At 71.7% G+C, this 53597-nt stretch carries 62 protein-coding genes (1 of these 62 cut by a window edge); 35 read left to right on the plus strand and 27 right to left on the minus strand.

Going from position 1 to position 53597, the window contains the following annotated elements:
* The first annotated feature begins 27 nt into the window (after window positions 1-27).
* The 3 genes from AB0C27_RS13850 (at window position 28) to AB0C27_RS13860 (ending at window position 2073) form a co-directional block, all read left to right on the plus strand.
* Window positions 28-369 (plus strand): DoxX family protein, encoded by a 342-nt coding sequence (locus tag AB0C27_RS13850; RefSeq protein WP_357842722.1) that lies wholly within the window; start codon window positions 28-30, stop codon window positions 367-369.
* A 76-nt stretch (window positions 370-445) separates the two neighbouring features.
* Window positions 446-967, plus strand: a complete 522-nt coding sequence (locus AB0C27_RS13855) for a SigE family RNA polymerase sigma factor (RefSeq protein WP_357842725.1) — start codon at window positions 446-448, stop codon at window positions 965-967.
* Entirely contained in the window at window positions 964-2073 is a 1110-nt protein-coding gene (locus AB0C27_RS13860) for a hypothetical protein (RefSeq protein ID WP_357842728.1), read from the plus strand. Before AB0C27_RS13855 ends, AB0C27_RS13860 begins: the two co-directional genes overlap by 4 nt.
* A 45-nt stretch (window positions 2074-2118) precedes the next feature.
* On the opposite strand, the gene AB0C27_RS13865 is transcribed toward AB0C27_RS13860, so the two are convergent.
* The 3 genes from AB0C27_RS13865 to AB0C27_RS13875 all read right to left on the minus strand — a co-directional run bounded on the left by AB0C27_RS13865 (window position 2119) and on the right by AB0C27_RS13875 (window position 4480).
* Complete coding sequence (locus tag AB0C27_RS13865) at window positions 2119-2973, minus strand: aldo/keto reductase (protein ID WP_357842731.1); 855 nt, start codon at window positions 2971-2973, stop codon at window positions 2119-2121.
* Between the two features lie 72 nt (window positions 2974-3045).
* Window positions 3046-3897: an SAM-dependent methyltransferase gene (locus AB0C27_RS13870; protein ID WP_357842734.1), complete on the minus strand. Its 852-nt coding sequence runs from the start codon at window positions 3895-3897 to the stop codon at window positions 3046-3048.
* 61 nt (window positions 3898-3958) lie between these two features.
* Window positions 3959-4480 (minus strand): AAA family ATPase, encoded by a 522-nt coding sequence (locus AB0C27_RS13875; RefSeq protein WP_357842738.1) that lies wholly within the window; start codon window positions 4478-4480, stop codon window positions 3959-3961.
* A 46-nt stretch (window positions 4481-4526) separates the two neighbouring features.
* On the opposite strand from AB0C27_RS13875, the gene AB0C27_RS13880 reads away from it, so the two are divergent.
* Both AB0C27_RS13880 and AB0C27_RS13885 read left to right on the plus strand, forming a co-directional pair.
* Entirely contained in the window at window positions 4527-5096 is a 570-nt protein-coding gene (locus tag AB0C27_RS13880) for a TetR/AcrR family transcriptional regulator (protein WP_357842741.1), read from the plus strand.
* Window position 5097: 1 nt separating this feature from the next.
* Entirely contained in the window at window positions 5098-5484 is a 387-nt protein-coding gene (locus tag AB0C27_RS13885; RefSeq protein ID WP_357842744.1) for a tautomerase family protein, read from the plus strand.
* A gap of 49 nt (window positions 5485-5533) precedes the next feature.
* Here AB0C27_RS13885 and AB0C27_RS13890 read toward each other — a convergent pair whose 3' ends face one another.
* Both AB0C27_RS13890 and AB0C27_RS13895 read right to left on the minus strand, forming a co-directional pair.
* Complete coding sequence (locus AB0C27_RS13890; protein WP_357842747.1) at window positions 5534-5959, minus strand: DUF6010 family protein; 426 nt, start codon at window positions 5957-5959, stop codon at window positions 5534-5536.
* A 137-nt stretch (window positions 5960-6096) separates the two neighbouring features.
* On the minus strand, window positions 6097-6903 hold the full coding sequence (locus AB0C27_RS13895; RefSeq protein ID WP_357842749.1) for a hypothetical protein: 807 nt from the start codon (window positions 6901-6903) through the stop codon (window positions 6097-6099).
* Between the two features lie 403 nt (window positions 6904-7306).
* Here AB0C27_RS13895 and AB0C27_RS13900 point away from each other — a divergent pair, with 403 nt between their 5' ends.
* A complete protein-coding gene (locus tag AB0C27_RS13900; protein ID WP_357842752.1) occupies window positions 7307-7906 on the plus strand; it encodes a TetR family transcriptional regulator in 600 nt (199 codons plus the stop codon).
* 60 nt (window positions 7907-7966) lie between these two features.
* On the opposite strand, the gene AB0C27_RS13905 is transcribed toward AB0C27_RS13900, so the two are convergent.
* Window positions 7967-8464 carry an FBP domain-containing protein gene (locus AB0C27_RS13905; RefSeq protein WP_357842755.1) on the minus strand — a complete coding sequence of 166 codons (498 nt, stop codon included), beginning with the start codon at window positions 8462-8464 and terminating at the stop codon, window positions 7967-7969.
* Between the two features lie 72 nt (window positions 8465-8536).
* On the opposite strand from AB0C27_RS13905, the gene AB0C27_RS13910 reads away from it, so the two are divergent.
* Window positions 8537-9118, plus strand: coding sequence for a WHG domain-containing protein (locus tag AB0C27_RS13910; RefSeq protein WP_357842757.1), 582 nt, complete (start codon window positions 8537-8539; stop codon window positions 9116-9118).
* On the opposite strand, the gene AB0C27_RS13915 is transcribed toward AB0C27_RS13910, so the two are convergent.
* Window positions 9115-9969 (minus strand): alpha/beta hydrolase, encoded by an 855-nt coding sequence (locus AB0C27_RS13915; protein WP_357842759.1) that lies wholly within the window; start codon window positions 9967-9969, stop codon window positions 9115-9117. The genes AB0C27_RS13910 and AB0C27_RS13915 overlap by 4 nt on opposite strands.
* Before the next feature lie 161 nt (window positions 9970-10130).
* Between AB0C27_RS13915 and AB0C27_RS13920 the strand changes: the two genes are divergently transcribed.
* Window positions 10131-10619 (plus strand): GNAT family N-acetyltransferase, encoded by a 489-nt coding sequence (locus tag AB0C27_RS13920; RefSeq protein WP_357842762.1) that lies wholly within the window; start codon window positions 10131-10133, stop codon window positions 10617-10619.
* Window positions 10620-10715: 96 nt separating this feature from the next.
* Window positions 10716-11981 (plus strand): cytochrome P450, encoded by a 1266-nt coding sequence (locus tag AB0C27_RS13925; protein ID WP_357842766.1) that lies wholly within the window; start codon window positions 10716-10718, stop codon window positions 11979-11981.
* On the opposite strand, the gene AB0C27_RS13930 is transcribed toward AB0C27_RS13925, so the two are convergent.
* Together AB0C27_RS13930 and AB0C27_RS13935 are read right to left on the minus strand one after the other, a co-directional pair.
* Window positions 11966-12883, minus strand: a complete 918-nt coding sequence (locus tag AB0C27_RS13930) for an RNA polymerase sigma-70 factor (protein WP_357842769.1) — start codon at window positions 12881-12883, stop codon at window positions 11966-11968. The genes AB0C27_RS13925 and AB0C27_RS13930 overlap by 16 nt on opposite strands.
* Before the next feature lie 214 nt (window positions 12884-13097).
* Window positions 13098-14057, minus strand: a complete 960-nt coding sequence (locus AB0C27_RS13935; RefSeq protein WP_357842772.1) for a WYL domain-containing protein — start codon at window positions 14055-14057, stop codon at window positions 13098-13100.
* Window positions 14058-14185: 128 nt separating this feature from the next.
* On the opposite strand from AB0C27_RS13935, the gene AB0C27_RS13940 reads away from it, so the two are divergent.
* On the plus strand, window positions 14186-14869 hold the full coding sequence (locus tag AB0C27_RS13940; protein ID WP_357842775.1) for an alpha/beta hydrolase: 684 nt from the start codon (window positions 14186-14188) through the stop codon (window positions 14867-14869).
* A gap of 21 nt (window positions 14870-14890) precedes the next feature.
* Here the strand turns inward: AB0C27_RS13940 and AB0C27_RS13945 are convergent, their stop codons facing one another.
* Together AB0C27_RS13945 and lexA are read right to left on the minus strand one after the other, a co-directional pair.
* Window positions 14891-15706, minus strand: coding sequence for an SAM-dependent methyltransferase (locus AB0C27_RS13945; protein ID WP_357842777.1), 816 nt, complete (start codon window positions 15704-15706; stop codon window positions 14891-14893).
* Window positions 15707-15863: 157 nt separating this feature from the next.
* Window positions 15864-16520, minus strand: coding sequence for a transcriptional repressor LexA (gene lexA, locus AB0C27_RS13950; RefSeq protein ID WP_357842780.1), 657 nt, complete (start codon window positions 16518-16520; stop codon window positions 15864-15866).
* 240 nt (window positions 16521-16760) lie between these two features.
* On the opposite strand from lexA, the gene AB0C27_RS13955 reads away from it, so the two are divergent.
* The 4 genes from AB0C27_RS13955 (at window position 16761) to AB0C27_RS13970 (ending at window position 19338) form a co-directional block, all read left to right on the plus strand.
* Window positions 16761-17198, plus strand: coding sequence for a helix-turn-helix transcriptional regulator (locus AB0C27_RS13955; protein WP_357842783.1), 438 nt, complete (start codon window positions 16761-16763; stop codon window positions 17196-17198).
* A 10-nt stretch (window positions 17199-17208) separates the two neighbouring features.
* Window positions 17209-17619: a VOC family protein gene (locus AB0C27_RS13960; protein ID WP_357842786.1), complete on the plus strand. Its 411-nt coding sequence runs from the start codon at window positions 17209-17211 to the stop codon at window positions 17617-17619.
* Between the two features lie 252 nt (window positions 17620-17871).
* Window positions 17872-18528, plus strand: coding sequence for a maleylpyruvate isomerase N-terminal domain-containing protein (locus tag AB0C27_RS13965; RefSeq protein WP_357842788.1), 657 nt, complete (start codon window positions 17872-17874; stop codon window positions 18526-18528).
* A 33-nt stretch (window positions 18529-18561) separates the two neighbouring features.
* Complete coding sequence (locus AB0C27_RS13970) at window positions 18562-19338, plus strand: class I SAM-dependent methyltransferase (protein ID WP_357842791.1); 777 nt, start codon at window positions 18562-18564, stop codon at window positions 19336-19338.
* Here the strand turns inward: AB0C27_RS13970 and AB0C27_RS13975 are convergent.
* Window positions 19277-19642, minus strand: coding sequence for a DoxX family protein (locus tag AB0C27_RS13975; RefSeq protein ID WP_357842794.1), 366 nt, complete (start codon window positions 19640-19642; stop codon window positions 19277-19279). The two genes, AB0C27_RS13970 and AB0C27_RS13975, sit on opposite strands and share 62 nt — an antisense overlap.
* A 134-nt stretch (window positions 19643-19776) precedes the next feature.
* On the opposite strand from AB0C27_RS13975, the gene AB0C27_RS13980 reads away from it, so the two are divergent.
* Window positions 19777-20151 carry a helix-turn-helix domain-containing protein gene (locus tag AB0C27_RS13980; protein ID WP_357842797.1) on the plus strand — a complete coding sequence of 125 codons (375 nt, stop codon included), beginning with the start codon at window positions 19777-19779 and terminating at the stop codon, window positions 20149-20151.
* A 91-nt stretch (window positions 20152-20242) separates the two neighbouring features.
* Complete coding sequence (locus tag AB0C27_RS13985; RefSeq protein WP_357842800.1) at window positions 20243-21019, plus strand: MerR family transcriptional regulator; 777 nt, start codon at window positions 20243-20245, stop codon at window positions 21017-21019.
* Window positions 21020-21044: 25 nt separating this feature from the next.
* Here AB0C27_RS13985 and AB0C27_RS13990 read toward each other — a convergent pair whose 3' ends face one another.
* Window positions 21045-21731: a TetR/AcrR family transcriptional regulator C-terminal domain-containing protein gene (locus tag AB0C27_RS13990; protein WP_357842803.1), complete on the minus strand. Its 687-nt coding sequence runs from the start codon at window positions 21729-21731 to the stop codon at window positions 21045-21047.
* 35 nt (window positions 21732-21766) lie between these two features.
* On the opposite strand from AB0C27_RS13990, the gene AB0C27_RS13995 reads away from it, so the two are divergent.
* The 3 genes from AB0C27_RS13995 to AB0C27_RS14005 all read left to right on the plus strand — a co-directional run bounded on the left by AB0C27_RS13995 (window position 21767) and on the right by AB0C27_RS14005 (window position 26491).
* Window positions 21767-23140, plus strand: coding sequence for an FAD-dependent monooxygenase (locus AB0C27_RS13995; RefSeq protein ID WP_357842806.1), 1374 nt, complete (start codon window positions 21767-21769; stop codon window positions 23138-23140).
* 125 nt (window positions 23141-23265) lie between these two features.
* Complete coding sequence (locus AB0C27_RS14000) at window positions 23266-24333, plus strand: FAD-dependent oxidoreductase (protein ID WP_357842809.1); 1068 nt, start codon at window positions 23266-23268, stop codon at window positions 24331-24333.
* Between the two features lie 757 nt (window positions 24334-25090).
* A complete protein-coding gene (locus tag AB0C27_RS14005; protein WP_357842812.1) occupies window positions 25091-26491 on the plus strand; it encodes an alpha/beta hydrolase in 1401 nt (466 codons plus the stop codon).
* 9 nt (window positions 26492-26500) lie between these two features.
* Here AB0C27_RS14005 and AB0C27_RS14010 read toward each other — a convergent pair whose 3' ends face one another.
* A complete protein-coding gene (locus AB0C27_RS14010; protein ID WP_357842815.1) occupies window positions 26501-27421 on the minus strand; it encodes a LysR family transcriptional regulator in 921 nt (306 codons plus the stop codon).
* A 205-nt stretch (window positions 27422-27626) separates the two neighbouring features.
* Between AB0C27_RS14010 and AB0C27_RS14015 the strand changes: the two genes are divergently transcribed.
* The gene (locus AB0C27_RS14015; protein ID WP_357842818.1) at window positions 27627-28547 is read left to right on the plus strand and encodes a TIGR03620 family F420-dependent LLM class oxidoreductase; all 921 of its coding nucleotides are present in this window, start codon (window positions 27627-27629) and stop codon (window positions 28545-28547) included.
* A 46-nt stretch (window positions 28548-28593) separates the two neighbouring features.
* On the opposite strand, the gene wrbA is transcribed toward AB0C27_RS14015, so the two are convergent.
* Window positions 28594-29202, minus strand: a complete 609-nt coding sequence (wrbA, locus tag AB0C27_RS14020) for an NAD(P)H:quinone oxidoreductase (RefSeq protein ID WP_357842821.1) — start codon at window positions 29200-29202, stop codon at window positions 28594-28596.
* A gap of 110 nt (window positions 29203-29312) precedes the next feature.
* Between wrbA and sigJ (AB0C27_RS14025) the strand changes: the two genes are divergently transcribed.
* Window positions 29313-30275, plus strand: coding sequence for an RNA polymerase sigma factor SigJ (sigJ, locus tag AB0C27_RS14025; protein ID WP_357842825.1), 963 nt, complete (start codon window positions 29313-29315; stop codon window positions 30273-30275).
* Between the two features lie 103 nt (window positions 30276-30378).
* On the opposite strand, the gene AB0C27_RS14030 is transcribed toward sigJ (AB0C27_RS14025), so the two are convergent.
* Complete coding sequence (locus AB0C27_RS14030) at window positions 30379-30918, minus strand: TIGR00730 family Rossman fold protein (RefSeq protein ID WP_357842828.1); 540 nt, start codon at window positions 30916-30918, stop codon at window positions 30379-30381.
* A 103-nt stretch (window positions 30919-31021) separates the two neighbouring features.
* Here AB0C27_RS14030 and AB0C27_RS14035 point away from each other — a divergent pair, with 103 nt between their 5' ends.
* Together AB0C27_RS14035 and AB0C27_RS14040 are read left to right on the plus strand one after the other, a co-directional pair.
* On the plus strand, window positions 31022-31627 hold the full coding sequence (locus tag AB0C27_RS14035) for a CAP domain-containing protein (RefSeq protein ID WP_357842831.1): 606 nt from the start codon (window positions 31022-31024) through the stop codon (window positions 31625-31627).
* Window positions 31628-31852: 225 nt separating this feature from the next.
* The gene (locus tag AB0C27_RS14040) at window positions 31853-32446 is read left to right on the plus strand and encodes a hypothetical protein (RefSeq protein ID WP_357842834.1); all 594 of its coding nucleotides are present in this window, start codon (window positions 31853-31855) and stop codon (window positions 32444-32446) included.
* Window positions 32447-32543: 97 nt separating this feature from the next.
* Here AB0C27_RS14040 and sigJ (AB0C27_RS14045) read toward each other — a convergent pair whose 3' ends face one another.
* Window positions 32544-33497, minus strand: a complete 954-nt coding sequence (gene sigJ / locus AB0C27_RS14045; protein ID WP_357842837.1) for an RNA polymerase sigma factor SigJ — start codon at window positions 33495-33497, stop codon at window positions 32544-32546.
* Window positions 33498-33615: 118 nt separating this feature from the next.
* Entirely contained in the window at window positions 33616-34359 is a 744-nt protein-coding gene (locus AB0C27_RS14050; RefSeq protein ID WP_357842840.1) for an SDR family NAD(P)-dependent oxidoreductase, read from the minus strand.
* Window positions 34360-35293: 934 nt separating this feature from the next.
* On the opposite strand from AB0C27_RS14050, the gene AB0C27_RS14055 reads away from it, so the two are divergent.
* From AB0C27_RS14055 to AB0C27_RS14065, 3 genes are all read left to right on the plus strand, one after another.
* Window positions 35294-35824 carry a phosphotransferase gene (locus tag AB0C27_RS14055; RefSeq protein WP_357842843.1) on the plus strand — a complete coding sequence of 177 codons (531 nt, stop codon included), beginning with the start codon at window positions 35294-35296 and terminating at the stop codon, window positions 35822-35824.
* 108 nt (window positions 35825-35932) lie between these two features.
* On the plus strand, window positions 35933-36589 hold the full coding sequence (locus AB0C27_RS14060) for a class I SAM-dependent methyltransferase (protein WP_357842846.1): 657 nt from the start codon (window positions 35933-35935) through the stop codon (window positions 36587-36589).
* Between the two features lie 70 nt (window positions 36590-36659).
* Complete coding sequence (locus AB0C27_RS14065) at window positions 36660-37088, plus strand: ester cyclase (RefSeq protein ID WP_357842849.1); 429 nt, start codon at window positions 36660-36662, stop codon at window positions 37086-37088.
* Between the two features lie 36 nt (window positions 37089-37124).
* On the opposite strand, the gene AB0C27_RS14070 is transcribed toward AB0C27_RS14065, so the two are convergent.
* Window positions 37125-38057 (minus strand): NADP-dependent oxidoreductase, encoded by a 933-nt coding sequence (locus AB0C27_RS14070; RefSeq protein ID WP_357842852.1) that lies wholly within the window; start codon window positions 38055-38057, stop codon window positions 37125-37127.
* A gap of 166 nt (window positions 38058-38223) precedes the next feature.
* On the opposite strand from AB0C27_RS14070, the gene AB0C27_RS14075 reads away from it, so the two are divergent.
* On the plus strand, window positions 38224-38826 hold the full coding sequence (locus AB0C27_RS14075) for a TetR family transcriptional regulator (protein WP_357842855.1): 603 nt from the start codon (window positions 38224-38226) through the stop codon (window positions 38824-38826).
* Between the two features lie 31 nt (window positions 38827-38857).
* Here AB0C27_RS14075 and AB0C27_RS14080 read toward each other — a convergent pair whose 3' ends face one another.
* Window positions 38858-39724 (minus strand): oxidoreductase, encoded by an 867-nt coding sequence (locus AB0C27_RS14080; protein WP_357842857.1) that lies wholly within the window; start codon window positions 39722-39724, stop codon window positions 38858-38860.
* A gap of 93 nt (window positions 39725-39817) precedes the next feature.
* Between AB0C27_RS14080 and AB0C27_RS14085 the strand changes: the two genes are divergently transcribed.
* Window positions 39818-40549 (plus strand): helix-turn-helix transcriptional regulator, encoded by a 732-nt coding sequence (locus tag AB0C27_RS14085; RefSeq protein ID WP_357842860.1) that lies wholly within the window; start codon window positions 39818-39820, stop codon window positions 40547-40549.
* A gap of 76 nt (window positions 40550-40625) precedes the next feature.
* Here AB0C27_RS14085 and AB0C27_RS14090 read toward each other — a convergent pair whose 3' ends face one another.
* The 3 genes from AB0C27_RS14090 to AB0C27_RS14100 all read right to left on the minus strand — a co-directional run bounded on the left by AB0C27_RS14090 (window position 40626) and on the right by AB0C27_RS14100 (window position 43291).
* Entirely contained in the window at window positions 40626-41102 is a 477-nt protein-coding gene (locus tag AB0C27_RS14090; RefSeq protein ID WP_357842863.1) for a hypothetical protein, read from the minus strand.
* An 83-nt stretch (window positions 41103-41185) separates the two neighbouring features.
* A complete protein-coding gene (locus AB0C27_RS14095; protein ID WP_357842866.1) occupies window positions 41186-42214 on the minus strand; it encodes an SDR family NAD(P)-dependent oxidoreductase in 1029 nt (342 codons plus the stop codon).
* 24 nt (window positions 42215-42238) lie between these two features.
* Window positions 42239-43291, minus strand: coding sequence for an aldo/keto reductase (locus AB0C27_RS14100; RefSeq protein WP_357842869.1), 1053 nt, complete (start codon window positions 43289-43291; stop codon window positions 42239-42241).
* Between the two features lie 163 nt (window positions 43292-43454).
* Between AB0C27_RS14100 and AB0C27_RS14105 the strand changes: the two genes are divergently transcribed.
* Together AB0C27_RS14105 and AB0C27_RS14110 are read left to right on the plus strand one after the other, a co-directional pair.
* The gene (locus AB0C27_RS14105; RefSeq protein ID WP_357842872.1) at window positions 43455-44033 is read left to right on the plus strand and encodes a helix-turn-helix domain-containing protein; all 579 of its coding nucleotides are present in this window, start codon (window positions 43455-43457) and stop codon (window positions 44031-44033) included.
* Window positions 44034-45184: 1151 nt separating this feature from the next.
* Window positions 45185-46330 carry a ring-hydroxylating oxygenase subunit alpha gene (locus AB0C27_RS14110; protein WP_357842874.1) on the plus strand — a complete coding sequence of 382 codons (1146 nt, stop codon included), beginning with the start codon at window positions 45185-45187 and terminating at the stop codon, window positions 46328-46330.
* Between the two features lie 93 nt (window positions 46331-46423).
* Here the strand turns inward: AB0C27_RS14110 and AB0C27_RS14115 are convergent, their stop codons facing one another.
* Entirely contained in the window at window positions 46424-46846 is a 423-nt protein-coding gene (locus AB0C27_RS14115) for a RidA family protein (protein WP_357842877.1), read from the minus strand.
* Window positions 46847-47061: 215 nt separating this feature from the next.
* Between AB0C27_RS14115 and AB0C27_RS14120 the strand changes: the two genes are divergently transcribed.
* The gene (locus AB0C27_RS14120; protein ID WP_357842880.1) at window positions 47062-48021 is read left to right on the plus strand and encodes a hypothetical protein; all 960 of its coding nucleotides are present in this window, start codon (window positions 47062-47064) and stop codon (window positions 48019-48021) included.
* Between the two features lie 487 nt (window positions 48022-48508).
* On the opposite strand, the gene AB0C27_RS14125 is transcribed toward AB0C27_RS14120, so the two are convergent.
* Window positions 48509-48703 (minus strand): hypothetical protein, encoded by a 195-nt coding sequence (locus AB0C27_RS14125; RefSeq protein ID WP_357842883.1) that lies wholly within the window; start codon window positions 48701-48703, stop codon window positions 48509-48511.
* 114 nt (window positions 48704-48817) lie between these two features.
* Here AB0C27_RS14125 and AB0C27_RS14130 point away from each other — a divergent pair, with 114 nt between their 5' ends.
* The gene (locus AB0C27_RS14130) at window positions 48818-51070 is read left to right on the plus strand and encodes a transglycosylase domain-containing protein (RefSeq protein ID WP_357842886.1); all 2253 of its coding nucleotides are present in this window, start codon (window positions 48818-48820) and stop codon (window positions 51068-51070) included.
* Window positions 51071-51206: 136 nt separating this feature from the next.
* Window positions 51207-51725 (plus strand): pyridoxamine 5'-phosphate oxidase family protein, encoded by a 519-nt coding sequence (locus AB0C27_RS14135; RefSeq protein ID WP_357842889.1) that lies wholly within the window; start codon window positions 51207-51209, stop codon window positions 51723-51725.
* Between the two features lie 4 nt (window positions 51726-51729).
* Here the strand turns inward: AB0C27_RS14135 and AB0C27_RS14140 are convergent, their stop codons facing one another.
* A complete protein-coding gene (locus tag AB0C27_RS14140) occupies window positions 51730-52119 on the minus strand; it encodes a hypothetical protein (RefSeq protein WP_357842891.1) in 390 nt (129 codons plus the stop codon).
* A gap of 133 nt (window positions 52120-52252) precedes the next feature.
* On the opposite strand from AB0C27_RS14140, the gene AB0C27_RS14145 reads away from it, so the two are divergent.
* Window positions 52253-52657: a VOC family protein gene (locus AB0C27_RS14145; RefSeq protein WP_357842894.1), complete on the plus strand. Its 405-nt coding sequence runs from the start codon at window positions 52253-52255 to the stop codon at window positions 52655-52657.
* A gap of 151 nt (window positions 52658-52808) precedes the next feature.
* Here AB0C27_RS14145 and AB0C27_RS14150 read toward each other — a convergent pair whose 3' ends face one another.
* The gene (locus tag AB0C27_RS14150; RefSeq protein WP_357842897.1) at window positions 52809-53174 is read right to left on the minus strand and encodes a nuclear transport factor 2 family protein; all 366 of its coding nucleotides are present in this window, start codon (window positions 53172-53174) and stop codon (window positions 52809-52811) included.
* Between the two features lie 386 nt (window positions 53175-53560).
* Between AB0C27_RS14150 and AB0C27_RS14155 the strand changes: the two genes are divergently transcribed.
* A protein-coding gene (locus AB0C27_RS14155) for a TetR family transcriptional regulator (RefSeq protein WP_357842900.1) crosses the window boundary here: on the plus strand, window positions 53561-53597 show its start. The gene runs 566 nt beyond the window's last position; the window shows 37 of its 603 coding nt (coding positions 1-37); it begins with the start codon at window positions 53561-53563; its stop codon lies off the right edge, out of view.

Consider the following 53597-nt stretch of genomic DNA (forward strand, 5'->3'; position numbering starts at 1 on the left):
CGGCGGCCGTTCGTGAAGGAGCGTCTGATGTTCACTGCCGTCGTCACCGTCCTGACCGCCCTCTGGGTGGGTTTCTCCGCACTGTCCATCTTCATCCGCGCCAAGTGGGTCGTGGAGCCGCTGACCGAGTACGGCGTCGCCCGCAGGTGGTGGCCCTGGCTGGGCACGGCCAAGGCCGCGGGGGCCGCCGGGCTGCTGGCGGGGCTGGTCGTGCCCGTCGTCGGGGTCATGGCCGGGATCGGGCTGGTGCTGTACTTCACCGGGGCCGTGATCACCGTGCTCAGGGCGCGCTCGTACGCCCACGTCCCGTACCCGCTGCTGTATCTCGCGCCGGTGGTGGCCGTGCTGGCGCTGGGCCCGATCGCCTGAAGCCGTACGGGAATCTGGACGATCACTACAACCTTTCGCCCGCCCCCGGCGTAGGGAACGGGCGAGAGGAGTCGAATTGAACGATCACGACGGCTTCCGCGAGTTCGTGCTCGTCCGCCAGCAAGCGCTGATGCGGACGGCGTACCTGCTCACGGGAGACGCGCACCTCGCCGAGGACCTGCTGCAGAGCGTGCTGGTCAAGATGCTCGGGCAGTGGGCCAAGCTGTCCAAGGGCGGCGGCGACCCGGTGGCGTACACACGTAAGGCGCTGGTGAACCAGTACATCTCGTGGCGGCGCCGCCCCCGCGTCGAGCTGCCGAGCGCCGCCGTGCCCGAGCACGGCGTCTCGAGCGACGAGAGGACGCTGGACCGGATCGTGTTGCGCCAGGCGCTGGCCCGGCTGGCACCCAAGCAGCGGGCCGTGATCGTGCTGCGCTTCTGGGAGGACCTGACCGAGGCGCAGGCGGCCGAGGTGCTCGGGTGCTCCGTCGGCAACGTCAAGAGCCAGACCCATCACGCGCTGGCCCGGCTGCGGACGATCGCCCCCGAGCTGGCGCACCTGCTGTCCGAGCCCGAGATCGAGGAGGTGGCCCGGTGACGAGGCTGCGCGAGGCGCTGGGCGACATCGCCGCCGACGCCCCCATGGTGAACCTGGCCGACCTGGCGATCGCCGGGCACCGCCGCAGGAGGATGCGGACGGCGCTGGCCATCACGTCCGTGGCGGCGCTCGCGGTGGCGGGCGCGACGAGCGTCGCCCTGGTGATGCCGTGGCACCGGCTGGCCGCCGACGCCACGCCGCAGAACGCCGTGGAGGTGCCCGAACTGCCCGAGGGCAAGGTGGGGACGGTCAGCCACGCGTACCGGACGGCGTGCACGGCCGGCCAGGCCCCCCGGACGATCGACTGCAGCCCCGCCGAGTGGCGGGTGGTCACCGCCGGCGGCACGACGTACCGGATGCCGCAGGCGCTTGCCTTCACCGCGGCGCACGATCGCGTCCCCCTCGCGCTCAGCCGCGACGGCCGCAAGCTCGCCTACTACAGCGACGAGGCGGCGGTCTTCGTGGTGCGCGACCTGATGACCGGGCGCGAGGTGACCTCGCCGATCAAGTTCCGGCAGGAGGAGATCAAGGCCGGCGCCATCCTCGTGCTCTCCGACGACGGCCGCCACCTGGCCTTCGACCCGCTGATCGGGAAGAAGCGCCCCACGACGCTGATCGATCTGCGCACCGGCGAGGCGAAGCGGCTGAACAGCCGGTACGAGCCGATCAGCATCAAGGAGGGGGTCGTCGAACTGGTCCGTTACGTCAAGACCGACCTGTGGCGGATGCCCGTCGAAGGCGGTGGGAAGCCGGTGCGGTTCAAGGGGGCCTGGATCGGCTTCAGCGAGCTGCACCAGGACGGCCGCACGGTGGTCGCGATCGACCACGCGGACTACCGGAAGGGGGCGCACACCACGTTCGGCGTGCTCGACGCGGAGACCGGACGGATCGTACGGAAGGTGCGGATGACCGGCGTGCCGGCGAAGACGGGGATCGACGGGCTGTCCGTGTGGCGGAGCGAGAAGGTCGTCACGGTGTCGACGTCCGTCAAGTCGAGCCGGCGCCTCTACGCGGTGGACGTCACCACCGGCAAGGCCACGCTGCTGGCCGACCTCGGCACCAAGGCCCGGGAGCTGGTTCTCCCGGGAGGCGCCTCGGGGAAGTAGCCGGAACGCGGCGCCCCCTCAGGGCCGGGGGCGCCGGTGCCGAGGTCAGCCCAGGCGGGCGAGCTCCTCCGCGCTCAGCTCCAAGGCGGCGGCGCCGGCGGAGTCGACGATGGTCTCCGGCCGGCTGGCGCCCGGGATCGGGATGACGACCGGGCTGCGGGCCAGCTCCCAGGCCAGGCAGACCTGCTGCGGGGACACACCGTGCGCCTGCGCGATCTCGGTGAAGGCGGCGTTGCGCTCGCGCAGCTCGCCGGTGCGGCCGATGCCGCCGAGCGGCGACCAGGGCAGGAAGGCCAGGCCGAGCTCCTCGCACACGTCGATCTCGGGCTCACTGGTACGGAAGCGCGGCGAGTACTCGTTCTGGACGCTCACCAGGCGCTCGCCGAGGATGTCGTGGGCGAGCCTGATCTGCGCCGGGTCGGCGTTCGAGATGCCGGCCATCCGGATCTTGCCGGCGTCGTGCAGCTCCTTCAACGCGCCGATGGTCTCCTCGTACGGCACCTTCGGGTCGGGCCGGTGGTGCTGGTAGAGCCCGATGCTGTCCACGCCCAGGGCCTTCAGCGACCGGTCGCAAGCCTCCCGCAGGTACGACGGGCTCCCGTCCCTGTCCCAGCCGTCCGGCGTACGGGTGTGGCCGCCCTTGGTGGCGACGAGCACGGAGCCGGTGTCACCGTCCCAGCGCGCCAGTGCCTTGGCCACCAGGCGCTCGTTGTGGCCGACGTCCTCGTGGGAGGGCGTGTAGGCGTCGGCCGTGTCGATCAAGGTGATGCCGGCGTCCAAGGCGGCGAGGATCGTCCGGATCGACTGCTCCTCGTCCGGCATGTGACCGGCCACCGACATGGGCATGGCCCCGAGCCCGATGGCGCTGACCTGGAGGTTTCCGATGGCACGCGTTCGCATGGCGTTCTGCATGAGGACAGCCTGTCTGCTGGAGTGCACTCCAGGTCAAACAGGCCACCCGCGTGTCGCGCGTCAGCGCCGGCGGCCGACCCCCGCCAGGACGCCGCCCTTGGCCAGCCCGGGCGCCGGGTAGGTCTCGTCGTCGCGCCACTCCTGAACCGGTACGATCCCCGGCTCCAGCAGCTCAAGCCCGGCGAAGTAGCCGCGCATGGTCTCCCGGTCGCGCCAGGTGATCGTCCCCGCGGCCGAGCGCCGGTAGACACCCCTGGCCTCGTCCATCTTGTCGGCCCGTCCCTCCTCGGGCTCGACGTAGCTGTGGGAGATCACCAGATGGCCGCCGGGCACCAGGGCCTCGCGCAGGGTGGCGACGATCGCGGCCACCTCGTCGTCGGCGGGGAAGAAGTGGAAGACGGCCGCCACGATGATCGCGACCGGCTGGGAGAGGTCGAGGTGGGCGGCGGCGGCCTTCAGGATGGCGTCGGGCCGGTGCAGGTCGCCCTCGATCACGGCGGTGTGAGGGTTGTCGGCGAGCAGGGCCTGGGCGTGGACGAGCACGATCGGGTCGTTGTCGACGTAGACGACCTTCGAGCCGGGCGCCTCCCGCTGGACCACCTGGTGCACGTTGTCCTGCGTGGGCAGGCCCGTGCCGATGTCGAGGAACTGCCTTACGCCTGAGCCGGCGATGTGGCGTACGGCGCGGACGAGGAAGCCGCGGTTGGCCAGGGCCATCTCCCGTACGTCGGCGCCGCTCTCGCGGGCGATGGCGACGATCTGCTCCGCCGCCACGCGGTCGGCGTGGAAGTTGTCCTTGCCGCCCAGGTAGTAGTCGTACATGCGCGCGACGCTGGGAACCGTCGGATCGACCCCTTGGGGAGCCCGTTCGTCCGGTAAGCCCTGCGCGTCGCGATCGTGATCTCCGGCCATGGTCCCGCCCTTCCTCGCCCTGATCGGATCATACGAGACGAACGGCCAGTTGTGATCTTCGTCACCCGGCCTCTTCGCGAACCCAGGCGAGAACCCGCTCCGCCACCCCGGCGGCCGGCTCGCCGCCGCCCGTGCCGAAGATCTTGGGGATCAGCTCGCGCCCCTCGGCGGCGTCCGCCAGCGCGCCGCCGATCCACTCGGCGGGACCGCCGCGCGCCCGCAGCCTGCGTACCCGCTCGTCGTCCGGGCAGTCCAGCAGCGCCCAGCGGGCCGGCTCCGCCCACCGCGCTCCCGGCGCGAGCTCACCGGGGTCGGGCACCGGGCACAGCAGCAGGACCGGATGGCCGGCGCGGCGCACCATGGTGACGATCCGCCCCCACATCCGGTCGTACGCCGGCCACACGGGCGCCGCGTCCGGCGTCGCGATGGGCACGCCGACCAGCCGGCCGTCCTCCAGCAGCTCGTCCATGTCCATGACGACGATCCCGCCCGCCCGCTCGACCAGATGGGGGAGCAGGGTCGTCTTGCCCGCGCCCGGCGCGCCCGCCAGCAGGTACGGCGGGGCCATCGCGTGATCTTCCACCTGGTGGATGGTAGCGAACGAGACTGTACCTACTAGTATGTACGGCATGGACACGAGGGAACGGCTCATCCAGAGCACCCGTGAGCTGCTGTGGGAGCGCGGTTACGTGGGCACGAGCCCGAAGGCGATCCAGGCGCGGGCCGGCGCCGGCCAGGGCAGCATGTACCACCACTTCCGCGGCAAGCCGGACCTGGCCCGGGCCGCGATCGACCGCAGCGCCACGGAGCTGAGGGACAGGGCGCAGGCCGCGTTCACCGGCCCCGGCACCGCCCTGGAGCAGGTCGCCGCCTACCTGCGCCGCGAACGCGACGCGCTCAAGGGCTGCCCCGTCGGCCGCCTCACCCAGGACCCCGACGTGATGAAGGACCCGGAGCTGCGCGAGCCGATCGAGCGCACGTTCTCCTGGCTCACCGGCCGGCTGACGGAGTTGCTGACGCGCGCCCGCGACGACGGAGACCTCGCCGCAGGCCTCGACCCCACGGCCACGGCCGCGGCGCTGGTCGCGGTGGTGCAGGGCGGCTACGTGCTGGCCCGCGCCACCGGCTCGGCCGGCGCCTACGCCCAGGCCGTCGAGGGCGCCCTCGCCCTGCTCGCCGTCCGTCCAGGAGAGGACTGACATGCCCTTCGTCCGCATCGACGCGCTCAGGGCCGGCCCCGACCGGCTCGACGCGCTCGGCCGCGCCGTGCACGACGCCATGGCCGAGACCATCGGCATCCCGTACGACGACCGCTTCCAGGTCCTGACCAGCCACGACGGCACCACCGGCACGCTGCGCTACGACGGCTTCCCCGGCATCAGCCGCGATGACGACCTCGTGTTCGTGGCGATCACGTTCCGCTCAGGGCGCACCCCCGCGCAGAAGAGGGCGCTCTACCGGCGCATCGCCGAACTCGCCCACGAGTACGCCGGCACCGAGCCGCGGAACGTGTTCGTCACGCTGACCGAGAACGAGTCGATCGACTGGTCGTTCGGGAACGGGATCGCGCAGTACGCCCCGGACTGACGGGCCTTTCCGCTCATTCCGTCATTACGGCTACAGGGTCCGCCGGGCGTCACTCCTGTACGGGCCCGCCCAGCGCGGGATCGCGGCGGAACCGGGCCCGGACCAGGCCGACGACGGAGGGCCCGCCCGCGAAGCACCACAGCGCGATCACCGGGTCACAGATGGCGCAGCCGAACGACGACAGCTCGGCGAAGGGCAGCAGCGGGGTGCCGTTCAGATGGTGGATCACGTCCCACGCGGTGTGCAGCAGCCAGCCGACGCCGATCCAGGTCCAGCTCTCCAGCCCCCGGTAGGCGACGTAACTCATCACGACCGGCAGCACGAACTCCCACGGTCCGAGCCCGCCTCCGCTCAGATAGGCGGCGCCCGCCCCGGCCACCACGACGGCGTTGAGCGGGCGCCGGTGCCGCTCGGGGACCAGGGAGATCAGGGTGACGGCGACGACGCCGATGAGGATCGGCATGACGATGGACATGGGACGTGATCATCCGTTTCTGGGGTGGTCGCGGCGGGTGCGCAGGCAACGCTAGGCCGCCCGGCACCCTCGCCCCAGTGGGCCGATCGACAACTTCCCACGGGATATCGCCAGTCGCCGCCCGCTCACTGGGCCGTTCAGGAGCCCGGTGTCTCGGTCGGCGTCTCTGTGGGGGTTTCCGTCGGGGTTTCCGTGGGGGTCTCGGTCGGGGTTTCCGTCGGGACCTCGGTCGGCGGGTCGGTCGGGGGCGGTGTCGCGGTGTCCGACGGGATCGGCGTGGCGGTCGACGTCGGCGTCGGGCAGGGAGTCGGCGTCTGCCACGTCGGCACGACGCCTCTCCACCACTGCTTGGCCCGCTTCCACTCGCGGTTGTTCCACGGGTGCAGCCGGACGGGCCGCGACAGGTCGAGGACGTTCAGCGCCCTGGCCGTCGTGCCGTCCGTGGTGGCCGTCACCGACACCCAGCCGCCCTGCTCGATCTGGGCCTCCCGGTCACGGAAGCGCACCGGCCGGCGGGTGGACTCGTCGATCGTGTACGTCTGCTCGAACCCGTCCTGGCTGCGTACCGTGATGGAGTCCGTCGCGAGGGCGGACACCTGCCCCGTCTGGGCGAGCACCGTGACGGTGCCGCACCCGTCCTTGGTCGGGACCACGAACTCGCCGTGCATCGCGCCCAGGAAGCTCCAGGGGTTGATCGACGGCACCTCGGTCGCGGTGGGCGTCGGAGTCGGGGTCTCGGTCGGTACGGGGGTTTCCGTCGGGGTCTCGGTCGGAGTTTCTGTGGGGGACTCGGTGATCGTCGGGGTCGGGGCCGGCGGCGTCAGGGTGGCCGCCGAGGCCGTCACGGTCACACCGAGCCCGCCGGCCGTGACGATCGCGACGGCGGCGACCTTGAGCAACTGCCTGGAGACCCGCCGCTGCGGGCGCGGTCGGTCGAACCTCATACGCGTCCTCCATGTGGATCGGAGTCATCTGGCCCTCCACCCGGCGAACCGGCGCATGGCGACGACCGCCACGGCGCTCTGCCGTGACGTGGAGGGAGGGGCTGAACTCGCGTCATTTGTCGAAGGCGAACAGGCCGGACTACGGCGCCGGCACCACCACAAACGGGTACGGATGCCGGACGCGAACGCTAGCTCTGGTTGGACGTTCGGGCGGACTCAGTAGGTTCCGCCGTTTTCTCCGCAGTAGTCCGATTAATGGGTACGCCACCGTTCCGGACAGCCGGCATCCAGGGCCAGGAAGGGATGACGTCGAACGGACGGAGTGAGTGTTCACTCCGAATTGATGGGGCGCGCCGGCCGATAAAGTTGCCAGTGGCTCACCCGCGAGGAAGGAAGGCGTGTCATGCCGACTGGAGTGGCCATGCGCGACGCGCGCCGGCAGCTGTTCGACGCCGCCGAACGGGTGCTGCTCCGCGCCGGCCCCCAGGCCCTGACCAGCCGCGCCGTCACCACCGAGGCGGGCTGCGCCAAGGGGGTGCTGCACCGGCACTTCGCCGACTTCGACGAGTTCCTGGCCGAGCTGGTCCGCGAGCGCATCGCCGGGGTCGAGCGGCAGGCGGCCGTCCTGCGCGCCGCCGCGGGCACCGGCACCGTGACCGGCAACCTCGCGGGCGCGCTCACCGAGTTGTTCGGCTCGGTCGCGGTGGCCGTCGTCGGTCTGCTCGTCTTCCGCGACGATCTGCGTGCGCTGCTCCGTGTCACCGCGCCCGCGGGCGTTCCGATCCTCACCGAGGCCACCGGCATGATCGCGGTCTATCTGGCCGAGGAGCGCGCCATGGGCCGCATCGCCGCGGACGCCGACGTCGACACCCTCGCGCTCATGCTGATCGGGTCCGGGCACCTGCTGTTCGCCGGGCGGGAGGGCGGCCCGCCGGGCGAGGCCGAGGTCGAGCGGCTCGTGTCCACGGCCCTCGCCGACGTCCTCCAGCGCCGCCTGCTGTAACGGCCCTGCAGGGCCGCCTGCGGGCGATGCCGTCTTCCGCGCCGCGCCGTCCTCAAAGCCTCAGGCGGTGATCTTGGCGAGGAAGGCGTCCAGGTTGGCGTGCAGGCGGGCGATCTTGCCCTCCAGCGGCAGCGTCTCCTCCAGGTCGCCCCCGGACATCGACTCCTTCCTGCCCCGCAGGTACAACGAGCAGTCCAGGTCGTTGCAGAGATACTGCCCGACGGTGTTGCCCAGCCGGCCCGCCTCGCCGGTGCGGCGCGCCGTCATCAGCGCCACGCCGCCGCCGGTCCGCGTGGTCAGGCAGAGCGAGCACATGCTGCGCGAGGTGAAGCCGCGCCCGCCGCCGGACGTCACCCGCAACGCGATCCCGGTCAGCCGCCCGTCACGTTCGACGACCAGGTAGGTGCGCTCCGGCGCGCCTGGATCGCGCCAGCCCAGGAAGTCGAGGTCGTCCCACGGCTGGTCGCCGAGGTCCTTGGGCAGGCCGAGCCGCTTGGCCTCACCCTTGGAGCAGTTGACGAAGGACGCGCGGATGTCACGCTCGGTGATGGCTCTCATGAGTGGCGAGGCTAGACAAGCTCAAACTATTATGCAAATGCATAAATGGTTTAGGTTTCTGGGAGGACGTCCATGGCACGTGCGGGGGTGACCGTCGACCGCCTCACCGAGGTGGCGGCGGACCTGGCCGACGAGCTCGGCTTCGACAACGTGACGATCACGGCGCTGGCGCGCAGCTTCGGGGTCAAGGAGGGCAGCCTCTACTCCCACATCAAGAACATGCGCGACCTGCGGATCAAGGTGGCGCTGTTCGCCCTGGCGGAGCTGGCCGACGAGGTGAGCGACGCGCTGGCCGGGCGTGCGGGCAAGGACGCGCTGGTGGCCTTCGCCAACGCCTACCGCGACTACTCCAGGCGGCATCCGGGACGCTACGCCGCCACCCGCTTCCCGCTCGACCCGGAGACCGCGGCGGCCAGCGCGGGCGTCCGGCACGCCGAGATGACGCGCGCCATCCTGCGCGGCTACCGGGTGCCCGAGGCGGACCAGATCGACGCGATCCGGCTGCTCGGCAGCACCTTCCACGGGTTCGTGAGCCTGGAGGCGGCCCAGTCCTTCAGCCATTCGAGCGGGGTGCGCGACACGGACAGCTCGTGGTCCGCGATCCTCGACGTCCTCCACTTCGCCCTGTCCAACTGGCCGGGCGAAGCCTCCTAGCGGGCGCCCGCGAGCTCGTGGCGGCGGGCTGTACGCGTGATCGCGGCGACGTAGTCGGGCCACAGCCGGCGCTCCAGCCAGTGGCCCATGCCGGGATAGACGTGCAGCTCAGAGCTGGGGATCGCCTCGGCCATGTCCGAGGAGGCGTGCCAGTGCAGCAGCGGGTCGTCGCGTCCGTGCACCAGTACCGTGGGCGCCTCGACCGCGCGCAGCCGTTCGAGCCGCTCGGGGGCGCGCACCAGCGCCGCCCACTGGCGGGCCATGCCGTCGGGGGCGTAACAGCGGTCGTACGCCTCGGCGGCGCGGTCGCGGGCCCACTCCACCTCGGATTCAGGATGGTCGGGCCGGGCCTCCCGGTGGGCGGCCGCCGCGTACGCGATGACCTCGTCGCGGCCGTACCTGGGCTGCACCATCAGGCGTTCGGGGTGCTCGCCGTGCAGCACGTACCTCGGCGACTGTCCCGGGATCGAGTAGAACAGCGCCAGGCCGCGTACGCGCCGCGGGTGCTCGATCGCCAGCATCTGTGCGATCATCCCGCCCATCGACCGGCCCGCCACGTGGGCGCTCTCCAGGCCCAGCGCGTCGAGCACCCTGACCACGTCGTCCGCCATGTCCGACAGCCCGTAACCGCCGTCGAGGTCCTCGGGGCCGCCGAACTTCTGCGACAGCCCGACGTCGCGGTTGTCCAGCCGGATGAGGTGGAGCCCGGCGTCGGCGAGGAGCGCGCAGAACTCCTCGTGCCAGCCGATGAGCTGCCCGCCGAAGCCCTCGATCAGCACCAGCGGCCTGCCGGACGGGTCTCCGGCCGTCTCGTAGTAGATCTCGACGTCCGACGCGCTGGTGAAGGGCATGTGCGGCTCTCCCGGGGGTGTCGCGGGGGGATGCTCAGAGGCTACGGAGACCGGACGAGGGCGGCAATGTGCCAGCAACCCAGAGAATCCCGCCGTACTGTGCCGGCAGCCCAGCGGATAACCTGTCGCGGGTGTGTCTTCGTCGCCCGTACGATGACCGGATGGTGATCAGAGAGGCCACCGAGGAGGACTGGGCGGCCGTGTGGCCGTTCTTCCGCAAGATCGTCGCCGCCGGCGAGACGTTCACCTATCCCGTCGACATGGGCGCCGACCAGGCTCATGACTGGTGGATGCTGCCGGCGCCCAACCGCACGGTCGTCGCCGTGGACGACGCCGGCGAAGTGCTGGGCACGGCCAAGATGAACAACAACCAGTGGGGCAACGGCGCCCACGTCGCGAGCGCCAGTTACATGGTCGATCCGGCTCGCACCGGCCGCGGCGTCGGGCGGGCGCTGTGCGCGTACACGCTGGACTGGGCGCGGGAGCGGGGCTTTCGCGCCATGCAGTTCAACGGCGTCGTCGAGACGAACACGCACGCGGTGTTGCTCTACCGGTCGCTCGGCTTCGAGATCATCGGGACGGTGCCCGAGGGCTTCCGGCATCCGGAACGGGGATACGTGGGCCTCCACATCATGCACCGCCCGCTCTGACCCCGCCCGCCGACCGCGCTGACCTGCCGGACGGGCGGGCGGCCGAGCGGCCGGGTGGCCGCATGGACCGGACGTCGCGCGGGAATAGCCCTCCACGTGACCGCCACCCCAGCAGCGTTGTCCGTGGCCGAGGCCGGCCGCTCGCTGGCCGTCCCCGCCACCTACGCCGACGAGGACCGCCTGCACGCCGCGCTCACGCTCCTGCGCGAGCAGGCCCCCGTCCACCGCGTCGAGGCCCCCGGCTACACGCCCTTCTGGGCCGTCACCCGGCACGCCGACATCCTCGACATCGAACGCGACCACGCCCTGTGGCGCAACGCCCCGCGTCCCGTCCTGCGCACCGCCGCGCTCGACGCCGCGCTCGAAGCCCGCCGCGCCAAGGGCGGGGCCCTGGCGACCCTCGTGCACCTGGACGGCCGCCGCCACCGCGAACTGCGCGCCATCGGGGCCGACTGGTTCCGCCCCAAGGCGATGCGCGAGCTGAGAGCACGCGTACGCGAGCTGGCCGCGCGATACGTCACCGTCATGGCCGAGCACGGCGGCGCCTGCGACTTCGCCCGCGACGTCGCCGTCCACTACCCGCTCTACGTCATCCTCTCGCTGCTCGGCCTGCCCGAGTCCGACTTCCCGCGCATGCTCAGCCTGACCCAGCAGCTGTTCGGCCAGGACGACGCCGACACCGGGCGCGGCTCGGGCACGCCCGTCGACCACACCTCGGTGCTGGAGGACCTCTTCGCCTACTTCCACGACCTGACCGCCCGCCGCCGCGCCACCCCCACCGGCGACCTGGCCTCGGAGATCGCCAACGCCCGCGTGGACGGCCGCCACCTGGACGACAACACCGTCGCCTCGTACTACATCATCATCGCCACCGCCGGGCACGACACCACCAGCTCCACCATCGCCGGCGGCCTGGACGCGCTCATCCGCCACCCGGCCGAGCTGCGCCGGCTGCGTGCCGACCCCGGCCTGCTGACCTCGGCCGCCGAGGAGATGATCCGCTGGGTCAGCCCGGTCAAGTCGTTCATGCGCACGGCGTCCGCCGACACCCAGGTCCGCGGCACGCCGATCGGCGAGGGGGAGTCGGTGCTGCTGGTCTACCCGTCGGCGAACCGGGACGAAGACGTCTTTCCCCACCCGTTCCGCTTCGACGCCGGGCGCGACCCCAACCGGCACCTGGCGTTCGGCTCAGGCGTGCACTACTGCCTGGGCGCCGCGCTGGCCAGGATGGAGATCCAGGAGCTGTTCGCCGAGCTGCTGCCCCGGCTGACCCGCGTCGAGCCGGACGGTGAGCCCGCGCGGACGGCGACCACGTTCGTGGGCGGGCTCAAACGACTGCCGATCCGCTACTCGCTCTCCTGACGCCGGCCGCCGGCCACGGCGGTCAGCTTGGCCGGGTTCATCATCCACATCACCTGGTCGATGCCCCGCTCCGAGGCGCTGACCGCGATGACCGTGAACACCTCGCCGTCGCGGCTGAGCAGGGCCGCGGGCTGCCCGTTCACCGTCCCCCACGCCACCTCGACCCCCGTCCAGAAGCGCGGCGCGAACGCCTTGATGACCTTCGCCACCCGCGTCGCCCCGACCACGGGCATGCGGGTGGCACGCGCGGCGCCGCCGCCGTCGGAGTAGCTGACCACGTCCGCGGCGAAGAGCTCCTCCAGCGTGGCCAGGTCGCCGGCGCGGGCGGCGGCGACGAAGGCCGTCAGCAGCTTGCGCTGCGCGCCCGGGGTCACGGGGGCGCGGCGCTCGACGAGCACGCGCTTGCGGGCCCGGGACACGAGCTGGCGCACTGCCGGCTCGCTGAGCCCCACGATCTCGGCGATCTGCGGGTAGGGATAGTCGAACGCCTCCCGCAGCACGTACGCGGCCCGTTCCGTCGGCGAGAGCCGTTCCAGCAGCAGCAGCACCGCCAGGCTCAGCGCCTCACCGCGCTCGGCCCCCAGATAGGGGTCGGCGCCGGTGTCGACCGGCTCGGGCAGCCACGGGCCGACGTAGGTCTCGCGGCGCACGCGCGCGGACTGCAGCTCGTTGATCGCGAGGCGCGTGATCGTCGTGGCCAGGAACGCGGCCGGATTGTCCACCGTCGAACGGTCGTAGCCCTGCCAGCGCAGCCAGACGTCCTGCACCAGGTCCTCGGCCTCGCCGGCGCTGCCCAGCATCCGGTACGCGATCCCGAACAGGCGTCCGCGCACGTCCGCGAACACCTCCGCGGCCCGTTCGAGCTCCTTCGGATCGTCCGACCCGCTGTCCGTCACCGCCATCGCCCCCTGTCGCCCCCATTGTCCCCGCCGGTCCCCCGATGAGCGGTGAGGCGCGGCCGGGCGGCGAGTCCGCCCGTCCGGCGCTCTCCACCGCACGGCCGGCCGGAGATCGACACCGAACGCATCATAGGCGTCGCGCTCGACAGCCTCTGACGCGGCGGCCTGTGACACCGGCTTGAGACGCGGTGGCTGCTTCGGCCGCCCGGGGGCGCGGTCAGCGGGGCTCCAGGGAGGCGGTGAGGCGGGAGACGAGGGTCGCGACCGCGGCGCGCAGCTCGGGCCCGCCCTCGACGCGGAACGGGAACGGAATCGTCGGCAGCCACTCCTGCGCGTACATCGACGGGTTGCTCGTGCTGCCGACCAGCACACACCCCCCGTTCAGAGGTTCGAGCCGTCCCATGGGCGGCCGGATCCACGGCGCGACCTCCTCCCGTGGGGCGTCGAACACGACCCGCGTGCCGAACTCCCACCCGGTGCCCAGGTTCTCCTCCAGCGCCGCCACCGGGTCGAGGCCGTCAGGAGGCTCGAAGGCCCGCGTCGTCCGCCGGACCTCGCGTACGCGGTCGACCCGGTACGTGCGCACGGCCTCGGCGTGGTGGGAGTGGCAGAGCAGGTACCAGCGGCCGTGGCGGACGACGACCGCCCACGGGTCGACCTCCGCCTCCCATTCGTTGCCCGACTCGCTCCGGTAGGCGACCACCACGCGCCGCCGGTCCGCGCCGGCGGCCACGAGCGCGCTGGTGATCGCCGGATCAGGCCGGGCCGAGAACCGGTCGGGAGCCGCCGAGGCGTGCTCGCGCAGCGCCGCCGCCTGCCGCCCGACGCTCTCCGGCAGCGCCCTGATGACCTTGCCGAGCGCGGCGCCGACGACGTCGCCCGCGTCGGTGGCGGCCGGCTGCCCGTCGAGCACCGCCATGACCAGGCCGAGCGCCTCCGGCTCGGTGAAGGCGACCGGGGGCAGCCGGGTGCCGCGCCCGAGCCGGTAACCGCCGTAAGGGCCGCGGGTGGACTCGACCGGGATGCCCGCCTCGCGCAGGATCCCGACGTAGCGGCGGGCGGCCCGTTCGGTGACGTGCAGGTGATCGGCGAGCTCGGCGGCCGTCACGCCGGGGCGGTTCCTGAGGAGCTCCATCGTGCGCAGGGCCCGTGCGGTGGGGCTGAGATCGGTCGGCACCCCTGAAGATTAGGAGGTCACGTCAAGAACAGGAAGCCGAACGTCCGGAATCGGTCCTAGCCTGGCGGGGCTACCGGGTCCCGCGGGTACGGCGCTCGCCGGGACGTACCGAGGAGAAAGACCTGAATATGGACATTCTGCTGATCGGCGGCCTCTGGCTCGACGCCTCCACCTGGGACGACGTCGTTCCCGCCCTGGAGGCGCACGGGCATCGCGCCGTGCCGGTCGCCCTGCCAGGCCAGGGCGACGGAGCCCGTTCGGCCACGCTCGACGACCAGGTGGCGGCGGTGCTCGCGGCCGTGGACGCGGCGCGGGGCGAGGTCATGGTGGCAGGACACTCCGCCGCCTGCACCCTGGCCTGGCTGGCCGCAGACGCGCGCCCGGACCGGGTCGCCAAGGTCGCGCTCATCGGGGGTTTCCCGTCGGGCGACGGGCAGGCTTACGCCGACTTCTTCGAGGTGGAGGACGGGGTCATGCCGTTCCCCGGATGGGGGCCGTTCGAGGGGCCCGACTCCGCCGACCTCGACGAGCAGGCCAGGCGGGACTTCGCGAGCGCGGCCGTACCGGTGCCCGAGGGGGTGGCGAAGGGCGTGGTGCGCCTGACGGACGAGCGGCGCTTCGGCGTGCCCGTGCTGGTGGTGTGCCCCGAGTTCACCCCCGCGCAGGCGCGCGAGTGGGTCGCGGCCGGGGACGTGCCTGAGCTGGCCAAGGCCGAGCGGGTCGACTACGTCGACCTCGACTCCGGGCACTGGCCCATGCTCACCCGTCCGGCGGAGCTGGCCGATCTCCTGGCCGCCGCCGCCAAGCCCTGACGCAGCCGGGATGCAGGGACCTCAGGGGACGCGGCCGACGGCGCAGAGGATGTCGGCGCCGCCCGGACCGGCGAGCGAGGGATCGAGGGCGACCTCGGGGCGCCAGTCGGTCGTCGACACCAGGCCGGGCTCCATCAGTTCCAGCCCCTCGAAGAAGCCGGCGATCTGCTCGCGCGTGCGCGGGGTCACGTTGCCGGCGGTGGTCCTGCGGTAGACGTCGTTGCCCTCGCCGACCACGTCGCTGCCCAGCTCGCCCGCGGTCACGTGCGAGATGATCAGGTGGCTGCCGGACGGCAGAGACTCGCGGACGGTGCGGACGATGGACTGGGCCTGGTCGTCGTCGGGGATGAAGTGCAGCACCGCGACCATCAGCACCGTCAAAGGCTGCCGGAAGTCGAGGTGGCCGGTGACGTCGGGGTGGCCCAGGATCGCCTTGGGGTCGCGCATGTCACCCTCCACCACGAGGACGTCGCCGGTCTCCGCCAGCAGGGCGCGGGCGTGCACGAGCACGATCGGGTCGTTGTCGACGTAGACCACCCGCGAGCCGGGGGAGAACCTGGCCGCGACCTGGTGCACGTTGTCCTGGGTCGGCAGCCCGGTGCCGATGTCGAGGAACTGGTGGGTGCCGCCTTCCGCGACCGCGCGTACGGCCCGTCCGAGGAACGCCCGGTTGGCCTGCGCGACCTCCTTCGCGTTGGGAGAGAGCTGGATGATCTGGGCGGCGGCCTCGCGGTCGGCGCGGAAGTTGTCCTTGCCACCCAGGAGATAGTCGTACATCCGGGCCACGCTCGGCACGGTCGCGTCCACGCCCGCAGGTGCCCGCTCCTGCTCCGTCATGCCTTCTCCTTAGTCACTCGTTAAAACGATCGTAGTAGGAGAGGCAGGGGAGCATGTGCGGGATTGCCCGAATCTACGACGTAAAGGCGCTGGCCGCTGACGCGAAACTGAGCCGTCACACAGCCACGACCGCTGAGCCGTCACACAGCCGCGACACTCAGACGTTGCGCAACACCGACACGACGATGCCCAGCACCACGGCACGGTCGCCGTCGATGACGTCGTACGCGGGATTGCGAGGTTCGAGAAGAACGTGCCCGCCGCGCCGCCGGTAGACCTTCACGGTGGCCTCGTCGTCGATCATCGCGGCGACGATCTGGCCCGAGTGGGCCTCGGGCTGCTGGCGTACCACGACGAGGTCGCCGTCGCAGATGGCGGCGTCGATCATCGAGTCGCCCCGGACGCGCAGGCCGAAGACGTTGCCGCGCCCGGTCAGGTCGCGGGGCAGGGTCAGGGAGCCGTCCAGGTGCTCGTCCGCGGGGATGGGCACGCCGGCGGCGATGTCGCCGACCACCGGCACGCTCACCAGCTCGCCGGACGTCTCCGCCGCCGGGCCGCGCAGGAACAGGCGGACGTCGATGGGCCGGGTCATCGACGCGCTCCGGCGCAGGAAGCCCTTGTCCTCCAGGCTTCTGAGGTGCTTCGAGACCGTGGACGCCGAACGCAGCCCGACCGCCTGGCCGAGCTCGCGGGTGCTCGGGGGGTAGCCGTACCTGATCACCCAGTCCTGGATGGCGGCCAGGATGCGCTGCTGACGCGGCGGCAGGGCGGCGGCGTCGAGGTGGTCGAACGGGTCGGCGTCGTAGGCGGTCACGGTTGAGATCGTAGAGGTGGTGCGGCGGGTACGCGGTGAGGGCGGCCTTCGGCGGGCGAGTTCGCCGGAATGCGGACTGCCGATGCGGGGAGTTCCGCCGGAGGGCCGGCCATCGGCGCGCCTGGCCCCGTACCCGGACCGGACTGGTCGTTCGCGTGCGTCACCTGCCCGATCACCCTCCGCAGGGGCTGTTATCGCAGGTCAACGGATTCTGTCGGCGGGCGGTTGTATATTCTTCCCATGACTGCGGAAGACCTGGCCGACCTGGTCCGGCTGCGGCGGGTGCGTGATCTGATCGACCGCGACTATGCGCGGCCGCTCGACGTGGCGGCGATGGCCCGCCACGCGCTCATGTCGCCGGCGCACTTCTCGCGGCGGTTCCGCGCGGCCTACGGAGAGACCCCCTACAGCTACCTCATGACCCGCCGCATCGAGCGGGCGATGGCCCTGCTGCGCGCGGGCATGAGCGTCACCGACGCGTGCATGGCGGTGGGGTGTACGTCGCTCGGCTCGTTCAGCTCGCGCTTCACCGAGCTGGTGGGGGAGACGCCGAGCGCCTACCGCGCCCGCGAGCACCGCGCCGAGACGGCCATGCCCCCGTGCGTGGCGAAGGTGCGCACCAGACCGGTCAGGCACGCCGAGATCCGGAGGGAGGCGGGACGCGAAGCCGCGGCTTAGCGTTGACCTCATGTCCATCGCACTGCAGTACTGTCACGTCACCGTCAACGACGTGGAAGAGTCGCTCGCCTTCTATCGCGACGGGCTCGGGCTCGACGTGACCAACGACGTCTCCTCGGGCGGGTTCCGCTGGGTCACCCTCGGCAGCCCGACCCAGCCGGGCCTCGAGATCGTCCTGTCCGAGCCGCACGCCGGCCGATCCGAAGCCGACGGCGACGCCGTGCGCGAGCTGCTCGCCAAGGGCGTCATGCCGATGCTCATCTTCCGTACGGACGACCTCGACGCGACCTTCGAGAAGGTGCGGGCCAGCGGCGCGGAGGTGCTGGAAGAGCCGGCTGAGCAGCCGTGGGGCCCTCGCGACTGCGCCGTCCGCGACCCCTCCGGCACCATGATCCGCATCGCCCAAGAACCGAAGGCGTAGCCGCCCACGCCGGGCCGGGTGGCTGGGACGTCTCGCTGCGACGCCGCTGGTCGCCGGGCCGTGTGGCCGGGGCGTTGTGCACGGATGCTGTCAATTACCCGGCGGCGTCTGGAGCGTCTTGCTGCGATGCCGTTGATCGACGGGCCGGGGCCGGCATGTCTCGCGGGGATGCCGCTGGTCAATGGGGTTTGTCGGGGTGGCGCCGGCGGAGCTGGTTTGGTTCTTGTCGTGGGATCGCATTACGTTGCCGGAGTGGATCTCTTCTCACGCTCATGGGATGCGTTGCTCGCGGCGGTCGCCGAGCTTCGTGGGGAGGACTTCGCGCGGCCGTCAGGGTGCCGGGGATGGCTTGTCCGGGATCTGGTGTGTCACCTGGTCATCGACGCGCAGGACCTTCTCATCACGCTGGCGACCCCCGCGGACACGGAGCCGACCCGCGATGCGGTGACGTACTGGGAGGTTTCGGATACGCCGCCGAGTGGTGAGGATCCGCTGGACGCGCTCACCGTCCGGCTGGCGGCGGCGTACGAGGAGCCTCGGCTGCTCACGTTCCATCTTGACGACGTCGGGTCCGCCGCCGGCCGGGCCGCCCGTCTCGCCGATCCGGCGCTGCGGGTCGGCACCCGTGACGAGGTTCTGACGGCGGGCGACTACCTCGGCGCGTACGTGCTGGAGTGGACGCTGCACCACCTCGACCTCGTCGCGCACCTCCCGCACATCCCGGGACCGCCCGCGGAAGGCGCGGCCCGTTCCCGCGAGATGCTGGAGAAGATCGCCGGGACGCCGTTCCCCGCGTCGTTCTCCGACCAGGACGCGCTGCTGGTCGGCACCGGGCGGCGCGATCCGACCGGCGCGGAGCGGGCCGAGCTGGGCGAACTGGCCGGGAGGTTGCCGTTCGTCCTCGGTTGACCGCCCCATCTCTCCGACCGACAGGATGATCGCATGACGGCGCAGAACGGCAAGCGGTGGAACCACAACGTCCACTACCACCCGCGCATCCTGAGCGCGATCCCCGACGGTGCGAAGAGCGCCCTTGACGTGGGCTGCGGCGAGGGCACACTGGCCCGTGAGTTACGGCGGGTCGTGCCGCACGTCACCGGCGTCGACCGCGACCCGGCCGGCATCGCCCAGGCTCGCGACCACGCGGCCGCCGCGGCCGGCGTGCCTGACGCGGCCGCCGCGAACGACGCGCCTGTCGCGGGCGACGCCGACGATGCGGGCGACGCGGGCGACGCGGGCGACATCGTCTACATCGAGGGCGACTTCCTCACCCATCCCTTCGAGCCCGCCTCGTTCGACGTCGTCACCTCGGTGGCGACCCTGCACCACATGGACGCCGCCGCCGGGCTGACCCGCATGCGGGACCTGCTCGCCCCCGGCGGCGTGCTGGCCGTCGTCGGGCTGGCCCGCAGCACCATGCCCAGGGACCTGCCGCGCGAGCTGGCCGCCGTCGCCGCCAATGTTCTGCACCGGGCGACGAAGAACCACTGGGAGCATCCGTCGCCCACGGTGTGGCCGCCGCCGGTGACGTACCCGGAGATGCGGGCGCTGGCCGCCGAGCTCCTGCCCGGCTCCGCGTACCGCCGCACCTCATGTGGCGCTACAGCATCGTGTGGCGCAAGCCGCAGGACTGAACGAGCCCGTCAGAGCCAGACCGTCAGAGCCAGACGGTGGCGAGCCAGGCGGCCACCGCCGCGGCGGCCAGGAGGACGACGTTGAGCCCGATCAGCCGCGCCTCGCCCCGGCTCAGGTGCAGCGTGATGCCGCCGACCTGGAGCAGCGTGAGGCCGACGGCCGCGGCGAGGGCGAGCCACGGCGCGATCCCGGTCAGCGGCGGCAGGACGAGCCCGGCCGCGCCGAGCAGTTCCAGGGTCCCGATCACGCGGACGAACGGCATCGGGACGGCGTCGACCCAGCCCATCATCGGCCGCAGCCGCTCCTTGTCCTGGGCGACCTTCTTGCCTCCGGAGTAGAGGTACATGAGGGCCAGGAGCGCGGCGACGACCCAATAGGAAATCTCCATGAAAGGCACACCTCGGGGGTTGTTGATGTGGCCTCGGCCACGATGGTTACCACTGGTGGGGCAGCCTCATGATGCGTCACTATCGAAAGCCCTACAAAAGGCACACGCGTGTGCGTTACCCACAAGGGGCTGTCGTGTCGGAGTACGAGCACACCTGCATGATCCGGGGAGACGGGGGCCGGACGCTCCGCGCCGTACTCGACCGGATCTGCAACAAGTGGACGCTGCTGATCGTGGCGACCCTCGACCAGGGCTGCCTGCGTTTCACCGACCTGCACGAGCAGGTTCCCGGCATTTCCCAGCGCATGTTGACGCTGACCCTGCGCAACCTCGAACGCGACGGCCTGGTCTCGCGGACGGTGCATGCCGAGGTGCCGCCGCGGGTGGAGTACGCCCTGACGCCGACCGGCAAGAGTCTCATCCCGCCTGCGCTGGCGCTGGCCGGCTGGGCCATCGAGAACGTCGCGCACATCGAGGCCAGCCGGGAGGCCTACGAGGCCCGCACCTGACCCGGGTAGCCTGCACGCCATGACATCGCCGAGGGCAAGGCGGTGACGGGCCACGCTGGCGGACGGGCGCCGACGACGAAGGAGGAGACCGGTGCGCAGCAGTGAACTGGCCGCGCTGGCCGGCGTCACGATCCGTACCGTGCGGCACTACCTGCAGATCGGGCTGCTCGAAGAGCCCGAGCGCTCGGTCAACGGCTACCGCGACTACGACGTGCGCCACCTGGTCCGGCTGCTGCGGATCGGCCGCCTGACCGAGCTGGGCCTGCCGCTCGCCGAGCTCCCGGACGTGCTCGACGATCCCCAGGTCACCGAGGAGGTGCTCGACGAGCTGGACCGGCAGGCGGTCGCCGAGATCGAGCGGCTGACCAGCCGGCGGGCGGCCATCGCCCGGCTCCGCCGCGACGGCGCGATGCCCGACCTGCCGCCGGAGATGGCCGACTACGGCCAGGCCATCAAGGCCGTCGCCCCGGACACGGCCCGTCACGAGTACGAGCAGCTCCTGCTGATCTCCCACCTGATCGGCGAGAACGGGACCGCTGCCCTCGCCGGCGCCATGGCCGAGCAGGCCCTCTTCACCCCGGCCACAGCGGACCTGGTCCGGCGCTTCGGCGAACTCGGCCCGGACACGCCGTGGGAGAGCGTCGAGCGGCTCGCCGACGACATGGTGACGCGGTACCTGCCCCTGCTGGAGAACTGGCCGGACGTCGAGTTCGGCGCCGACGTCTCCTCGATGCTCGCCGCCTACGGCGAACGCCACCTCAACGAGCAGCAGCACCGCGTGAACCGGCTGTTCGTGGAGCGGGTGATGGACCGGCTGGCGAGGGGGAACGCGCGGGCGCACGGCGACCACCCGCCCGAGCCCGCCTGATCCCTACGAAACAGGGCGCGCCGGCTCAGGGAGCCGTCTGCTGGGAGGCCGCGATGCCGGTGAGGATGCGCTGCAGGCCGGAGGCGAACTGTTCGGCCGGGCTCAGGTCGGCTGCCGCGGTGAGGCTCGTGACCCGGGGATAGTCGCCGCTTTCGATGATCTTGCGCATGTAGGGGGCCACGTCGGCGCGCCACTCGTCCTCGGTCTGGCCGGTGCGCCGCTGGGTCTCCTTCTCGGCGAGCTCGCGCATGACCGCCCCCCGTACGTAATCCCTGATCAGCCCGACGACCGAGCCCGCCGCGGCGACGTCGGAGGTCAGCGGGGCGGCCGCGGTGAGGGCGCGCTCCAGGCCGCGCAGCCAGTTGGGGCCGAGCGAGGGCCGGGTCGCCAGCAGCGGGGCGAGCCAGGGGTGCCGCAGCCACAGCTCGCGCTCGTGGTGGGCGTACGCCTCCAGGTCGGCGCGCCAGTCGCCGGTCAGCGGCACCTGGTCGTCCTGCACCGTGTCGGCCATGAGGTCGAGCAGGTCGTCGCGGCTGTCCACGTAGCGGTAGAGCGACGTCGTGCCCGTCGAAAGCTCGGCGGCGACGCGGCGCATCGACACCGCGTCGAGCCCTTCGGCGTCGGCGATGGCGACGGACACGCCGACGATGCGCTCCACGCTCAGGGCCTGCCTCTTCGGCCGGTACGGCTCACGCTCCCAGACAAGCGGCATGGACACGACTCTACCGGAATGGCTACAGTGTTCCCATGAACGGGCACACTGTATCCACTGATGTTCTGATCGCCGGCGGCGGATCCGTCGGCCTGATGCTCGCGGTGCTGCTGCGCCACCACGGCGTCAAACCCCTGGTCGTCGAGGAGAAACCGGAGCTGTCACCCCATCCCAGGGCCAACGGCATCGGGCTGCGAACGGTGGAGATCCTGCGCGAGGTCGGCCTGGCGGAAGCGGTCGACGAGGCCGCGATCGACCTGCGGGCGGGCAAGATCAAGGGGCGTACGCTGGCCGAGGCCGACTTCACCGACGGCGTGGCGTGGAAGGCGAGGGGCGAGAGCGAGTTCACGTACACGCCGGCCAGGATCCGCGGCACCTGCGCGCAGAACCGGTTCGACCGCGTACTGATCACCAAAGCGGGCGACGTGGAGTTCGGCGTGGCGCTCGACTCGTTCGAGCAGGACTCCGACGGCGTCACGGCCACCCTGTCCGACGGGCGGGTGGTGCGGGCGCGCTATCTCGTGGGGGCCGACGGCGTGCGCAGCCGGGTCCGGCGGATCCTCGGCCTCGGCGTCGCCGGCCCCGGCGCGATGGGCAGGGAGACGACGAGCGTGCTGTTCGGTGCCGAGCTGCGGCCGGAGCAGCCGTTCGCGATGTGCGACATCGAGCATCCTGACGCGCGCGGCCTGCTGGTGACGGTCGACGGCGAGCGCGAGTGGGTCTTCCTCACCACTCTCGGCACCGAGCCGACCCCCGAGCTCATCCGCACGGCGCTCGGCGACCCGTCGATCGAGGTGGAGATCCGCAGCGTGCTGACGTTCAGGGGGCGCGGCCAGGTGGCCGACCGGCTCTCCGACGGGCGGGTCTTCCTGGTGGGCGACGCGGCGCACGCCATCCCGCCGCTGGGCGCGTTCGGGCTGAACACCGGCGTCGCCGACGCGCACAACCTGGCCTGGAAGCTCGCGCACGTGCTGCGCGGCGAGGCCGGGCCCGAACTGCTGGAGACCTACCACGAAGAGCGCCATCCGGTGGCCTTGATGACGATGGAGCAGGCGCGCCTGCGGTTCGAGGACCCGTCCCTGCACTGGGGCAAGGACATGGCGCGGGCGCGCCAGGCGGTGGGGGCGATGAACGCGCCGGTGGTGCACATGGGGTACCGGTACGGCGGCGCGGAGCTCCCCTCCACCGAGGACGTCGCGCTCGGCTTCGACGGGTCGCCGGGATCGCGGCTGCCGCACATGTGGGTGGCCGACGGGGTGTCCACGCTGGACCTCGTCGGGTCGCGGTGGTGCGTCGTCACAGCCGATCCCGGCGTTCCGGCCGACGTCCCGGTGCACGTGGTGGACGGGTGGCCGTACGGGACGCTGCTGGTCCGGCCCGACGGCTACATCAGCCGCCGGTACGAGTAGCGCAACGGCCGCCGGCAGGAGTGGCGCGCTCGGGCCTGGTCGAGTCGTCAGCCTGGCCCGACATATCACCTCTCATGGCGAAAAATCCGGTTTCGCGGTACGTCGGCGCCTGCTAGAACGCTGTGATGACGGATCGCGGAATCGTAGTGGTCGGAGCCGGCATCGTCGGGGCGTCCCTGGCGTACCACCTGTCCGGGCGCGGCCGGCCCGTCACGCTGATCGACGCCGGCCTGCCCGCATCGGGCGCCACCCACGCGTCCTTCGCCTGGATCGGCCGACCGGCCGTCAGCGACCTGCCCTCGGCGCCGCTGCGTTACCTCGCGCTGGAGGAGTACCGGCGGCTGGAGAAGGAACTCGGCGAGCTGTCGATCCGCTGGTCGGGCGCCATCACCTGGGACGGTTTCGACGCGACGGGACCACGCATCGACGACGTCCGAGCGCTGGAACCACACCTGCTCGACCCTCCGGCCGTGGCCGTCCATCGCTCGGAGGACGCCGCCTTCGACCCGGTCGCGACAACGGAACTCCTAGTCACCGCCGCCCGTGACCGGGGCGCGCGGGTGCTGACGGGGGTACTGGCGACCGCCCTCGACCACCGCCCGAGCACAGTGAGCGGTGCGGGTACGACCGCCTCTGACCAGAACGCGACCACGGTGAGCGGCGTCCATACGACTGCCGGGTTCCTGCCCGCCGAAACCGTCGTCCTGGCAGCCGGCACCGGCACGGTCGCCCTGTGCGCCGGGATCGGGGTCGCCCTGCCCGTCGCGCCGTCGCCCGCCATCCTCGTCCGGCTGAGCGCGGCGCCGGGCCTGGTCCGGACGATCGTCGCGACGTCGTCGCTGGAGGTCCGGCAGCTCGACGACGGTACGGTGCTGGCGCCCGAGGCGTACAGCGGCGAGAAGGACCAGGCCGCGCTCCTCGCGACCGCCCGGCGGGTCCGCGACCGGTTCGCCGCCTCCTTCGCCGGAGCCGATGACACGAAGGTCCTCTCCGCCGAGATCGGCTGGCGCCCGATGCCCGCCGACGAGGAGCCGATCATCGGCCGTCCCACCGGCACTCATGGTCTGTACGTCGCCGTCATGCACTCGGCGATCACCCTGGCCGCCGCAGCCGGCCGCCTGGCCGCCTCCGAGATCCTCACCGGGGTACCGGCCCCCGAACTCGCCGGCTGCCGACCGGACCGCTTCCACTGATCCCCCCGCGACGAGCCGACCCGCCGCCACGGCGTGCCGGTCGTTCGTCGTGGTCCGGCCGACCGCTGGCGTGCACTGGCACTGGCCCGCCCGCTGCCCGCTCCCAGCCGCTCGCCGGCTCGCCCGCCTCTCGCTGGCCGTCGGTTCGTTCCTGCGCCGCGCAGCTCGTGTCGCCTGCCGCTTGACGCGCGTTGACTTGGACGCGACGTCATGGTTTTGGCTGTACCCAAGCCGACACCGAGTCCGGCGCGGGGTTCGATCCCCGAGCTCGACGCCGCGTTCGATGCGGGGCGTGCGGTTCGGGGACCTTCTGACCTCGCCGTTCTGTCGCGAGTGCGAGCCGGCCGGGTGTCCGTGGCCGACCTGCCTGGAACGGTCACGAGCCAGCCTGGGACAGTCGCGCGCCAGCCGGACATGTCAGGACGCGTTTCGTCGGCCATCATCCTTCGGCAACGGGAGAACACACATGTCATATCGCAGGAAACCGGCCGTCGCTTTGGGCGCCGCAGCGCTGACGCTGCTCTCTGGCAGCTACGCCGCCCCGGCTCAGGGGCAGGCCATCCCAGCGGCCGGCCAGATCACGCAGATCGGTCAGCGGGCCGTGGCGGGTGGCGGGCTCGCCGTCCCGGCCGCCGCTGCCCAGGCTGGCCAAGGCGCTGAGGCCGGCCGAGTTGCTGAGGCTGGCCAAGTCGTTCAGGCCGGTCGGCGGGACGTATCCGCGAGCACCAGCCTGAAGCGGTTCTACCAGCAGAAGCCCGTGTTCAAGCCGTGCGATCCCCCCAAACTGCCGCCCGGCGCCCCCATCGTGAGAACCGAGTGCGCGCGGCTCAAGGTGCCGCTCGACTACCGGAAGCCGAACGGCAGGCAGGCGGAGATAGCGTTGCTGCGGGTGCCCGCGCGTGGCAAGAATCGGATCGGGTCGCTCGTGCTGAACCCCGGCGGTCCCGGCTTCCCCGGCACCACCCACGCGGCCCTGACCACCGCCGTGTGGGCCAAATCGCCGATCACCGAGCGTTTCGACCTGGTCGGGTTCGACCCGCGCGGCGTCGGTGGCTCCAAGCCGGCGCTCGACTGCTACACCGACGCCCAGCGCGACCACGACGCGAAGCTCTCCTCGACCCCGGCCGGTCTGGACGACTGGACCGAGCGGGAGACGCGCCGGCTGGTCGAGCGGTGCGCCGCGCGTTCCGGTGGCAGGCAGGTGCTCGCGCACGTCGGCACCCGCGACGTCGCACGGGACATGGACGTGCTGCGTCAGGCCCTGGGCGATGCGAAGCTCTCCTACGCGGGCACCAGCTACGGCACCCGGCTCGGCGCCGTGTACGCGGAGATGTTCCCGCGCAACGTCCGCGCGCTGGTGCTCGACGGGGCGATGGACCCGATGGCGGGCACGTACGAGCGGCGCGTCCAGCAGGCCACCGGCCTGCAGCGTTCGTTCGAGCGCATGGCCGCGTCGTGCGCCACGCGGCCGGACTGCCCGCTCGGCACCGACCCGAAGCGTGCCACCCAGGTCTTCCAGCGGCTCGTCCGGCCGCTGATCGGCAAGCGGGCGCGGACCTCCGACGGGCGCGGACTGACGTTCGAGCAGGCGATGGAGGGGATGACGGCCGCGCTGTACGGCCCGGCGGCCTGGCCCGCCGCGATCGCCGGCATCGCGGAGCTCAAGGCCGGCAAGGGCGACACCCTGCAGAAGCTGCGCGACGGCTACCACGAGCGTGGCGCCGACGGGCGCTACAGCGGCTCGCTGGAGGCCACGCTGGCGATCAACTGCCTGGACGAGGAGCGCCACACGCCGGCGCGGGAGACCGCGATGAACCGGGCGTGGTTCAAGGCGGCCCCGTTCACCGACCACGGCCGTACGATCAGGCAGGCACGCGACGGCTGCGAGCACTGGCCCGTCAAGCCGACGCTCGGCTACCCCTACGCCACGAACATCAAGGGCCTGCCCGCCACGCTGACGGTCTCCGTCACGGGCGACCCCGTGACGCCCCACCAGGGCGGCGTCAACCTGGCCAAGGCGCTGGGCGGCGGCCTGCTCACCGTTGAGGGCGAGCAGCACGGCGCTCTCCTAACGGGCAACGCCTGCGTGAACAAGGTCGTGAGCGCGTACCTCATCGACCTCGAAACCCCGGCCGCAGGGGCCCGCTGCAAGCTCTGAACGGCACACTCACAGGTCCGGCGGCGTGGTGGCCGGGCCGGTGAGGTGGGCCTCGGCGCTTCTGCGGAAGGCGGCCACGAGGCGGCTGCGGTCGCCGGCGCGGGTGGCCAGCACGACCTGGCTGGGCGCCACCCCCTCCAGCGGCACCGTGGTGAGGTCGGAACGCAGACCCCTCACGGCTGCGCCGACCGGGACGATGAGCACGGCCTGCCCACCGGCCACGAGTTCCAGCTTGTCCTCGGACTCCTCGATGAGCGGGCCGTCGGGCGCCGCGCTCCCGTCCGGCCGGGGGTCGGCGCGCCAGAAGGCGTTCCAGTCGGGGTCGGGGTCGGGCACGCGGGGGATGGGTTCGCCGGCGATGTCGTCGAGGGTGACCGCCTCCTTGCCCGCCAGGCGGTGATCCGCGCGTACGAGCAGCGCCCTGGGCTCGTCGTAGAGCACCGTGACGTGCAGCCCGTCGGTGGGGAACGGCAGGCGGGCGAGCACCGCGTCGACCCGGTGGTCGAGCAGCGCGGCGCGGGGCTCTCTCCAGCCCAGGTGCAGGATGCGCACCTCGGCGTCGGGATGCCGGCGGCGCAGGTCGCGCACCGCCGGGGCGAGCGTGAGGTTGCAGATGTAGCCGACGACGATCCGCGTGGGCCGCGCGGCGGCCCTGGCGGACGCCGTGGCCTGGGTGGCGGTACGCAGCAGGGACGTCGCGAGCGGCAGGAACACCTCTCCGGCCTCGGTGAGCCGGGTGCCCTGCGGGGTGCGGTCGAGCAGCCGGGCCCCCACCTGCTGTTCGAGGCGGCCGATCTGCCGGCTCAGCGAGGACTGGGTGAGGTGCAGGTCCGCGGCGGCCCGGCCGAAGTGCCGGTGCCCGGCGACGACGGTGAACGCGCGCACCAGCCGCAGATCGAGGTCCTCCGGAGGGCGCGGTGAGTCGGGCATGAGATCAGCGTAGCTCTGCCTGCCGCCCCCGCTGGCTGCGGTGATGCACGGATCGGGATGCCTCTTGCGGAACGCTCATTGGACTCGGGACGTCGCCCGGTCGCAAGCTGGGAACGCCGGCCGGGCACCGACGGGTGGCCCCTCAGGGTGCGCCGTAGGGGGTGCGCCGGCCGCCACGTTCGTCTGAGTAATTCGGAGGATCTTCATGGGGAGCAGCACCGTCGTCGACGCGGCCCGCCGAGCCCTGGGGCCGGTCGGCATCGCGCTGCCGGCCACGCTCACCGACCCGATCGACATCGACAAGCAGCGCGAGGCCGTCGTCCGGCTGGAAAGCGCCGGCTACCGCACCGTCTGGACCAACGAGGTCGTCGGCGGCAAAGACGCCCTCGTGCAGATGGCCGTGCTGCTGGCCGCCACCCGGCGGACGGTGTTCGGCACCGGCATCGCCAACATCTGGGCCAGGGAGCCCGAGACCCTGCACGGCGCCGCCTCCGTGCTGGCCCAGGCCTATCCCGGCCGGTTCGTGCTGGGCGTCGGGGTCGGGTACGCGCAGCAGGCGGCCGCGACCGGGCGGGAGTTCGGCAGCCCGCTGAGCAGGATGCGCGACTACCTCGACCGCATGGACGGCCCGACGATGCCGCCCGCCCCGGACGCGCCGTACGCCAGGATCGTCGCCGCGAACGGCCCGAAGATGCTCGCCCTGGCCGGTGAGCTCGCGGACGGCGCGCTGCCGGCCGGCGGGCCTCCCGCGTTCACCACGCAGGCCCGCCAGGTGCTCGGCCCGGACAGGCTGCTGGTCATCGGGCTCTCCATGGTGCCTGGCGACGACCCCGTCCGGGCGAGGGAGATCGCACGGGAGCGGGTGGCGGCCGGGCTCGCCCAGGCGTGGTTCGCGGCCGCCGTGGCCCGGCTCGGCTTCACCGAACAGGAGATCGCCGACGTGAGCGACCGGCTGGTGGACACGATGATCGCCCACGGCGACCCGGCGGCGATCACGGCCAAGGTACGTGAGCACCTGGCCGCCGGCGCGGACCACGTGGCGCTCCTGCCGGCGATCGGCACCGACTTCGCGACCAGCGTGGACCAGGCCGAGTGGCTCGCCCCGGCCCTGCACGACCTCCACTGAACGGCACCGCCCCGCCGCGCCTCGCGTTCGGCAGGGCGGCGCGGGATCAGGCGGCGCGGCCCGCCTTGAGCCGCGCCGTCGTGTCGACGACGCGGCGGGCCTGGTGGCGGGCCGCCTGGAGGGTGGTCTCGCTGGGCATCCCGTCCCCGGCCACGTGGGAGGTCCCGTACGGATTGCCCGTCTCGAACTGGACGGCATCGGTGTATCCGGGCGGCACGATGACGCCACCCCAGTGGTAGAACGTGTTCCCCAGCGCCAGGATGGTCGACTCGTGCCCGCCGTGCGCGGTGTTGGCGGCGGTGAAGGCCGAATACACCTTGTCGGCGAGCTTGCCCTGGAACCACAGGGGCCCGGTGGTCTCGATGAACGCCCTGAGCTGGCTGGCCGGATTGCCGAAACGGGTGGGCGTGCCGAACAGCACGGCGTCGGCCCAGAGCAGGTCGTCATGACCGGCCTCGGCGACGTCCGCGGTCTCTTGCAGGTGCGCCGCCCATTCGGGGCTGGAGCCGATCGCCTCCGGCGGGGCCGACTCCGCGACCTTGCGCAGCCGTACGTTCGCGCCGGCCTTCTCCGCCCCCTCGGCGACCGCCCGCGCCAGGGCGTGGACGCGGCCTGTGGCACTGTAGTAGATGACCGCGACGTTCACGGGTTCCATGATGAGGTGTCCTTCCTTCAGAGACTTCCGCCGGTACGACGACACAGCCCCGCGCGATGTGAGGTGACCCGCCGGCCTCACATTCCGGCGCGGCGCGTCGTCGTACGAGGATGAGAGAGAAGGAATCCGGCCACACCATGACCCACCCACCCGCACCGGAGGACGGCCGGCCCGACCCGGGCCTGAACGCGCTCATGAGCGAGCGCCGCCAGCTGATCGGCCTCGCCTACCGGCTGCTGGGCTCCCTGGCCGACGCCGAGGACGTCGTCCAGGAGACCTACGCCCGCTGGTACGCCATGTCGCCGCCTCAGCGCGAGGCCATCGACTCGCCGGGCGCCTGGCTGACCAGGGTGGCCGGCCGGATCTGCCTCGACGTGCTCGGCTCGGCCCGGGCCAGGCGCGAACGGTATGTGGGGGAGTGGATCCCCGAGCCGCTGCTCGACCACGGCGAACTGCTCGGCGGCCGGCCCAGTGCCGTCCCGCCCGACCCGGCCGACCGGGTCACCCTGGACGAGTCGATCACGATGGCCTTCCTCGTCGTGCTCGAATCGATGACCCCGGCGGAACGCGTCGCGTTCGTGCTGCACGACGTCTTCGGCTACCCCTTCGCCGAGGTGGCCGAGATCGTCGGCCGCACCCCGGCCGCCTGCCGCCAGCTGGCCACCTCGGCCCGCCGCCGCATCGATCACACGCGGACCCCCGCGCCGCCCGCCGACCGGCACGCCGGCCTCGTCAGGGCCTTCAAACAGGCATGGGAGAGCAAGGACATCGCCGCCCTCATCGGCGTGCTCGCCCCCGACGTCACGGCGACGGGCGACGGCGGCGGGCTCGTCACCGCGGTGCCGCACCCGGTCCGCGGCGCCGAGGCGGTCGCCCGCTTCTTCGCCGACCGGGCCGGCGCGCTGCCTGATCTGGTGCTCTCGGAGTGCACGGTCAACGGGCGGCCGGGGCTGGTGGCCGAGCAGGATGGGGTCGCCGTGTCGGTGATGGCGTTCGACGTCGCGGACGACCGGATCATCCGCATCTGGGCCGTGCTCAACCCGGACAAACTCCGGTCGTGGACGGCGGGCTGACCCGCGTGCCGCCGACCGGCACAGCCACTCCGGCCGATCCCCGCCGTCTCCTCGGCGGGGATCGCGCGCCGGCGATCAGCGCGGTGAAACCTCACGCCGGCGATCAGCTCAGTCCGAACGACTCCTCCAGGTAGGCCATCGCCCCCACGGGCTCCTCGGCGAAGAAGACCAGGTCGGTGAGGGGACGCGGCAGGAAGCCCTCCTCCTCCATCCGCCGGAACTGCTCCTTCAGCCCGTCGTAGAAACCCGCCGTGTTCAGCAGCACGACCGGCTTGTCCGTGCGCCCGTGCTTCTTCAGCTCCAGGATCTCGGTGGCCTCGTCCAGCGTGCCCGTGCCGCCCACCATGATGACCACGGCGTCGGCCTTCTCCAGCAGCAGCCGCTTGCGCTCGCCGAGGTCGGCCGCGATCACCATGTCGTCCACGCCTTTGCGCGCCTTGGCGGCCAGGAAGTCGACCGAGACGCCCATCAGCAGCCCGCCCGCCGCGTGCACGCCGTCGGCCACCACCTTCATCAGGCCCACGTCGGAACCACCCCACACCAGGGTGTGCCCGCCCTGGCCGATCAGCTCAGCGAACTCGCGGGCGGGGCGGGTGTAGGTCTCGGACAGGTCGGCGGCGGAAAGGAAGACACAGATGTTCATGCGCACCACCGTACGAGGTGTGAGTAGGGCGTACCTACTCATGCGCAGGCAGGGTGGCCGCCTTATCACTGAAGGACGTTCATCCTCAGACAAGGAGATCGCGGTGAATCGCACCCTCAGCCTGCTCGGCGCCGCCGGCGTCGTGGCCCTGGGCGTCCTGCCGGCCCTGAGCACGCCCGCCACGGCGGCGCCCAACTGCGCCGCCGCGGCGGCGTACTACGACAGCGCCCCGACCAGCGCCAACCTCGCCATGCTCCGCCAGGCGGTGCACTGCCTGATCGACGCCGAGCGGGCCGCGGTAGGGCTCGGCCCGCTGTCCGTCAACACGCCGCTCACCAACGCGGCGAGCGGGCACGCCGCCGCCGCGGCCGCGATCAAGTGGTGGCGGCCGGGCGCCGACTCGCATCGGAACCCGCAGACCGGCTCCACGCCGGGCAGCCGCATCACGGCCGCCGGCTACTGCCCGAACCCCGTCTCCTGGTCCTACGCCGAGACCACCTACACCGGCTGGGGCACCGGAGCGGGCACACCCCGGGCCGCCGTGCGCTGGTGGGTGCACATCAGCACGTACGGGCACCGCCAGATCGTGCTCAGCCCGACGCTGAGGGACCTCGGGGTCGGCGTCGCGGCCGGGTCGGCGGACCCGGCCGGCGCGGGCTCACCGGGCGGTGGCACGTACGTGGTCGACTTCGGCCGCTGCCAGCGCTGACAACCCCGCCGGCCAGGTCGCCGGCCGGTATTGACAACCCGTCGGCCCGTACGCGCGGGCCGGCGGAAAGCGGACGGCAAGCACGGTCGAGTCGGCGAAAGCGGACGGCAAGCACGGCCGGGCCGGCGGAAAGCCGACGGCAAGCAGCGCGCAAACTCCTGTCGCCTCGATGCAAGCGGTCCGCGTTACACATAGTGACGTCACCACTACGAAAGGATCACTCCGATGTCGCGCTCCCGTGCCATCCTCGGCCTCCTCACCGCTCTCGGAACGGCGGCCACGGCCGTCGCCGTCACGGCCGCTCCCGCGAGCGCCACCGCCTGTGACCCCGCCCTCGTGGCGCCCGCCGGCAGCCTCGTCGGCAACCTGTGGCGCTCCAACGGCGGCGAGCGCAGCGTCTACGGCTGCCCGACCACCAAGGAGTACGGCTACGCCGGCAAGCGCGGCTCGTACCAGTTCTTCCGCAACGGCAAGATCGTCTGGTCGCCCAACCTGGGCAACGGCACCCTGGTCCGCGCCTACTACGCCGGCGGCAAGGCCGTCTTCCGCTGGAGCGGCCTCGGCCGCGACTGGGACTTCTTCAACGTCCGCTGGAGCATCAACGGCGGCAAGGCCACCCAGGTGAAGGTCGCCAGGGAGACCCCGTGGAGCGGCGTGTACGCGGTGAACCCCAGCTGCCAGGACGGGGTCTGCATGACCTCCAACGGCCATGGCGGGGTGCTCAAGGCCGCCTTCATCGTGCAGGGCTGCGACCGCGGCACCTTCAGCTCCGACTGCGGGCCCTGGAGCATCGCCACCTCGGTCAAGGCCCCCTACTGACCCGCCTCCATGGATCCCGCCTCCGCCGAGCCCGGGTCACACCGATCGCCGCCCGCCGCCCGCCGCCCGGCGGCGGTCGGCTGATCGTCCCGGGCTCTCACGCGTCCCCCAGCAGCCCGACGTCGGACACCGGCCCGATGTGGCCGAGCTTGTCGGGGTTGGCCACCGAGTGGATCGCCTGCACCACGCCGTCGGCCACGTCGAGCTCGACCACGGCCGCCACGCGTCCTTCCCCGTCGTACAGCACCGCGCCCGGCCGGCCGTTGACCCAGGCCAGGCGGGGCAGGACGCCGAGCCGTCTGGCCCGGCGCAGCCCCGCGACCAGCATCCGCGCGGTACGCAGCGACCCAGCCGCCGGGCTCCCGATCGACGGCGCCTTGCCGCCCCCGTCGCCGTGGAGCACCACGTCGGGCGCGAGCAGGCCGAGCAGCGCGTCCATGTCGCCGCCCCCGGCCGCCTCGAAGAACCTGCGGGCCAGCTCCTCGCCCGCCGCCCGCTGCGCGGGCCCGCCGCGCACCTTGCGCCCGGCGGAGATGTGCTGCCTGGCGCGGGTGAAGATCTGGCGGCAGTTCACCTCGGTCTTGCCGGTGATCCTGGCCACGTCCTCGTAGCCGTACCCGAACACCTCGCGCAGCATGAACACCGCCCGCTCCACCGGCGACAGCGACTCCAGCAGCACGAGGAACGCCATCGACAGCGAGTCGGCCAGCTCGGCGCGCTCGGCCGGCCCCTGGCCGTCGGCGGGCACGACGACCGGCTCGGGCAGCCAGTCGCCCACGTACGTCTCCCGCCGCACCCGCGCCGACCGCAGATGATCGATGCCCAGCCGCGTCACCGCCGTCGTCAGGTACGCCTTCAGGTCGGCGATCACGGTGCCCGCCCGGCGCGCCCGGGTCAGGCCGACGAACGCGTCCTGCACGATGTCCTCCGCGTCGCCCACCGATCCGGTCATCCCGTAGGCGATGGAGAACAGCAGCGGCCGGTACGCGGTCGTGCCCGTCTCGTCCGCCGGTTCGGGCAGGGGCTCCCGTGCCGGTCTTTCGCCGCTCATCTCCATGGCCTTCCCGTTCCGGGGCGTTTCCGCACGACGTCAAGCGTTCCAGGACGCTTCCGTACGACGTCGAGCGGGGTGTCGAACGGGGTGTCGAGCGGGGCGTCGAGGGCGGCGTTCACCAGGCGACGGGGCCGAGGCGGTCGATGAAGATCCCGCTCGGCCCGTCGGGGCCGAGCGTCGCGAGCTCCACGATCGGGTCGCTGCCCTCGGTGACCGTCAGCTGGCCGGTGTGGTGGTTCATGTCGGTCGCGGTGAACTTGCGGTTCGCGACCTCTCCCGGGGTGAGCAGGTTGAACTTGATCTCCGGGAGGGCCTGGGCGTACCGGACGGTGATCATGTTCAGCGCGGCCTTCGACGAGCTGTAGGCGAGCTCGTGCATCTTCGAGACGGGCTGCTCGGGATCCGTCACGACCGCGAAGGAGCCGCCGCCGCTGGACACCATCACCACCCGCGGGTTGGCCGCCGCCCTGAGCAGGGGGAGGAACGCGTGCGTGACCCGGACCGGGCCGTACACGTTGGTGTCGTAGACGGCGTGCAGCTCCTCGGCCGTGGCGTCGGCGGGGGTGACCACGTTGCCCGGCGCGCCGGCGTTGTTGACCAGCACGTCCAGCCGGTCGGTGTGCTCGCGGACGCGCCGCACGGCGTCGGCCACCGACTCGTCCGAGGTCACGTCCAGCGGCACCGTGACCACGTTCGCGCCGTCCGCGGCCAGCTTGGCGGCGGCCGTCCTGCCGCGCTCCGCGTCGCGCGAGCCGAGGAAGATCGTCCAGCCGAGCTCGCCGAGCCGCCGGGCCGTTTCGAGGCCGAGTCCCTTGTTGCCTCCGGTGATCAGCACCGAGGTCTGCTCCGTGTTCGTCATGCCCTCTAAGACGGGCTCCCGCGTCCTGCTGTGACACCCTGTGAGCGAGCTCACACGGGCGCGCATCCAGCGGTCGTCGTCGGCGGTCGTCGGCGGGGGTCATCGGCCGTAGGAACGCACCCGGACTTTACGTAGTGAATTCCCCGTCAAAGCAGAGCGAAATAAGTGGATATATCCCGTTTGATGTGATTTACGGGCATATTGTGCTATTTGGAAAGTGGCAACGGGGGGAGGACTACGATGGCTGGATCAAGCGGCTTCCCAGAAGGAGGCGGCTGCGGGCGGCGTCGCTGGCGTCGTCGTCGCTGCCGCCGTCGCAGGCGCTGGTGGGGCGGCTGGGGAGGCCCATGGGGCGGACCCTGGGGCGGCCCTTGGGGCGGAGGCTGGCACTGGTGGTGAACCGGACCGGCTCATGAAGCCGCGGGCCGCGGCGGTTTCCGAACGCACCTGAAACCAGTCCCCGTTGGCGGTGCCTGACGGATTCCGCCGCGAGCCCGCATCAGCCCCGCGCGATCACCAGAAGGAGTGAGGTGCGGAATTCACCGGACGCGCGGGGCGCGATGCCGATCGGTACGGAAGACGAGACCATTCACGGCGCGCTTCCGCACGCCACGGGTGGCCGCAGGATCGAATGGGCGGCGGTGCCCGGGCGGGTCGCCGCCGGAATGGAGCGGCTGCTCGGCAGCAGGGTGATCGACGCGGTCAGCCAGCCTGGCGGTTTCTCGGAGGGTCTGGCCGCGCGGGTGCGGCTGGCGGACGGCGGGCGCGCCTTCGTCAAGGCGGCCAGTTCACGTACGGCGCCCGTGGTGGCGGGCTTCCATCGCAGGGAGATCGCGATCTCGCGGACGCTTCCCCGGACGGTGCCGGCGGCTCGGCTGCTGGACGCGTACGACGACGGCGACTGGGTGGCGCTGATCTTCGAGGAGATCCCCGGATGGTTGCCGGCCCAGCCGTGGCGGCCCGACGCGCCGCTCCGGAACCATCCGCCACGCGCGCCGCTGCGGGACGAGCCGCCGCCGGCGCCGTCCGGGAAAGGCTGGCGGCGATCTCGCCGTGGGCGGCCCGGCACCTCGACGACCTGGCCGCGCTGGAGGAGCGCACCGCGCCCGCCCTCACCGGCCGGACCCTCCTGCACGGCGACCTGTACCCGTTCAACCTCCTGCTGCACGAACGGCGCGTCTTCGTCGTCGACTGGCCGCACGCCTGGGTCGGCGCCGCACACTGCGACGTGGTGACGTTGCTGGCGGGCGTGTCGCTCAGCGGCCTGGATCCGCAGCCCATCGCCGAACGCCATCCGCTGACCCGCGACCTGGACCCGGCCCAGATCGATGCGGTGCTGGCGGCGCACTCCGGCTTCCTCCTCCGCACCGCCGCCTCGGTGGGGCCGGGGACCGATCGCCGCCTGGTGGACATGATGACCGCCCTGGGCCTCGCCTCTCTGCGCTGGCTCAGGAACCGCCGGTGACGCCGACCGTTCCTCAGCACCGGCTGAAGCTCCGCCGGTGAGGCCGCCGCGAAGCACCGGCTGAAGATCGGCCGTGCGACCGCGCCTCCTCGGCTAGGGTCTCGGCGCATGAACGCGGACGACTGGCTGAGCGACACCCGGACCTCCTACGACACGGTCGCATCCGGCTATGCCGACCAGTTGCGCGGGGCGGTGGCCGAGCGGCCGTACGTCCGCGCGGCGCTGGAACTCTTCGCCGACCTGGTCCGCGCCGCAGGGGACGGCCCTGTGGCCGACGTGGGGTGCGGGCCAGGCCACGTCACCGCCCATCTGCGGGACCTGGGCGTGGACGCGTTCGGCATCGACCTGTCGCCCGGCATGATCGACGTGGCCCGGCGCGACCACCCCGGCCTGCGATTCGAGGTCGGCTCGATGACCGAGCTGGATCTTCCGGACGCCTCGCTCACCGGCCTGCTCGCCTTCTGGTCGCTGATCCACGTGCCCGACGACGAGCTCCCCGCCGTCTTCGGGCACTTCCACCGGGTGCTGCGCCCGGGCGGAGTGCTGCTGACCGGCTTTCACGTCGGTGACGGGTCGGTGCTGAAGACGAGTGGGTACGGCGGCCGTCCGATGAAGGTGTACGTGCACCGCCGCCGCCCCGAGCAGGTGGCGGACCTGCTGCGCGACGCCGGGTTCACCGTGGAGGCCCAGCTGCTGGTGCACCTCGACGAGGAGGTTCCAGGGGCGATGTTGTTCGCGCGGCCGAGCCAGGACGGCCCCGCCTGAGGGGAGGGTGTCACATTCGGGGGCGCCGATTCGTCGGACAGGTGAAGACTTTCGTCCAGGGAGAAGACACATGTCCCAGTCAGGCAGCAACAAAGAGACGTTCCTGCGCTTCCACGAGGTCGTCAACGGCGGCGACGGGGAGCTCATCGCGAAGGCGATCGACGAGCTCGTCCGTCCGGACGTGCTGTTCCACGCGCCGGTGCCGATGGGCACGACGGGCCCGCAGGCGATGAAACAGGTGTGGGAGGTGCTCCTTCGCGCGTTCCCCGACATCCGGGTCACGGTCGAGGACGTGATCTCCGAGGGCGACAAGGTCGTCTCCAGGAACACGGTCACCGGAACCCACCAGGGCGAGTTCAGGGGTCTGGCGCCGACGGGCCGCTCCGTTACCTACGGCGAGATCTTCATCGCCCGCTTCGAGGACGGCAAGGTCGCCGAGCTGTGGGGGGTCGTCGACGTCTTCTCCCAGCTGAAGCAGCTCGGCGCCATCCCGGTCTGACCAGGCCGGGCAGGGCGGGCAGGGCGAGCGAGGCGGTCAGCCCGCGGTGACGATCAGCTTGCCGTTCTTGGGGGTGCCGTGGCGTTCGAGCTCGGTCAGCACCGGGATCGCGTCGGCGAGCGGCACGGTCCTGGCGATCGGGATCCGCAACGCTCCCTGCGCGGCCAGCCGCGTCACCAGGTCGAGGTCGTTCGTGCTGGGCCGGCCCATCAGCACCTGGTAGGGCCCCGGCAGGGCGCTTCGCGCGAACTTCAACGCCGTGGGGACGATGTCCAGGATGCGGCCGCCGGGCTTCAGCAGCGTCCGCGCCGCTGCGGCGGAGAGCGTGCCGGCGGTGTCGAAGACCAGGTCGAAGCGCCCTTCGAGCTGCTTCGGGTCGAAGCCGAACGTGACGATCGGGTCGACGCCGAGCTCGCGTGCCTCCTGGACGACGGTGGCCCGGCAACTGCCGCCCACCGAGGCGCCCGACATCAGCGCGATCTGGGCGGCGGCCCGGCCGACGCCGCCCAGGCAGCCGTTGATGAAGACGCTCTGCCCTGGCCGCACCTTCCCCTTGCCGAGCATGGCCTGGAACGCGGTGATCCCGACGACCGGGATCGCCGCGGCCTGCTCGTAGGAGAGCTCCACCGGCTTGCGTACCACCGTCTGCTCGGCGGCGATGACCATCTCGGCGAACGCCCCCGCCCCTTTGAGACTCGTGCCGCCGAGCACCTCGTCGCCGGCCTTCAACCTGGTGACGTCCGCGCCGACCGCCTCGACGACGCCCGCGAAGTCGTTGCCGACCCCGCGCGGGAAGCCGCGACCGGTCATGAGACGCATCTCGCCGTTGCGCATCTTCCAGTCCATCGCGTTGGCGGCCGCGGCCCGCACCCGCACCCGCACCTCGCCCCGGCCTGGGCGTGGCGGCTCGAAGTCCTCCAGCCGCAGGACCTCAGGGCCGCCGTAGCGGTGATATTGGATGCGCTTCACCGCGGGCATCCTCGTTCCGCTCGGGCTGCCGGTCATGGCGATCCCCATCCTTCTGTTGTCTTGGCGTGACATCACACTAACAGTGATGTCGCGGCGTGACATCAGGCCCGAACCGATGTCGCGGTGTGACATCGGACACGTACGCCAGGCCGATATGGTTGCGGCTATGCCTCGGTGGGAACACGGCAGCGAAGAACGGCTGAAACAGGCCGCTCTGGAGCTGTTCCAGGAGCAGGGGTTCGAGGACACCAGCGCCGTCCAGATCGCCGAACGCGCCCGCGTCACCACCCGCACTTTCTTCCGCTACTTCCGGGACAAGGAAGAGGTCATCTTCGCCGACGCGGACACGCTCAAGGAGACGCTCGTCCACGACCTCCTCCAGGCGGCCGACGTCTCGGAGCCGCTCCTGGCGGTGGTCCGGACCCTGGCCGGTTTCGACTGGGAGAGACTCGGATCACGGGAGACCCAGCACCGGCGGAACGCGATGATCGCGGCGACCCCGCAACTGCTGGAGCGGGACCTGGTGAAGCAGCACCAGGTGGCCGAAGGGCTCAGCGACGCGCTCCGCCGGCGCGGCATCGCCCCTGACCTCGCGGAGCTCGCGGCCAGCGCGGGGGTCCAGGTCTTCCGTACGGCCTACCTGCGCTGGCTGGCAGGCGACGACGACACCGACCTGACCACCATGACGGAAACCGTGCTGTCCAGCCTCGCCACGCTCGTGCCCGGTGCCCGGTCAGGAGCCTCCCCGGATCCGGGGACACCCCGCTAGCCGAAGGCGACCGTCCGGCCGGTACGCGGCTTCACGCGCCGGCCGCGTCCAGTTCGGCGACCGCGTCGGCGGGCAGGTCCAGGCCGGCCGCGGCGACGTTCTCCCGCAAGTGCGCCACGGACGACGTGCCGGGGATCACCGCCATGACGGGTGAGCGCCGCAGCAGCCAGGCCAGCGCGACCTGCTGCCGCGACGCCCCCAGCCGGTCCGCCACGCCGGCGAGGGCCGCGGACTGCAGCGGGTTGTAGCCGCCGAGCGGGAAGAACGGGACGTACGCGATGTTCTCGGCCGCGCACCGTTCGAGCAGGGCGTCGTCCTGCCGGTTGGCGAGGTTGTAGAGATTCTGGACGGTGACGACCGGCGCGATGGCCTGCGCCTCGGTGAGCTGCGCGGCCGAGACGCCGCTGAGGCCCAGGTGGCGGATCAGGCCCTGCTCGCGCAACTCCGCCAGCGCGCCGAACTGCTCGGCGATCGAGTCGTCAGTGGTGCCCGCGACCGAGGCGAGGCGCAGGTTGACCACGTCGAGGACGTCCAGGCCGAGATGCCGGAGGTTCTCGTGGACCTGCGCCTTGAGGTCCGCCGGTTCCAGCGAGGGGTTCCACGAGCCGTCGGGGCCGCGGCGGGCGCCGACCTTGGTGACCAGGTGCAGGCCGGCCGGATAGGGATGCAGGGCCTGCCTGATGAGCTCGTTGACGACGACCGGGCCGTAGAAGTCGCTGGTGTCGATGTGGTTCACGCCGAGTTCGACCGCCTCGCGCAGCACGGCGACCGCCTGCCCGCGATCCTTGGGCGGCCCGAACACGCCGGGTCCCGCGAGTTGCATGGCGCCGTAGCCCATGCGGCCGAGGGTGAGGTCGTCGGTGAGGGTGAGGCCCCCGCCGGGAAGTGTCGTGTTCATGAGGCCACTTTCCGGCACGGGGCGAAAGCACGGCAGTACCTCGCTGTTCCTGGGAGTGTCAGGAACACTCACCACTGCCGCGGCCGTCCTATCGTGGAGTTCGTGCCCGGCCTGCGCCGCGAGGAGGTCGCGACGCTCGCGGGCATCAGCTCCGACTACTACCTGCGCCTGGAGCAGGGCCGCGACCGCAACCCCTCGGCGCAGGTGATCGAAGCGCTGGCCAGGGTCCTGCGGCTCGACGAGGACGCCACCGCCTATCTGCGGGGTCTGGTGGGCGACCGTCCCCGCCGGGAGTCGCGCGGGGCGCCGGAGAAGGTGCCGGTGAGCATCCGGCTTCTGCTGGACGGGATGCCGCAGCCGGCGTTCGTCCAGGGGAGGTACTTCGACGTCCTGAGGGCCAACGCCATGGCTCGCGCCCTTTCGCCGAACCTGGCGCCCGGCGTCAACCGGCTGCGCGCGGCCTTCCTCGACCCACGGGAGCGGGAGCTGCACCGGGACTGGGCGCAGGCCACGGCGAGCGTCGTCGCCCAGCTCAGGGCCTCCTTGGGGCCGGGCGACGACGATCCGCGCCTGGCGGCGCTCGTAGGCGAACTGTCGCTCAAGAGCGACCGGTTCCGCGCGTTGTGGGCCCGCCACGACGTACGCCGACGCGAGTCGCAGATCACCAGGCTCCGCCATCCGCAGGCCGGCGATCTGGAGCTGTATCGCGACAAGCTCGCCATCGCCGGCGCCGACGGACAGCTTCTGGTCGTCTATCACGCCGAGCCCGGCACGGAGTCCGCCCGCCGCCTGGCTGGGCTCGGTCACGCCGTCCCGTCGGCGTGATGACGTGGGCCGCGGTTCCGCCGGTGGCGATCGGCGGGCCGGTCGTCTGAAGGCGGGCGCGTGCTTCGTACCAGTGTCACGACCATGGCGAGGCCCGCCCCCACGGCCACGACATGTTCGGACAGCGCCAGCCAGCGGTACTCGCCCGGCGCCGGGCGTCGGCGCCCGCCCCCGGCGGCGCCGACGGGTCGAGGCCGGCGGTCCCGCCCGCGGCCCAGTAGGTCCACAGCACGGCGAGCGCCGCGGGCGGCACCATGATCCACCGGGTACGGGCGCCCGCCCCGGCCCGGCCGGCGAAGGCCCACGGCCACCGATCGCGCAGGTAGAGCGGCAGGCCGACGACCAGCGCCAGTTCCAGCCCCAGCCCGATCCCGGCCACGGCCATCACCACCGTGACCGCGTTGAGCAGCACCCAGTCGGCCGTGCCGTGGAGCAACTCCAGGGCGATCCAGACGACCTTGACCAGCAGGTAGAGGGACATCGCCCCGACCGCGGCGAACCCGGCGGCGTGGCGCGGCCAGGTGGGGGCGCCGATCTCGGCACGTACTCTCATGGCCGCGAGTCTCGCGGCCACGGCCGGCCCCGCCATCCCCCGCCCGCGCCAGGCGCTTCCCCCGCGCGGGGGAGTGGGGGCGGTCACGCCTTGAGCAGTTGCTCGCTCAGTTCCCACAGGCGTCGCGCTGACGCGGGATCTATGGCGTGCGGTGCGACATCGGTCACCACCACCGGTTCGCCGCCGACCATGGTGGTGACCGACGGAGTGTCGTTCAGTGGTGCGATGTCGCTGTTCTTCAGATAGACGCCGCCGATCCCGGCGAGCTGCGGGCCGGCCGCCGCGAACACGATGGTGGCGGCCCCCTGCTCCGGGGTCTTCTTCTCCCGGTCGGGATCGATGATCGGCCGGCCGGCGTCGTCGACGAGCCGCTGGGCCCGCAACTGGTCCATGTCGAACAGCCCCTGTACGGACCTCCCGTCGTCCTGCGCGGACGCCAGGTGGGTCAGGGTCGTGGCGACGACGATGCCCGGATGCAGGGCGTAACCCCGGATCCCGTCGCCGGACCAGCGCCGGTCCAGTTCCACGGCGAAGAGCACGTTGGCGGTCTTGGACTGGCCGTAGGCCAGGTGACCCTCGAAACCGGTGGCGAAGTGCGGGTCGTCCCAGCGGATGTCGCAGATCCGATGGGCGCCGGAGGACACGTTCACGACCCGGGCGCCGTGCGCGGCACGCAGCGCGGGCCGTAGGCCGAGGGTCAGCTGGAAGTGCCCGAGATGGTTGGCCGCGAACGTCGACTCGTAACCGCGCGCGTCCAGGACCCGCCCGGCCGTGCTGCCGCCGGCGTTGTTGATCAGGACGTGCAGCGGGCGGCCGGAATCGACGAACCGGGCGGCGAAGGCGTCGATCGAGGCCGGGTCGAGCAGGTCCAGCCGGTCGATCTCGACGCCTTCGAGCCCGGCCAGCGCGGCGGCGGCGCGGCCGGGGTCGCGCGCCCCCGCGATGATGGACGCGCCCGCCCTGCTGAGCGCGCGGGTGGTCTCCAGGCCGAGCCCGGCGTGACCGCCGGTGATGACCACGTTCGTACCGGTCAGGTCGATGCCCTTGAGCACCTCGCCGGCCGTCGACGCGGCGGTGAAGCCCGTACCGATGGGATGTTGCCGATGAGTCATGAGGTCCTCCTGGAGTCGGGGTGATCAGGCGGCGGCGCGCTCTCCGGCGGGCCGTCGGCGCAGGCCGGGCCGCAGGATGGCGGGCGGGTCGTAGGCCATGTCGAGCCGGCCGACGTCGGTGCCGGGCGGCACGATCTCGTCGATCCGGTCGAGGACGTCGTCGGTGAGCGTGACGTCGAGCCCGGCGAGAGAGCTGTCCAGGTGCTCCATGGTGCGCGGCCCGATGATCGCCGACGTGACGCCGGGGTGGGCGATGACGAAGGCCATGGCCAGGTGGTTCAGCGGCATCCCGGCCTCCTCGGCGAGCGGGATGAGCCGTTCGACCGCGTCCAGGCGGCGCTCGTCCTTCAGGTGCCCGAACCCGAACTGGGCCCGGTGCGCGGTGCTCTGCTGGTTCTTGCGGTAGCGGCCGGTGAGCAGGCCGCCGGCGAGCGGGCTCCAGACCAGGGTGCCCATGCCGAACTCCTGCACGGCGGGCAGGACCTCGCGCTCGACGCCGCGGTTGAGTATCGAGTACGGCGGCTGCTCGGCGCGCGGGCGCATGAGGCCGCGCCGTTCGGCGATCCAGTGGGCCCGCACGATGTCCGAGGCCGGCATCGACGAGGTGCCGAACGCTCGGATCTTGCCGGCCCGCACCAGGTCGGTGAGCGCCGACAGGGTCTCCTCGAAGTCGGTGTCCGGGTCGGGCTGGTGGATCTGGTAGAGGTCGATGTAGTCGGTGCCCAGGCGGCGCAGCGAGCCCTCCACGGCGCGGATCAGCCAGCGGCGGGAGGCGCCCGACTGGTTGGGGACGAACGAGGTCCCGCCGCGGGGGTTGAAGTTCACCGGGAAGCGGCCCTTGGTGGCGAGCACGACCTCGTCACGGCGGCCCTTGAGCGCCTTGCCGACGATCTCCTCGGACTCGCCGCCCGCGTACATGTCGGCGGTGTCGACGAAGTTGATCCCCGCGTCCAGGGCCCGGTGGATGATCTTGATCGAGTCGTCGTGGTCGGGGTTGCCGAGGCCGCCCAACATCATGGCGCCCAGCGCGAAGGGGCTGACCTGGATGCCGGTTCCGCCGAGAGTGCGGTACTGCATGCGGATGTCTCCTGAGGTGGGAAAGGGGAATGCGGGGGCGGCCGTACGGATGCCGTACGCTGGAACCCGAAACGGAACGCCTCTCCGGAACTATACGGAACGCTGTTCCGATTAAGCAAGCGCGAGGGAGGGACGTGACGGAGGACGCGGGGAAAAGCGACGCGTGGCGCGGCCGCTACGCGCTGACGCGCGGCGGAACCTGGACGCCCTGCTCGCGGCGGCGAAAGCCGTCTTCGCCGCGGAGGGCGTGGACGCGCCGGCCAAGCGGATCGCCGATCTGGCCGGCGTCGGTGTGGGAACGTTGTACCGGCACTTCCCGCAGCGCTCGGACCTGGTCAAGGCCGTGTTCCAGCGCGAGGTGGACGCCTGCGCCGACGTGGCGCCGGAGCTGAGCGCGGCGTACGGACCGGGAGCGGCGCTCGACGCCGCGGCGGCCCACGGCGAGATCGGGGACGGCGTCAGCCCCGAGGAGTTGCTGTACGCCGTGGGCCATCTGTGCCTGCCGGTGGAGGGCGACGGCGCCGGACACAGCCGGCGCATGGTCGCCCTCCTCATCGACGGGCTGCGCTTTCGCGCGGATTCGAGCCGTTCTCAGCGGAAGTCGGAGATGCGCAGCACCGCCAGCATGTCCGTCGCCCGTGACCCGGTCGAGAAGGACGCCTCCGCGCCGACCCAGCCGCGGAAGGCGCCCGAGTCGTCGATGATCTGCATGAGCGGCTTGACGTGCGAGTTGCCCGTGTAGCAGAACTGGCCCCGCTCCATGGCCAGGCACGTGCACCAGTGCCAGAGCGTGTCGCGGCGGTCGGTCTTGGAGATCATCGTCAGGTAGTACTGGATCGAGCTGACGTTGGCGCGCGTCCCGCCGCCGTACTTGGGGCAGCCGCCCGACTTCTGGCAGGCGCCGCGCGAGGACGGTTGCAGGTACGTCAGGCACGACGTGGTGGCGGCGCAGGCGCGGAAGGCGGAGAGGCCGAACGGCTGGTTGAGCGAGTTGACCATCTTGCCGCTGGCCCAGCTCGTCAGGTCCTGCCGCAGCGAGCCGGGGAACGCCTTGACCGAGGTCATCGCGCGCCGGGTGCCGAACGAGGCGTTGCTGCCGTAGCCGTAGCCGTGCGTGGCCAGCGAGCTGCTCTTGAGGTCGAGGCGGGCCAGCTTGCCGTCCGGCGAGCGCCGCACGTTCCACTGCTCGGTCCACTTCTGGGCGATCTTCCACCGGATGGTGAGCACGTCGCCCGCGACGGTGTACGTGCCGCTACGGCTCTCGTCGGGGGCACCGGTGAACCCGCCGGCGGTGAGCACCTCGCAGGCCCGGGGCTTGGAGGCGGAGCCGCCGGCCTTGGTGGTGCAGCTCGGGTCGGGCCTGGTGCCGGTGCGCTGCCTGGCCTTGGGGTTGCGCTGCCACCACAGGTAGAGGGAGGTGCTGACCGTGCCGTTGGCGGCGAAGCGGTAGTTGCCCAGCCGCAGCCAGTTCTGCTGCGACGAGGCCTTCAGATGACCTTGTGAGACGACGTACGTGGACTTTCCGCCCGGCAGGGCGGCCAGGGCGGCGGCGGACGCGGGGGCGGCGGCCGGCGCGGGAACTGCGGCGGGGGCAGCGGCGGGGACGGCGCCGGCCGGGACGGCGGGTGGCAGGGTGATGGCGAGTATGAAGGACAGGATCGCGGCTGCGGTACGCAAGAGCAGACTCCCGGGACTGGCGGGCTTTGGCCGATCGTCAACGACACACCGTATTCGGTCCGGACCGGATATGTCACTGAAACCACAAGGCTGATCACTCCACGAGGGCTTGATCGTGCCCTGTCCGGCTGCTTAATCTCCTTCTGACCGGAACGCCCAGATCCGGAACGCCGGGATGCCGTCGCGCAGGCGTCCGGCGTCCGTACGGGAGGCACGGTGACCTCGGACGCGATCCCCGCCCTCGATCACATCAGCGCCGGCTACGACCCCGACCCCGCGCTGTCGATGTCGCTGCACGCCGACGCCTACACCGATCCGGCCTGGTTCGGCGTCGACCAGCGGGCGATCTTCTCCCGCACGTGGCAGTGGCTGTGCCATGCGGAGCTGCTGCGGGAGGCGGGCGCCTACGTGACGGGCACGGTGGCCGGCCTGCCGATCGTCGCCGTCCGCGACGAGGCCGGCACGCTGCGGGCCTTCTACAACGTGTGCAAGCACCGGGCGCACGAGCTGCTGTCCGGATCCGGGGTGCGGCGCAGCATCGTGTGCCCGTACCACGCCTGGAATTTCGACCTGACCGGCAGGTTGCGGCGGGCCCGAAACACCGGCGGCATGCCGGGCTTCGACGCCTCGGGCGTGTGCCTGGACCGGATCCAGGTCGCCGAGTTCGGCGGCATGGTCTACGTCAACCTCGACCCCGAGGCGGCCCCGCTGAGCACGCAGGCCGAGGGGCTGGAGGCGGAGATCGCGGCGCGGGCGCCGGACGTGGCCAAGCTGACCCTCGCCCGCCGGCTCACCTACGACATCGCCTCCAACTGGAAGAACGTCGTGGACAACTTCCTGGAGTGCTACCACTGCCACGTCGCGCACAAGGACTTCGTGTCGTTGGTGGACATGAGCACCTACCAGGTCACCACGCACGGGATCTGGTCCAGCCACATGGCCCAGGCCGGCCAGGCGGCGAACTCCGCCTACGACGTGTCGGGCGCGACGGTCACCGAGCACGCCGTGTGGTGGCTGTGGCCCAACACCTGCCTGCTGCGTTATCCGGGCCGCGGCAACTTCATGGTGCTGCAGATCATCCCCGACGGTCCCGAACGCACGCGCGAGACCTGGGACTTCTACCTGGAGACCGCGGAGCCGGACGCGGCCGAGCTGGACAGCATTCGCTACATCGACGAGGTGCTGCAGGTGGAGGACATCGCCCTGGTGGAGAGCGTGCAGCGGGGGATGCGCACCCCCGCCTTCACCCAGGGGAAGATCGTGTACGACCCGGGCGGCTCGGGGCTGTCGGAGCACGCGGTCCACCACTTCCACGGCCTCGTTCTGGACGCCTACCGGCGCGAGCTCAGCCGCCCGTCCTAAGCTTCGCGACCCGACCCGACCCGACCCGACCCGACCCGGCTCAAGCTGGCTCAGACTGGCTCGGGCTGGTCGGGCGCGGGGGTTTCTGGGCGGTCAGTCGGACGCCGGCGGGTTCGCGAGCACGGCGACCGCCTCGACCTCGACGAGCTGGTCGGCGTAGCCGAGCACGGTCACGCCGAGCAAGGTGCTGGGCACGTCGTGCTCGCCCATGTACTCCCGATACACCTCCCAGGCCGTCACCAGGTCGCTCTGCTGGGAGGAGGCCACGTACACGGTGGTCTTGACGACGTCGGTCAGCGACGCGCCCGCTCCCTCCAGCGCGGTCACCAGGTTGCGCATCACCTGGTGCGCCTGGCCGGCGTAGTCGCCGACCGCGACGGTCTCGCCCTTGAGGTCCAGGGGGCAGGCCCCGGCCACCCAGATGGAGCGCACCGGCGCGTCGGCGGCCGCGGCGTAGGCGTACGGGACGTCCTGCGCGAGCCGCTCGTTCCGGATCAATCTCACGCTGCTGCTCATGCGTGCTCCATTCCGTCTGGTCAAAAGGGGCTTTTGGGCAGCCACAACCTAGCCGACGAGGCGCGATATCGCTCGCCATTAAACGCGCAGGCGACGCGCTGCCGAGTGCCCGATGATCACCTCTCGCGGATCACCATCCGTTCGGTCATACTGGTGCCGTCTGACCATGATCACTGGCATGGCCGACGGCCACGGGTGCGGGACGAAGGGAAGCCATGTCCGAATACGGCATCAACCGGCGCCGCCTCCTCACCTCGGCTGCGGCCGTGGGTGGTCTCGCCCTGGGAATGGCGGCCGGGGCAGGGGCCGCCTCCGCCGAGGCGCGCGACGCCGCCGGGGCGCGGGCCGCCTCCCGCGCCGGCCGTGCCGCCGGGACCTGGGAGAACCTGATCGAGAAGTCGTCGTTCGACAGCTGGACGGAGTTCGACAGGGAGTGGAACCTCCTCTACCCCTGGGACGGCGACCCCGACACCCACAACGGCGCCGCGCTGATGCGGGCGAGCCAGGTCTCGCTCTCCGGGGGCGTGCTGACCCTGACCGCGACCAGGCTGTCCGCGCCCGCCGGGGAGAGCGCGCACGCGCCGCACGCCCCGCTGTGGTACCGCTCCGGCGCGATCCACGCCAAGGAGCGGATCATCGTCAACGACGAGTTCCCCGAGTACGACATCGAAGGCGAGTTCAGGACGCAGACCGGGCTGGGGATCTGGCCGGCGTTCTGGACCACGGGGACAGAGCCGAACTGGCCGCCGGAGAGCGACATCCTCGAGTACGTGGGCGACTCGACCAACCTGTTCAACACCTGGAACCAGACCTCCAGCGGCGACCCGGGCGAGACCCAGGACGGCGACGCCTTCGTCACGCGGGCGCCGTTGCCCGTCGCGGACCCGTACCAGGCGTTCCGCAAGTACCGCGTCTGGCTGTACAAGGACGGCCCCGACGTGATGTGCGACTACTACCTCGGCACCACCGGCGGTCAGCTGGAATGGGTGGCGACGCACCGGGGCAAGGGCTGGGCCGGCATCCCGCAGTACCTCATCGTCAACCTCCAGATGGGTTCCTGGGCGTCCGGCCTGGACGGCCCCGACGACGAGGACTGGCCCGTCCAGCCGGGCCCGGCGGGCGACACGTACTTTCACGCCCGCAATATCTGGATGGGTCGTACGCGTATCTCATGACGTTCTGACCTGCGAAAGGGGTCCGGCGGACGGGGGGCTCGGGGCGCGAATACGGGGAAATAATGCGTCAGAGTGGTAAATGTCTGCCAGAGTTATCCTAGAGACATCTGTTTGGTCTCCTTCGTCCATGGAACGGGCGACCTGCCGGACCGGTACGGCACGCCGCCGCCGGTTCCGGGGACACGGTCCGTTCCGTGAGCCTGGGGCGACGGCGCCTGGCCGGGCCGCGTTCCGTCGCCGATGACGTCGCAGACCATGCCGCCGGATGATCGAAGGACCCGTGAGTTACAGCAGCAACGGCCCGGAGCCGACCGGCCGCCCTCGGGAGACCGAAGGGCGTACCCGCGCGTCGGCTCGACCGGGGAGACGTCAGCGCCCGTCCGAGGGTGGCGCCTCCGGCGAGCCCTTCTCCGCCCATGCCGAGACCCACACCGAGCGGCCGGCTCCCCAGCCGGGCGCCCGTCCGGGTGTTCCGTCCGAGGTTCCATCAGGTGCCCCGGCCGACGCGCAGCCGGGTTCGCGGCGGCGCAGGAGCGGTCGCAGGAGACAGGGCGGCGCCGGCGGGCCCGGCGGTGACGGTCCTGGTGGTCACGGCGGTCCCGGCGGTCCCGGCGTTCAGGCCGGTCACGGTCAGGGTCCCGGCGGTCCGGGTGGCCGCGGTCCTGGCGGGCCTGGTGGGCACGGTCCTGGCGGTGGCGGTCCCGGTGGTGGCGGCCCCGGTGGTGACGAGCCGGCGGGGGAGCGCGGCTCGCGCCGTCGCGGCTGGAAGCGCTTCATCCCCAGCTGGAAGATCGTGGTGGCTGGCGTCACCGTCCTGGTGGCGGGCGTCTTCGGCATGATCATGGTCGCGTACGCCAACACGCCGCTGCCCGATGACACCCAGGACCACGCCATCGAGCAGGGCAGCATCATCTACTACCGGGACGGCAAGACCGAGATCGCCCGCCTGGGCACGAAACGCGAGATCGTCGAGATCTCCCGGATCCCCCGGCACGTCCAGGACGCCTTCATCGCCGCGGAGAACCGTACGTTCCGGACAGACCCCGGCATCTCGGTGTCGGGCATCGCGCGCGCGGTGTGGAGCACGGTGACCGGTCAGCAGGTCCAGGGCGGCTCGACGATCACGCAGGAGATGGCTCGCGGCTACTACGACGGCCTCAGCCAGGAGCGGACGGTTCAGCGGAAGGTCAAGGAGATCTTCGTCGCCATCCGCGCGGGCAAGGAGATGTCCAAGGACGAGATCCTGGCCAACTACCTCAACACGATCTACTTCGGCCGCGGCGCGAACGGCATCCAGGCCGCCGCCCAGGCGTTCTTCGACCGGGACGTGGAGAAGCTGACCCCCGCCCAGGCCGCCTACCTGGCCGGCCGGATCCAGAGCCCGGACGCGTTCGACGCGGCGGAGGCGAAGAAGAACTACGCGCCGACCAAGGAGCGGTTCGCGTACGTCATCGACGGCATGGGGATCGTCGACCCGGCGAAGTACGGATCCCTGCGCACCACGGCGAAGTTCCCCAAGCTCGCCAGGCCGGACAAGAAGGAGACGCTCAAGGGCATCAACGGCTACATGGTCGACATCGTCCAGCGTGAGCTGGAGCGGCGGGGGATCACCCGTGAGCGCCTGCGCGCCGAGGGTTACCGCGTGACGACGACGTTCGACAAGAGGCTGATGCGGGCCGCGAAGAAGACGGTCGAGAGCAACCTCGCCGCCATCGGCGACAAGAACATCCACGCGAACATGGCCGCCGTGGACCCGCGCAACGGCCGCGTGATCGCCTTCTACAGCGGCCGCGACTACCTGAAGAGCTTCACCAACAACGCCTTCGACGCCAACAAGCAGGCCGCGTCGGCCTTCAAACCGTACGTGCTGGCCGCCTGGCTGGAGAGCGGCTACAGCCTCAAGAGCTACGTGTCGGGCAAGGGCCCGGTCAGGCTGCCGGGCACCAAGCCGATCCGCAACTCGCACGACCTCGGCGCGGCCGTGCAGATCGACAAGGCCACCGCCCAGTCGGTGAACACGGCGTTCGCCACGATGGCGGAGGAGGTCGGCCTGGAGGAGGTCGAGAAGATCGCCGAGGGCGCCGGGATCGACAAGAAGGACCTGTCCCTGGCCATCAAGGACCACGCCTACGGCATGTCCATCGGCGCCGGCCTGATCACCCCCGTCGAGCAGGCCACCGGGTACGGCATCTTCGCCAACGGCGGCGTCCATCACGACGCCCACGTGGTCATCTCGGTCAAGGCGTTCACCGGCAAGACCGTGCTGCAGGAGGCGAACAAGCCCACCACGGTCATCAGCCCCGACACCGCCGCCGACGCCACGTACGCGATGCAGCAGGTCGTCAAGAACGGCACCGCCCGCGGCACGGCGCTGCCCGGCGGCCGGCCGATCGCGGGCAAGACCGGCACCAACAACGAGAACAAGGAAGCCTGGTTCGTCGGCTACACCCCGCAGCTGTCCGCGGCCGTCGGGATGTACAAAGAGGTTCCGCAGATCAACCCGAAGACGAAGAAGGTCATCAAGGACGCCAACGGCTACCCGCTGCCCAAGGAGGTCTCCCTCGGGAACATCGAGGGCGCCGGCACGCCCACCAAGATCTGGCGCGACTTCATGACGCTCGCGATGGAGGGCAAGCCGGTCGAGCCGTTCCCCGAGCCCGCCTTCGCCGGCGAGCCGCACGACCTGGTGAACAAGCCGGAGCCCAAGCCGACCAAGGACCCGGACGAGCTCGGTGACGACGACTTCGGCAGCGACCCGTCCTGCTCCTTCGACCCCTCCTGCGGCGCCGGCGACCCGGGCGACAGCACCGTCGACGACGGTGGTGACGACGGCGACACCGGCACGTCCGACGAGGACCCGCTGGAGAACGACGGCGACCCGACGTTGAACGACAACGGCGATTCCGACAGTACGGGCGACTCCGGCGGCACCGGCGACACGGGCGGTACCGGTGACTCTGGCGGAACCGGAGATTCCGGCGGCACCGGCGACTCGGGCGGCACGGGCGATTCCGGCACCCCTCCCACGACCGGCCCGCAGGGCGGCTGAGGCCCGACCGGGCCTCAGCCGGTCGGGTGAGGCGTCATCGTGGGCGGAAAGATGACAGGAGGTGTCGGGTTTAGGGCCCAGCATGGACGTCAACGCCCGGCCACAAGGGGCCGGGCATGACTCCACGAGGATCTCGATGCACGAAACGCCGGAAGAGCTGAAGGAACTGCAAGCTCTCCTCGACACCTCCCTCGCCCGTTCCACCCCGCATCTCCGCTCGATCATCGGCGGCGAGAGCACCCTGACCGCCGAGCAGCTCACCCAGGTGCTCACCGGCATGCGCACGCTCGCCCTGTCCACCGTGACGGCGAAGGGCGAGCCGCGGATCAGCGGCGTGGACGGGCACTTCCTGCACGGGAGATGGCATTTCGGCACCGCGCCAGGCGCGGCCAAGGCCCGCCACCTCGCCGCCAGGCCCGCCGTCAGCGCCGCGCACCTGCCCGGCGAGGAGCTGGGCGTGTTCACGCACGGCGAGGCCGAGATCCTCAACCCCCGTGGCGGCGAGCCGGCGGCGGACTGGCCCGACCTGCTCGCCTACTTCAAGGACTACTACGGCGAGGACGGCTTCGACTGGGACAACGACGTGGTCTACTTCCGGCTGCGTCCGCAGTGGATGACCGTGTACGCCCCCGACTTCGGCAAACTCGTCTCATGAGCGATCACGGGCGGCCGGCGCGGACCGCCTCGGGGCTGCGGCAGACGAGGCAGAAGCGGTAGAGGTCCACCCGGGTGAGCGTGCCGGCCGGGTTGTAGCGGCGCTTGCAGAAGGCCCGCCAGTTGCCGGTGGCCTCCAGCGCCGCGCCCGCGGTCTGGCACTTGAGGCACGCGTTGGGGTTGTTGTACGACGTGTCGAAGTAGTAGTCGCGGGGGACGGCGCTGTCGCTGCAGGCGACCGCGAGCGCGGCCGTACCGCTCGTCCCTGCGCTCGTCCCCGCGCTCGTGCTTGCGCCGGCGCTCCCGCCGGTCAGCAGCGTGACGACCGTGCCGAGTACGGCCGCCGCGCCCAGAATGACTACCGGCCGGCGTCCCGTCTTTCCCGTGATTGCCATGTCAGCCTCCTCCGTGGTGGAACACCGATTCTCGGCGCGGGCGCCAGGGCGGGACAGGGCGGCGACCGGGCATCGGCCGGACTTATCCCGACATGTCGCCCCGCCCCGTCGTGGCGGGCCCTAGTCTGCCGGCATGCGCATGCTGCACCTCGGGCTGCGGGTCACCGACCTGGAACGCTCGCTCGCCTTCTACACCGCCGTCGGGTACGCCGAGCTCGGCCGGGTCCCCGAGACGGGGTTCGGCAGCCTGACCATGCTCAAGCTGCCCGGGGACCCGTACGTGAGCCTTGAACTCGTGCACGATCCCGAGCGGCCCGTGAAGGACATCGGCGCCGTCAACCACCTCGTCATCCAGGTGGACGATCTCCACGCCACGATCGCCGGCCTCGCGGCCCAGGGCGTCACGGCCGAGCCGGCGGCGGAGCTGGGGCCGGGGTTCTGGACGTCGTGGCTGACCGATCCGGACGGCTACCGGATCGAGCTCGTCCAGTGGCCGCCCGGCCATCCGCCCGGCATGACGGAGGCGGACTTCACCTGACCGCTCCCGATCCCGCCGCCCGGTCCCGCCACCCGATGCCACCGGCCGGCCTCGCCAGCCGGTCCCGCCAGCCGGTCGGGACGTCGCCGTCGGAGGCGGGCGTTCAGCGCGTCAGGGCGCAAGGGCGACAGCGCGTCGGGGCGTCAGGGCGTCATGAGGATGCGTACACGGGTGCCAGGTCGATGAAGATGCGGTAGTCGGAGATCAGGCCGTCGTCGCGGGTGCGCCAGATCGTCACGGCGGCGACGCGGGCGTCCCGGCCGTCGAGCCGGCGGTAGGTGACCTCGGTCTCGGCGACGGTGTCGGCGCCGGCCCGCCAGTGCCTGACGATCCGGTGCCGCAGGCCGCCGATGGTGGCGTAGAACGCGCGCAGCCCGTCGGCGACGGCCTCGCGGCCCACCAGCGGCTCGGCGTTGCCGAACACCATCGTGGCGTCCTCGGCCAGCAACTTCGCGAACCCGTCGGGGTCGAACGCGTCGACGGTCTGGAATAGGCGGCGTACCTCGTCGTCGGACATGCCGATCACCCCTGCCGTTAAGGATCGATGCCCTCCACGATGGGCGCCCGGCCGCCACCGGGCAAGCCAGGGATTCGTGGATGGGCGCCTGGCGCACCGCCAGGCAAGCCAGGGCTTCGTACCGGTACGCCCGGAGCAGCGGCAACGCGCTCGCCGCCACCCACGACCACGTCCTGTTCAACGTCGGCACCCGTCGCCGGGACGGCTCGTACGCGTGGGGCGCGACCCAGGTGCTCCCGAATTCTGGACGATTCCTGCACACCGCGTCCTGGGCGTACGATCCGAGCCGCGCGTCGTTCGTCACGCCACCATCGCACTGTGACGTGCCACCTGGCTCGGCGTCGGTGTCTACGTGCGTAGACACCGACCAACTATACACTTGTAGAATGAGCGACCAGCCCGCATCCGACCGGCGCAGACGCG

Source organism: Nonomuraea sp. NPDC048882 (assembly GCF_040649755.1).
In the GTDB taxonomy this organism is placed as follows: domain Bacteria; phylum Actinomycetota; class Actinomycetes; order Streptosporangiales; family Streptosporangiaceae; genus Nonomuraea; species Nonomuraea maheshkhaliensis.

Coding starts and splice junctions, on each gene's coding strand:
- AB0C27_RS13940 (WP_357842775.1), top strand. CDS start 14,186: ATGGACATTCTGCTGATCGGCGGCCTCTGGCTCGACGCCTCCACCTGG.
- AB0C27_RS14075 (WP_357842855.1), top strand. CDS start 38,224: ATGCCTCGGTGGGAACACGGCAGCGAAGAACGGCTGAAACAGGCCGCT.
- AB0C27_RS13975 (WP_357842794.1), bottom strand. CDS start 19,642: ATGGAGATTTCCTATTGGGTCGTCGCCGCGCTCCTGGCCCTCATGTAC.
- AB0C27_RS13850 (WP_357842722.1), top strand. CDS start 28: ATGTTCACTGCCGTCGTCACCGTCCTGACCGCCCTCTGGGTGGGTTTC.
- AB0C27_RS14050 (WP_357842840.1), bottom strand. CDS start 34,359: ATGACGAACACGGAGCAGACCTCGGTGCTGATCACCGGAGGCAACAAG.
- wrbA (WP_357842821.1), bottom strand. CDS start 29,202: ATGGAACCCGTGAACGTCGCGGTCATCTACTACAGTGCCACAGGCCGC.
- AB0C27_RS13920 (WP_357842762.1), top strand. CDS start 10,131: ATGGTGATCAGAGAGGCCACCGAGGAGGACTGGGCGGCCGTGTGGCCG.
- AB0C27_RS13865 (WP_357842731.1), bottom strand. CDS start 2,973: ATGCGAACGCGTGCCATCGGAAACCTCCAGGTCAGCGCCATCGGGCTC.
- AB0C27_RS13895 (WP_357842749.1), bottom strand. CDS start 6,903: ATGAGGTTCGACCGACCGCGCCCGCAGCGGCGGGTCTCCAGGCAGTTG.
- AB0C27_RS13890 (WP_357842747.1), bottom strand. CDS start 5,959: ATGTCCATCGTCATGCCGATCCTCATCGGCGTCGTCGCCGTCACCCTG.
- AB0C27_RS14015 (WP_357842818.1), top strand. CDS start 27,627: ATGGGGAGCAGCACCGTCGTCGACGCGGCCCGCCGAGCCCTGGGGCCG.
- sigJ (WP_357842837.1), bottom strand. CDS start 33,497: ATGAGCGGCGAAAGACCGGCACGGGAGCCCCTGCCCGAACCGGCGGAC.
- AB0C27_RS14095 (WP_357842866.1), bottom strand. CDS start 42,214: ATGACTCATCGGCAACATCCCATCGGTACGGGCTTCACCGCCGCGTCG.
- AB0C27_RS14145 (WP_357842894.1), top strand. CDS start 52,253: ATGCGCATGCTGCACCTCGGGCTGCGGGTCACCGACCTGGAACGCTCG.
- AB0C27_RS13945 (WP_357842777.1), bottom strand. CDS start 15,706: ATGACGGAGCAGGAGCGGGCACCTGCGGGCGTGGACGCGACCGTGCCG.
- AB0C27_RS13885 (WP_357842744.1), top strand. CDS start 5,098: ATGCCCTTCGTCCGCATCGACGCGCTCAGGGCCGGCCCCGACCGGCTC.
- AB0C27_RS14010 (WP_357842815.1), bottom strand. CDS start 27,421: ATGCCCGACTCACCGCGCCCTCCGGAGGACCTCGATCTGCGGCTGGTG.
- AB0C27_RS13870 (WP_357842734.1), bottom strand. CDS start 3,897: ATGGCCGGAGATCACGATCGCGACGCGCAGGGCTTACCGGACGAACGG.
- AB0C27_RS13915 (WP_357842759.1), bottom strand. CDS start 9,969: ATGCCCTTCACCAGCGCGTCGGACGTCGAGATCTACTACGAGACGGCC.
- AB0C27_RS14060 (WP_357842846.1), top strand. CDS start 35,933: ATGAACGCGGACGACTGGCTGAGCGACACCCGGACCTCCTACGACACG.
- AB0C27_RS14135 (WP_357842889.1), top strand. CDS start 51,207: ATGCACGAAACGCCGGAAGAGCTGAAGGAACTGCAAGCTCTCCTCGAC.
- AB0C27_RS14065 (WP_357842849.1), top strand. CDS start 36,660: ATGTCCCAGTCAGGCAGCAACAAAGAGACGTTCCTGCGCTTCCACGAG.
- AB0C27_RS14040 (WP_357842834.1), top strand. CDS start 31,853: ATGTCGCGCTCCCGTGCCATCCTCGGCCTCCTCACCGCTCTCGGAACG.
- AB0C27_RS14115 (WP_357842877.1), bottom strand. CDS start 46,846: ATGAGCAGCAGCGTGAGATTGATCCGGAACGAGCGGCTCGCGCAGGAC.
- AB0C27_RS14100 (WP_357842869.1), bottom strand. CDS start 43,291: ATGCAGTACCGCACTCTCGGCGGAACCGGCATCCAGGTCAGCCCCTTC.
- AB0C27_RS13930 (WP_357842769.1), bottom strand. CDS start 12,883: ATGGCGGTGACGGACAGCGGGTCGGACGATCCGAAGGAGCTCGAACGG.
- AB0C27_RS13900 (WP_357842752.1), top strand. CDS start 7,307: ATGCCGACTGGAGTGGCCATGCGCGACGCGCGCCGGCAGCTGTTCGAC.
- AB0C27_RS13960 (WP_357842786.1), top strand. CDS start 17,209: ATGTCCATCGCACTGCAGTACTGTCACGTCACCGTCAACGACGTGGAA.
- AB0C27_RS14030 (WP_357842828.1), bottom strand. CDS start 30,918: ATGAACATCTGTGTCTTCCTTTCCGCCGCCGACCTGTCCGAGACCTAC.
- AB0C27_RS13970 (WP_357842791.1), top strand. CDS start 18,562: ATGACGGCGCAGAACGGCAAGCGGTGGAACCACAACGTCCACTACCAC.
- sigJ (WP_357842825.1), top strand. CDS start 29,313: ATGAGAGAGAAGGAATCCGGCCACACCATGACCCACCCACCCGCACCG.
- AB0C27_RS13995 (WP_357842806.1), top strand. CDS start 21,767: ATGAACGGGCACACTGTATCCACTGATGTTCTGATCGCCGGCGGCGGA.
- AB0C27_RS14000 (WP_357842809.1), top strand. CDS start 23,266: ATGACGGATCGCGGAATCGTAGTGGTCGGAGCCGGCATCGTCGGGGCG.
- AB0C27_RS13880 (WP_357842741.1), top strand. CDS start 4,527: ATGGACACGAGGGAACGGCTCATCCAGAGCACCCGTGAGCTGCTGTGG.
- AB0C27_RS14150 (WP_357842897.1), bottom strand. CDS start 53,174: ATGTCCGACGACGAGGTACGCCGCCTATTCCAGACCGTCGACGCGTTC.
- AB0C27_RS14120 (WP_357842880.1), top strand. CDS start 47,062: ATGTCCGAATACGGCATCAACCGGCGCCGCCTCCTCACCTCGGCTGCG.
- AB0C27_RS13990 (WP_357842803.1), bottom strand. CDS start 21,731: ATGCCGCTTGTCTGGGAGCGTGAGCCGTACCGGCCGAAGAGGCAGGCC.
- AB0C27_RS14055 (WP_357842843.1), top strand. CDS start 35,294: ATGGTTGCCGGCCCAGCCGTGGCGGCCCGACGCGCCGCTCCGGAACCA.
- AB0C27_RS14090 (WP_357842863.1), bottom strand. CDS start 41,102: ATGAGAGTACGTGCCGAGATCGGCGCCCCCACCTGGCCGCGCCACGCC.
- AB0C27_RS13905 (WP_357842755.1), bottom strand. CDS start 8,464: ATGAGAGCCATCACCGAGCGTGACATCCGCGCGTCCTTCGTCAACTGC.
- AB0C27_RS13955 (WP_357842783.1), top strand. CDS start 16,761: ATGACTGCGGAAGACCTGGCCGACCTGGTCCGGCTGCGGCGGGTGCGT.
- AB0C27_RS14140 (WP_357842891.1), bottom strand. CDS start 52,119: ATGGCAATCACGGGAAAGACGGGACGCCGGCCGGTAGTCATTCTGGGC.
- AB0C27_RS14080 (WP_357842857.1), bottom strand. CDS start 39,724: ATGAACACGACACTTCCCGGCGGGGGCCTCACCCTCACCGACGACCTC.
- AB0C27_RS13910 (WP_357842757.1), top strand. CDS start 8,537: ATGGCACGTGCGGGGGTGACCGTCGACCGCCTCACCGAGGTGGCGGCG.